The sequence below is a fragment of the Alteromonas sp. S167 genome (genome assembly GCF_036864375.1).
In the GTDB taxonomy this organism is placed as follows: domain Bacteria; phylum Pseudomonadota; class Gammaproteobacteria; order Enterobacterales; family Alteromonadaceae; genus Alteromonas.
In genome coordinates this window covers 1-57,671 of record NZ_JAZETR010000004.1, presented here as the reverse complement: position 1 = coordinate 57,671, position 57,671 = coordinate 1, and the positions used below count along the sequence as shown (strand labels likewise).

Genomic DNA, 57,671 nt, shown 5'->3' with positions numbered 1-57,671 from the left:
CACCGACTTGATGCTTGAGAAGACAGGCTTAATTGGCATGATTGGTAAAGCTGAGCGTGGACCAGCAACGGTAGATTCCATTGCTAAACACAAGGCAGTATACCTAATGGCTGTTGGTGGCGCCGCTTACCTTGTATCGAAAGCCATCAAAAAGTCGCGCGTCGTTGCATTCGAAGATTTGGGTATGGAAGCCATTTATGAATTTGAAGTGGAAGATATGCCGGTTACGGTTGCAGTAGACAGTACTGGTGCAAACGCACATAAAACTGGCCCAGCTATTTGGAAGGCGAAGATTGAAGATTTAGACAAGTCACTTTCTAAATAAAAGCCATATTGCTTTTTAAGGGTAGAGGCGTTTAGTTAATCGCTAACTGCTATTTCGCTAAATAACAAAAACAGGTACCAAGAGTACCTGTTTTTATTTGTGAATTTTGTTTATAGTGCTGTATAAAATAACAGTAAGATTCTGCGCTATGAATTTTGACGATATCTCCAGCTATTCCTCTTTAATTGCACTTGGCGGTGCAGCCTCACTCACAATAACGGCAGCAGTGTGCTGGCGAATGCGAAACTTACAAAAGGAAGTGTCAAACCTTCATCTGCAATACACTAATCTGCAAGCATCACACTCTGAATTAATGCAAGAAAACGCAGTATTACAAGTAAGCCATGACACACTGCATTCAGTGAAAGACGAGAATCAATCATTACAACAACAGCTAAATGAGCAGCGAATCATTGTTGCACGTACGCAAGCGCAAAATGATGCGCAGCAAAAGCGCATTGAAGCGCTTCATGAAGCGCATGAAGACAAGTTGGCTACAATGGCGGCGTCAGAGCAGCGTTTACAAACACAGTTTGAAAACTTAGCGAATAAAATTTTTGAAGAAAAGCAGCAGCGCTACACCCAACAAACGAAAAACAATATTGAAGCGGTATTGGCACCATTCAAAAACGAATTAGAAGGATTCAAAAAGCAAATATCCGAGCAACATATAAGGGAAGGGCAAGAGCGCGCTTCACTTAAAACAGAAATATTGGGTTTAAAAGCACTCAATCAGAAGATTACAGAAGAGGCTGCAGCCCTCACTAGTGCACTAAAAGGTGACAATAAAAAGCAAGGCAACTGGGGCGAGGTAGTTTTAGAGCGTATCTTACAAGAATCTGGCCTTCGAGAGGGCCATGAATATGAAACCCAAGTTTCGGTTACCGCCGAACACGGTAAACGGCTACAACCTGATGTTGTTGTTCATTTGCCCAATGAGAAAGACGTAATCATAGACTCTAAAGTTAGCCTAGCGGCTTACGAGCGATTTTATAACTGTGAAGATGAAGTTGAGCGCAGCCAGCATCTAGCACAACACGTGGCTTCGATTAAAGGCCATATAAAGGGGTTAGGCGCAAAAGACTATCAATCGCTGAAAGGTCTAAAGACGCTAGACTATGTGCTTTTATTTATTCCTATTGAGCCTGCATTTATGTTGGCCATTGAAGAAGAGCCTAACCTGGTTTCACTAGCGTTAAACCACAATATCATGCTTGTTAGCCCTACTAATTTGTTAGTGGCTCTTCGCACTATTAACAACATCTGGCAGTACGAATATCAAAATCAGAATGCGCAACATATTGCAGAACATGCCGCAAAGCTTTACGACAAATTCGTCGGCTTTGTTAACGATATGGAGAGAGTCGGTAAGTCATTAGATAATGCACAAGTTAGTTTCGATAGTGCAATGGGTAAACTATCTGCAGGTCGAGGCAATATAGTACGGCAGATTGAGCGATTTAGAGAGTTAGGTGTACAGCCAAACAAGAAGCTTCCTGACAGCGTTAACGCAAATTTAAGTGATGAATAGGCAGTTCCCTCTAATAACACCAATAAATAACAGAAATTAGTAATAAAAAAGGCCGCTTTCGCGGCCTTTTTAAATATTCTAAATTACTCTACTAACCACGTTATTAACGTTTAACACGTCTACGTAGGAATGCTACTGGAGCAAGAAGTAGTGCAATCCAACCCATAGAACCACCAGAGCTACGACGTGGCTCAACCGGCTCAGCTGGTGCAGGCTGTTCGCTTGCTTCATCAGCTAGGTTGTTTACAGATACTGTTACTTCAGCGGCTTCAGATACGTTACCAGTAGTATCGATAGCAACAACTTCCATTGTTACTGATTCGAAACCAGCGTCGAAATCTAGAAGTGCAGAGTTTGCAACAGTGATTTCACCAGCACGCGATACTGAGAACGCGTTTGAGGTAGAAGACTGAACAAAGATTTCAGATACTGGACTAGTTACGCCATCAACGTCTGTAGCAGTGATTGTACCAACTACAGTACCGTCTGCTGCGTTCTCGTCTACATCGAATGCTTGCGCTTCAATTGTTGGAGCGTTTCCGCCGTCACGAGCAATGCTAGATACTACTGCGCCGCTTTCACCTAGGAAAGCAAAGCCACCGCTACCTACACCGTTCAGAATACCAACTTCACCAGGGGCAAGAGATGCAACAGGCTCACCAGCAGCATCAGTTACAGTAGGTGTAGAAAGTAGTGGGAACGAGTAGTTAGTAACTACTAGGTCTTCGTCATATGCAACTGCTGGGAATACATCAAAATCGCTATCCTCTGCACGGAATGCAACAGTAGCATTAGCAGAACCTAAATCGTTTATAGTTAGGCCGATAGCATCGACACAGCTTATCAATGAAAGAACGTTGCTACCCGGTTCATGGATTGTACCGAAAAGAGATCCGATGACGCCTGTATTATTAAACGGACGCGTCCAAGTAAGAACTTCACTTGTATCAATACCGAATATAGGAGCAATCATTGTCTGAGCCGTAAAGTCGTACACTCCGTCACTATCAACATCCACGTCCATGAACCAACCCGCCTGATGTAAAGACGAAATTGGGTCCCGCATTGTAATGTTTGTGAAGACTACAGCTTCAGAAGGACAGGTATCTGCAGAAACACCCAAGTATTCTAGTGATGTATTCACGATGTCGAAGGTTTTATCTTCGTCAACGCCGCTATCAATCATTAGAGATACCATAGCAGTACCAAAGTCAGTTACACCTGTGTTTGTAACAGTACGAACAACGCCGTCTTCTGTAATTTCGCTTCCGATAGTTACTGAGCCGTACGCTTTAGGTAGAACGTGATAAACAAGGTGCATTGAAACATCGTTGCTATCAGTAAGCATTAGTGCACCGTCAAACTCAACATTTGTAAGTGCGGCAGTGCCGTCAGCAGCTGACTCGTCACCCGCTAGATTCCACTCAGGAAGTTTCGCTGGGTCGATAGTTGCTGTTACGTCGAATGTTACTGTTTGACCAGCTGGAACCGTTACTGACGAAGGATAGTCCATAGTCAGTGCTTCCGTTGCTGCATCGTCAGCAAACCGCGCTACGTCTGAAAGCGTGTAAGTTTTTGCTTCGGTAGAGAAGTTCTTAACCGTTACTGTTTTGGTGATAGACGCTTCTTCGCTTAGACCTAGAAGACCAAACGCAAGTGCTGCTTGTTTAGTTGCGCTATCCCAAGCTGCCGTTGTCGATTGTGACGCTTTTTCTACGTCAACAAGACCGGCACCGATGTAGCTGATTGGGGCAAGTTCTGCTTCAGGGTTAACTGAACGCGCTTCCATTGTTACGTCAAGGTTAGCGTTGTTCATAAGCGTTGCTTTCAGTTCGAACGCGTTACGACCTGGGAATACTTCAGCAAGCATAGACATTGCACCAGCCGTGATTGGGCTAGAGAATGAAGTACCGCTGATTGGAGAAGTACCGTCACCTGTGCCAGCAACAGCAGTGTCAATTGCCGTACCTGGTGCAGTAATTTCAGGCTTAAGTAAACCGTCAACTGAAGGACCACGTGAAGTAAAGGTTGCAATTGCACCATCTTTCACTACTAGCTCAGAAGCGAATGCATACGTTGCAGTGTCAGCTTCGATAGCAGTTTTTAATACCGCGCCGTCTTCTTGTGAAATCATTACTGAGTTGATAGTAACTTCAGAAGCCGGAGTACCGCCCATTGTGAACGCACCGTCGCCAGCAACGTTGTTTGCTACAACTACAAAGTCAGCACCCGCCGCTTGCGCATTAAGTACTTTAGTTGTGAATGCACAACCGCCACGGTCGATTAATGCAATTGAATCAGAAAGGTCAGTAGTATACGCCGCACAACCAGTAGCATTAGTATCTGCTTCTGCGTAAATAATTGGCGTAGTGCTATCAACTGAGAACTCAGGCTCAGGGTTAAACGCTGCAGCAAATGCAGTTACGCTCTGGTCACCAATGCTTGCAGATACTTCTGCAGTTTCAGCCGTAGGGTGAGTCATAGCGCCAACAGACAGTGCGTTAGTTGTTGTACTTGGACCACCAACGATGAATGGAGTAGGGCCATCGTTACCTGCAGAGATTGCTACAACAACGCCTAGCTCAACAGCTTTGTCGATAAGTTCTGCTACAGCGCCACCACGGTTTGTACCGAAATCGCCACCTAGTGACATGTTAATTACGTCTACACGGTCAGAAATGTCGCCGTCGCCATTAGGGTCCATTGAAGCTTCAAGACCTGCAAGCTGTGCAGCACCTGGACAAGACTGGTCACATACTGTGTATGCATAAACTTCTGCGTCTGGAGCAACACCAAGAACAGAGTGCGCAACGTGCGTACCGTGGATGTTGTTGTCCATTGGATCAGGGTCGCCGTTAAAGAAGTCGAAACCACCAATAACCTGACCGATTGGCCATGCTGGCGTATCCGCTAAATCAGCAGTCGCTTCTGCATAGGCTTCAGCAGTACCTGGGCCGCCTACCGCAGCGTGCGTGTAGTCTAGACCTGAATCTAGGATAGCTACGCGCGTACCCATACCGCTAGCAACGTTTGCTGTAACAAGGCCGCTTGCTTTGATGTAGTCCGCGCTGTCATCGATGTGAAGTTTAGAGTTGAACACTGGAAGAACGCTTTCAACACCGCTTAATTTTTGAATTTCAGCAACTGCAGTTGAAGAACCGTCAATTACTAAACCAGCAACAAGGTTTTTAGTTCTTGATGTAACTGTTACGTCAAGTCCTAACGATTCAATTTGCTGTTGAAGAAGGTCAAGACCTGCGTCTGTGTCTAGCGTAACGTCAGAGTTTGAACCAACAGATGAAAGGCCTTGCTCTTTCATCAAGGCAACTTCTGCGCGAGAAAGTGCCGTGTCACCTTTCGCCTTTACTAACCAAGTTGTGCCTTGAGTCTCAAGCGCTGAGCTTTCAACCGTCGCATTTTTAACTTGTGTTTGTAGAAGGGTATTTAGATTTACTCTGTCTGATGCAGCAACCGAAGTTGCTGATAGTGCCATCATTATAGAGGCGCTAAGAATTGTTTTTTTCATAATTATTCTCGTGTGAATAGTTCCCTGGAACCCAACGATTTCGATTCGTATACACAAAGGTCATTCGCCTTTTCTCTCGTGCACACTACCGTCGGTATCTCTATATCTAGCACACTTTCTTTCGATTTGTAACGGGTATTTCTGAAATAAACAATTTACACATTTTGTTACATTTATACATTCTGTTTAATTTGAAAGAGCAGAAAAAAGCAGAGCGTATTTTGTTTAAAATGTAGGCTTTCGGTGTGAAAAGCGGTCAATTATCACAAAATTATCTACACTAATTTACCAACATTTAAAGTTGTTAACGAAAACGCTCATCCTACTCCGTTATCATAAAATTTACATAAGTTTTACTTTATTAGGATGGTTGTCCTCTTTATTGTCTTTTGTTGACATTTTTACTCTCTTTGCCAATCAAAAAATTACACCAATAAAAAAGACGCTCCTTCACAGAGTCTACTAGCATAGTAAATATTGTAACTGTCGAATTTTAACCCTCATTTTTAAGGGGATGCGTGTGGAAAACAGAAACCATTTGGCCTCAGTAAAAACAACAAACAAGGTCGAGATCATTTCTAATGGCGTGGTTGATATACCAATGCTACAAGTGCTTACTGCTGAAGGTGGTGTTGCCGAAAACGCGGTAGAACCAGAACTGACGCAAGAAGAAGCATTAAAAATTTATAATACTATGGAGTACATCCGTGTACTCGACGAGCGTATGGTGGGTGCGCAGCGCCAAGGAAGAATCAGTTTTTATCTTGCAAGCACAGGCGAGGAGGCAGCGTCTGTTGCTAGCGCGGCGGCATTGACTAAAGACGATATGATTATGTCGCAGTATCGCGAGCAAGGTGCATTGGCATACCGCGGATACACAACTGAACAGTTCATGAACCAAATGTTCAGTAATAAAGCCGACCCAAACAAAGGGCGCCAAATGCCCATTCACTATGGCGATAAACCATTAAACTTTATGACAATCTCGTCGCCACTGGGCACACAGATTCCACAGGCGTCAGGTTATGCCTACGGACAAAAGATGTCTGGCAAAGACGTCGTTACTATTTGCTATTTTGGTGAAGGTGCCGCATCTGAAGGCGATTTTCATGCTGGTCTGAATATGGCAGCTGTGCTGAAGTGTCCAGTAATATTTTTCTGTAGAAACAACGGTTATGCAATTTCGACACCTGCAGAGGAACAGTTTGCTGGCGACGGCATTGCATCTCGTGGTCTTGGCTATGGTATTAAAACAATTCGCGTTGACGGCAACGACGCGTTAGCGATTTATGCAGCCACTAAAGAAGCTCGCCGTATTGCTATTGAAGAAAAATGCCCAGTGTTAATAGAGGCTATGACCTATCGATTAGCGGCTCATTCTACATCTGACGACCCTACAGGCTATCGTTCAAGAGAAGAGGAAGATAAATGGCGCGCAAAAGACCCTATTGCGAGAATGGCAAAATGGCTTGAAAGCAAAGGCTGGTTTGATGAAAAAGAAAACCAAACTCGTGTTGAAAAGGCGCGTCAAGACGTTTTAGCCGCAATGAAAAGCTGCGAGAAAACCGACGTTTGTGATGTTGATGACATTGTTGAAGATGTTTACGACACGCCGCCTTGGCATTTAAAAGAGCAGCTTAATGAATTAAAAGCGCATATTAAAAAGTACCCTCAGATGTACCCTAAAACAGCAGGGAGAGTGAAGTAATGGCTAAAATGAATTTATTGCAGGCGATAAATAATGCGCTAATCACCGCTATGACCGAAGACGAAAAGGTAATGGTGTTTGGTGAAGACGTGGGGCATTTTGGCGGTGTATTCCGCGCGACTAGCCATTTACAAGAAAAGTTTGGTAAAGCACGTTGCTTTAACACGCCGCTAACGGAGCAAGGCATTATAGGCTTTGCAAATGGTTTAGCGTCGCAAGGCTCAGTGCCGGTAGCTGAAATTCAGTTCGGTGACTATATCTTCCCCGCGTTCGACCAAATTGTGAATGAAACTGCAAAATGGCGCTACCGTTCGGGTGGGCAATTCGATGTAGGCACGCTAACTATAAGAACGCCATACGGTGGTGGAATAGCAGGCGGACATTATCACAGTCAGTCGCCAGAAGCGTTTTTCGCTCATTGCCCTGGGCTTAAAATTGTTATGCCGCGCGACCCTTACCAAGCGAAAGGCCTTTTACTAGCGTCTATTCGTGACAAAAACCCCGTATTGTTTATGGAGCCCAAACGCTTGTATCGAGCTTCTGTTGCTGATGTACCAGAAGAAGATTATGAACTTCCTCTTGGAAAAGCAGACGTTGTACAAGAAGGGAGCGATATAACCTTGTTAGGTTGGGGCGCACAGATAGAAATCCTTCAAAAGGCAGCGGCTATGGCACTGGAAGATGGCGTATCGTGTGAAATCATCGATCTTCGCAGCATACTTCCTTGGGACGTTGAGGCCGTAATGGCATCTGTTATGAAAACAGGCCGTTTGCTTATTAACCACGAAGCGCCATTAACAGGTGGCTTCGCGAGTGAAATTGCAGCATCAATACAGGAACGTTGTTTCTTGTACTTAGAAGCGCCAATTGCCCGTGTTTGTGGCCTTGATACGCCTTACCCATTAGCGCATGAGAAAGAATACATGCCTGATGAAACAAAAACGTACGAAGCCATTAAACGTACACTGCACTACTAAAGTTGGGAGGAAGAATAATGACAATTGAATTTATTTTGCCCGACATCGGTGAAGGGATTGTTGAGTGCGAATTATTAGAGTGGTTGGTTTCAGAAGGCGAACATATTGAAGAAGACCAGCCTGTAGCGGAAGTAATGACCGATAAGGCTACAGTCCAGATACCAGCTATGCACGCCGGTACTGTAAAAAAGCTTCACTATGCTGTTGGAGAAATTGCTAAAGTTCACGAGCCACTTTTTGCAATGCAACCTGATGATGAAGAGACTGCATCAGACAACCAAGAGAATGTTAACGAGCCAAGCGAAGAGTCTTCTAATACGGCTGCGGACACACACGTTAATATGCCGCAAAATGAATCTGCGCAAGGGATTGTTGAAGACTTTATTTTACCTGATATCGGTGAAGGCATTGTTGAATGCGAAATCGTTAAATGGAATGTTAGCGAAGGCGACCAAATAGAAGAAGATCAGGCGGTTGTTGAAGTAATGACCGATAAAGCGGTAGTTGAGATCCCTGCTAAAAATGCTGGTGTTGTACACAAGCTTTACCACGCACAAGGAGACATTGCTAAAGTACATACTCCGTTATTTGCACTTTTAGTTGCGGGTGAAGGCGCTGCAGCAGATTCAAACCAACAGGCAGCAGTCGTTGGGTCTAGCACTGCACCTGCTCAAAGCGGTGATTCAACAGGCCAACAAAAAACGTCATCTAAAGATAAGCCAACGGCAGATATCGCCCCGTCTAAGTTCAAAGAGGGGGAATACGAGCCCCCCGTTGTTATTGAAGGCAAAGTGTTAGCTAGCCCTGCGGTACGACGTGTTGCGCGAGAGCATAATATTGATTTGTCAGGCGTTACTGGTTCCGGTAAAAAAGGGCGCATTCTTAAAGCCGATGTTATCGCGCTTAATGCTAATAATAGTAACGCCAAGGCTAAAGAACTTAACGAAACTTCTACCGCAACTGCACAGGGCAGTACGGTAACGCCAACTAGCACATCTGGTGGTGTACGCGTTGAAAAAGTACGTGGTATTCAGGCTGCTATGGCAAAACAAATGTCGGCTTCTGTTTACACTATCCCTCACTTCACAGTAAGCGATGAAGTGGTTATGGATAACTTGATGGCGCTTAGAAAAATGCTTAAGCCAGAGTTTGAAGCAAAAGATATCAAACTCAGCTTTATGCCATTTTTCGTAAAAGCACTTTCATTAGCCTTAACAGAATTCCCTGTTATTAATAGTCAGCTAAACGATGATGCAAGCGAATTGACCTATTTTGATGATCACAATATCGGGTTTGCCGTTGATTCTAAAATTGGCTTGTTGGTACCTAATATTAAAGGTGTACAAAACCTGTCATTACTTGATATTGCAACGCAGATGCAGGAAATCATTAATCAAGCGCGAGAAGGTCGCATTGCAGGCGAGCACCTTAAAGGAGGTACTATAAGTATTTCTAATATTGGTGCAATTGGCGGCATTACAGCCACGCCTGTCATCAATAAACCAGAAGCTGCAATAGTGGCGCTAGGTAAGACGCAGAAACTTCCTCGTTTTGACGAGCAGGGCAATGTGTTTGCACAGCATATTATGGCGGTAAATTGGTCTGGTGATCACCGTATTATCGACGGTGCTACAATGGTTAAGTTTAACAATCTATGGATGAGCTATTTAACCCAGCCTGAAAAAATGCTTATGCACTTAAAGTAATGCTTAATAGCTAACAGCAAGAAAAAGGTTGATGTTAAAAGCATCAACCTTTTTTTGTTTAATGTACCTACGTTAAAGATAAGGTTATCATTAGCGTATTACGGTGATATTCGACAAATATAGAGGCTTCGTGCTTAGCTATCAACATGCATTTCACGCTGGAAACCATGCAGATGTGGTAAAACATTTGTGCTGGATGGGCGTATTAAATTCTCTAAAAAAGAAAGATAAACCCTTCACACTCTACGACTCTCATGCAGGTGCAGGGACGTATAACTTAAAAGACGACATGTCGGCAAAAAACCAAGAGTTTTTAACCGGTATCTCAGCGTTAGCCAATGTTACTCCTTCCGCTGATTTATTGCGTGAATATCTAGCGCTTTGCAACACCTTTATGTCAGAAAGCTGTTACCCGGGGTCTCCGGCAATTAGTGTAGCTGAAAAGCGTTCTGATGATGTGCTTCACTTGATGGAATTACATCCAGCCGAGCACAGTAAGCTTGAGCAAAATATCAAAGCGTTGCGCGTAAAAAATGTTCGCTTACATAAACGGGACGGGTATGAGGGGCTTCGTGCATTGACGCCACCAAAGCCCAATAGGGGGGCTATCTTAATAGACCCACCCTATGAACGTGCTTCGGAATATAATGATGTGCTAAAAGGCGTTAAAGATGTGTTTAAGCGATGGCAACAGGCGCAAATAGTGGTGTGGTATCCACTTTTATCTGCACGAGCCGGCGCAAAACACGGTGCCAGTGAAAAAATGCTTGAGCAACTAACTGAACTAGGGCGTCCTTGCTTCAAAGCGGAAATTTGCATTGCTGAAAATGAACATGATGCGGGTATGTATGGTTCTGGAGTGTTGGTGATAAATCCGCCATGGCAATTAGACCAGCAATTATCTTGTGCGCTACTAGAAGCTGTTGAGCATATGGGACCATTGGCTTCAACAAACCTTACATGGCTTAATAAAGACGCGTAACTTATGTCACAGCTAAAAGGCCTAAAGCACTTCTACATTCCAGATGAGCAATCAATTTATCTGCTATCACATGCTGATGCTAAAAAGCTTAAAGACTGGGTAAATTTGTGTAAATCACAGCTAGAGGGTCTGGGCTATACCGCTATTTCATTGTTAGGCAAGGGCGCTTTTGGCTTCGCGTTCGCTGGCACAGCACCTGACGGCCATGAGCGGGTATTTAAGTTTTCCAGAATAACGCTGCCACAACACGTCCAAGACCGCTTAGAGGAAGAAGCTTTCATGCTCTCTCATGTTGAGCACGAGCATGTTCCAATGTTTATTGAGTATCAGCAAATACGAAAGCAGTCTATTTTAGTAATGGCACGAGCGCCTGGTGATGACCTTGAGAAAGTAAGCTTAAAGCAAGGGCCACTTCCGCCGCGCATCATTGTTAAAATAGCCGTGCAGGTTGGTGAGCTTTTATCTACATTCAGGTGTTATACGGACCACGGTGAAATTAAGCCAATAGTACACGGCGACATTAAGCCATCTAATCTTGTGTGGGATGAGAGCAGCGAAACCATTAGTCTCATCGATTGGGGTTCATCGGTTTTCGCGCAAACCGATATCGATGGTCAGTACGTCGGCAACAATGTGATGGACTTGATGTCTGGCGAACTTCATCAAACTAATGCACGTCTTGGCGATGTCTACTTTATTGGTGAGGAACAGCTAAATGGTGCGTTATCAAGCCCTCGGTTTGATGAGCAAGGTTTGGCGAGCACCTTATATGCACTGGCCTCTGGACAGTCTTGTCGTTATGGAAGTCGTGTTATTACACCATCTTCTCTGGGATTACCTAAAATGTTGGCGAATATTTTAGAGTATATGTTGAGTGAAGATCCTAAACAAAGGCGTCAAGGTGGAGATTACTTTTTCAACCACCTGCACGTGCTTAAGAATATGGTGTTTACCCAAGATATGCCTCCCACTTACACGCCACTGATTCCTACGTGGCTTTCAAAAAGTGACGAGCAAATTGAAACCGTAGTTTATAGTTCTCGTAAATCGTATTTGCGCCAGCAGGCTATTTTGGGCCAGCAAGATGCTGACGATCTTCGTTATATCGATGATGCTCAATTTGACAGATACTACAAGAACTATCTCCAAGGCATGGGAGATACTGAAAAAGCATTTGTGTCTGCAATAAGTCGTTTGGGACGATACCCTGTTGTGGGCGGAATGGCTGTTCGATGGGAGCCGGAAGGTATCTATGTTGATTCATCACTAAACCTGTATGATGAAAGTGTAAAAACAGCATTCGAACTTGCGGTTAATAATGTGATTAATTTAGCGAGGGCAATTCACAAGCCTGCCGTTTTTAAATGCTGTATGTTCAATGCTAAAAATACGCTGCATATAGAAAGAGAGAGTGAAGAGCACACCTTTACACCCGATCAATCGCTATCAATTCGTTACGAGCTTTCAAAGGTATCTGCCCAAAAAGATGACAGCAGAACACACTCTTATTTTGAAGATGGGGATGATCCCGACGAATTGCTAAAACTACCGGATGAGATTATTGAGACCATTAAGCAACTCAATGCAATTCATCACACCGGTTGTATTATTTTTGAAGCGTTACCAAAGCACCTAAAAATACATAACTATTATACTTTGCTAGACCATAGCCAAGAGCAACGTTTTACAAACTTGCTGGCGAAACTAGTAGAACAAATTCCCCTTATTGAAGGGCTGGGAATTTCAGGTTTTATGAAACTGCCTTACAAAGACACTCGCTTTTTCGAGCACAAGGCAAAACTGCCTGAGAAATACTATCCTAGAAACCCTAAAGCGGTTACTGAAGAGAACTAAATTAATGTCTGAGATAAAACTATCATCACTATTTGAACTAGAAACCGTTGAGGCTGGTATTTATCGCGGCCAAAGTTGGGATTTAGGCTTTAGAGCCTTATTTGGCGGACAGGTACTGGGACAAGCCCTTGCAGCCGCTTATGAAACCGTAGAAAAAGACCGCGTCGCACATTCATTTCACACGTATTTTCTTCTACCAGGCGATGCCAAAAAGCCTGTTGTTTATGACGTTGAAATTGTTCGTGATGGACGAAGCTTTTCCGCACGACGCGTCAAAGCTATACAGAACGGTCGTAATATTTTCTATATGACGGCGTCATTTCAAGTTCCAGATGCTGGAATGGAACATCAGTCACCGACAATGCCAGATGTGCCACCGCCTGAGGAAGTGCAGTCTGATATTGAGTTTTATCAAGCGCACTTTGACAAAATCGCGCGCCCTATGCGCGAAGCGCTTAGTTATCATGAACCTGTAGACATACGTACCGTAGACGCGGCTAACTCCTACCAACCAGTAAAAAGAGAGCCAACACGGTATATCTGGATGAAAGCGAGAGACACGCTTGAAGGTGGTCTATCAGTGCACCAAGCAGCGCTAGCGTATGCATCAGATTATCATTTTTTGAGTACCTCTTTACAGCCGCACGGTGTGGCAGTAACCGATAAATCTCTTCGTATTGCTACTATTGACCATGCTATGTGGTTTCATCGCCCGGTAAATATGAACGAGTGGCTTCTGTATGCAATGGAAAGCCCATTCAGCGGTGGTTCGAGAGGGTTGGTAAGAGGGCAGATCTTTAATCAAAACGGTGAGCTTGTTGCCTCAACTACGCAAGAAGGTTTAATGCGAAAAGTTGACTAAGTGTATGCTGTTGTCAGAGCACCGATAAGTATTAAATCCGTTGAGCAAAAAGATATAAAAACAAACTAAAAGGAACCCCCATGATTTATCAATTGGATGAGGTAAAACCAACTATAGCCGATGATGTGTTCATTGCTCCTGGCGCTCACATAATTGGAAATGTAGAGTTAAAGCAAGGTTCAAGTGTTTGGTTTAACAGCGTTCTTCGTGGCGATATGGATAAACTTACTATTGGCGAAAGCACCAATATTCAAGATGGAAGTGTGCTTCACACTGACGCTGGAATTCCTCTTACTATTGGTAACGGCGTTACCGTGGGTCACAAAGTTATGTTACACGGATGTTCAATAGGCGATTATTCTTTAATAGGAATAAACGCTGTTGTACTTAACGGTGCAAAAATTGGAAGGTTTTGCATTATCGGTGCTAACGCATTGATAACCGAAAACATGGAAGTACCAGATTACAGCGTAGTGATGGGTTCGCCAGGAAAAGTGGTAAAGACGTTAGACGAGAGCGTTGAACCGAAACTAAAAGGATCGGCAGCGCATTACGTTGAGAATGCAAAGCGTTATAAAACGTCATTGAGCGCTTTATAAAACGGCATGAAAACACTCGGCGCTAAATAAAAAATGCCCAGAACAAACGTTCCGGGCCTAGGGGAATGGCTCATTGCTGAGCCGTGCGCTAACTTTTACAGGGAGAGTTTAAATAAAATATTTCAAACGGACAATGATTATAGGATACATTTGTACGTTTTATAAACAAATTGACGCTTTATTTTAAAACATTTGTTTGTTTGTTGGCCCACTGACTGGAATATACGTTATTTTTCAATATAGTATAGTCTGGTCTTACCAGTTATTTTTCTCTACTTTTGTTCCATTTCTGAAGTGCACAAAATACGCACTGCTTGTTCACAATTTATCCACCGCTGTTTAGAAAATACATTCCCCTTCTTACATTCATAATGTTTATGTTCGCTACAAACGGTTGTACAACATGTTTAACAACGTACTATGTGGTCAATAACGAATACCTATCAATGAATTTTGTAAAACTGATGAGGATGGATTATGCAATCGCTTTCAACTTTTATTCCGCCTGAACGCACTTTAATGGGACCAGGGCCATCCGATGTAAATCCTCGCATTTTAAATGCCATGGCAAGACCAACACTTGGTCACTTAGATCCACTTTTCATTCAATTAATGGATGAAACAAAGTCGTTACTGCAATATGCCTTCAAAACAGAAAATGCCTTAACGATGCCTATTTCCGCGCCGGGTTCAGCGGGAATGGAAGCTTGTTTTGTAAACTTAGTAGAGCCAGGCGACAAAGTACTTGTTTGTATAAACGGTGTATTTGGCTTGCGTATGGTTGAAAACGTTGAGCGTTGTGGCGGTGAAGCCATTACTGTTTCAAACGAGTGGGGAACGCAAACCGACCTCAATGCCGTTGAAGATATATTGAAAGCGCATCCCGATATCAAGGTTTTAGCGTTCGTTCACGCTGAAACGTCAACCGGTGTGCGCAATGAAGCGAAGTTGCTTTGCCAACTTGCGAAGCAATACAACTGCTTAACCATTGTTGATGCCGTTACCTCGCTTGGCGGTATAGAACTTGACGTTGACGGTTGGGAAATTGACGCAATTTATTCGGGTTCTCAAAAATGTTTGAGTTGTGTTCCCGGCATCTCGCCCGTTTCGTTTAGCGACAAAGCAGTGAACGTAATACAAAACAGAAAAACTAAAGTACAAAGCTGGTTTTTAGACATGAACCTTATCGTGGGCTATTGGGGTAAGGGTGCAAAACGCGCTTATCACCACACTGCGCCGGTAAACAGTATGTATGCTATGTATGAGTCGCTACTTATTCTTAAAGAGGAAGGGCTTGAAAATGCATGGCAACGGCACGCAGATGGACATGCAAAACTTGCAGCGGGCCTTGAGGACCTTGGGTTGGAATTAACCGTTGATAGCGATTACCGACTTCCTCAATTGAACGTTGTAAAAATTCCAGATGGTGTAGATGACGCGAGTGTAAGAAAGCAGCTGCTAGAAGACTTTAACTTAGAAATTGGCGCTGGCTTAGGTGAACATGCAGGAAAAGTTTGGAGGATAGGTCTTATGGGTTACGCATGTAAGCCTCGAAACATTGACCATTGTCTTGCCGCTCTTAGACAGGTTTTGCGTTGATACGGTAGCTCGTTAACGCGAATAACTGTGCTTAACGAGTGTTGATTTTATTTAAAAAAGACTAGTCTAGTTGGCTAGTCTTTTTTGATTGACCTTAAAAAAAGACCACTCAACGTAAAAACCTTACGTTTGATTAGAAAAACATTACTCTCTTCCTACGTTGTAACGCTCTGTATTACGTCGCTGCTACCTCTTTTGTAAGGTAACCTTAAACTACATTGTTCACTTAATATTCATATTTCTTGTGCAAAATAAAACGGCAATTAAACGTCAAAAAAGGAATGAATTTATGGCTTCAATTTACACTCGTCAGCACGTTTTAGGACAGTTTAAACGCTGTATTTCTATAGTAATAATGACTTTTACATCGTTTGCTTCTTTTGCGAATGATGCGGTTATCAATGTTCAAGGTATCGGTAAAATACACTCAACCCCAAACGCTTATTCAGTAACCTTTATCGTTGAAGAGCAAGGCGCAACTGTGTCTAAGCTTAATCAACAAGTCACAGCAGAACTGAACAGCATTGTGAATTTTTTATTATCACAGGGTATTGCAGAGCAAAACATACAAAGCATGCAGGTTCGGCTAAACCCTAGATACAACAATACGCCTAAAGGGCGCATACAGGAGGGGTTCGTGTTAACGAGAGAAATAGCCATCACATCCCTTGATATTGAAAACTATGATGCCGTAATAGACGGCGCGTTAAAACGTGGTGTAGATCGCATTCAACAATTTGAATTTATTTCAGTGAACGATGAAAACGCTTATCAGAAAGCATTAATACTGGCAGTGAAGGATGCAAAGCATCGTGCACAGCTACTTTCAAAAGAATTATCGGTGGAAATAGGCGAAGTAGTTGCAATATCTGAAACAGGTGGCAATATGCCCGTTCCAATCATGCGCGCCGAAGCTTTTGCCAGCGATACATCCGTATCGTTACCAGGACTTAAAACCACAGAAGCGCGTGTTAACGTAACTTTTAAGCTTGTTCAATAGCAGGAAAAAACGTTTGAAAGAACAACTCTACAACCAGTTGATTAGCCAAGCTGAAAGCTTGGTTTCTGGCGAGCGAGATCTCATCGCTAATATGGCGAACATTAGCGCTTTATTATTCAATAATCTTGAATCGGTTAATTGGGCGGGTTTCTACTTGTTCAAAGAAGAGCAGCTGGTTCTTGGACCATTTCAAGGTCAGCCAGCCTGCATCCGAATACCAATGGGTAAAGGCGTATGCGGAACTAGTGCCGAAACACGCACAGTTCAGCGCATTGCTGACGTACACCAGTTTGCGGGTCACATCGCTTGTGACGCGGCGTCTAACTCGGAAATTGTTATTCCCCTTGTTCTTAATGACCAGTTAATCGGTGTGCTTGATATTGATAGTCCTGAATTTGATAGGTTTGATGAAGAAGATGAAAAGGGGCTAATTAAAATCGCACATGCCTTAGTTGAATCACAGCGGTAATAAGTCATGAAATCGAGTGTAGACATTCATGTTGTCCTATCAACGTTTGAAGATATGGAAGACTTTCACGATGACCCAGACGAGGCATCTGAACGTTTAAACTTTATTCTTCACGCAATATACGACACCGCAGATGAAGATATTGAAACGCAGCGATTAGAACAAATTTTGCACCATGCTTGGGAATCTTGGCAACAAGACAAGCATTTATTAGAAATAGATGACGACGAATTGCTTGATTGGGTTGACCACACGCTGGCAACTTGGGATGATGAAAGCAACGAAGAAATCTCCTAAATAATTTAGAAAGTTAATGGAATCACCAGAGAAGTTTACTAATAGTAAGGAAGTTATTGCTTTCCTTGCACATACCTTTCCTCAATGTTTTAGTGTTGAAGGCGAGGCCCGTCCACTCAAGATTGGAATTTTTCAAGATCTTGCAGAGCGCTTAGCTGATGACGAACGTGTAAGTAAAACGTTATTACGTTCTACGCTACGTCATTACACGAATAGCTGGCGTTATCTATACAGCGTTAAGGAAGGCGCCAACCGCGTCGATTTAGACGGTGTTGAAGGCGACGCTATCGAAAAAGAGCATGCAGACCACGCTCAGCAGCAGCTTGAAGAAAGTAAAGCTAAAGCAGCTGAAAAGCGAAAGGCAAAGCAAGCTCAACAGCCAAAGCGAAAAGAAAAACGTCAATTTAATCGCCCAAAAGGTGAAAAAGTCGGAAATTCGGACCAAGCTGATAGTAAGCGCGGAACTAAACCGAAAAATAACAGACCAAACAATATACCACCTGCGAAATTAACAGAGAGTGATTTACAGCAAGGCACGCAAGTTACCGTTAAGCTTGGTAAGGCGCCCATGCCAGCAGTAATAACAGAAGTTGCGAAAGACGGTATTCATGTTCAGTTAGATTCAGGCATGGTGGTTAAAGTAAACGCAGACGCTTTACGTTTGGCTCGCACCAAGAGGTCGTAAATATGAGAGACATCCTTCGAATTTCCATTGCTAGTGCATTTCTTACTGTAGGTGTTGGCGCAGGGGCAGTAACCTCTTCACCTGACGTTGACAAATTACCTATATTACAACAAGAGTCGCAGCACAGTGTTGCTGCAAAGCGTGTTAGCGCGCTTTTTACTCGAGCGCACTATAAGGAAATATCGTTGGATGACGCACTCTCTGCACGTGTTTACCAACGTTTTATCGAATCTCTTGACCACAACAAGCAGATTTTACTTTTATCTGATGTCGTGAGCTTTGAGAAATACCGCACGCTATTTGATGATGCTTTGAGCAAAGGCAATTTGTCGGTGGCGTACGATATGTACAACGTAAGTGCCAAGCGCCGCATTGAGCGTTACGAATTCGCCTTAGACGTGCTAGAAAAAGGCCCTTTTGATTTTGAAAAAGAGGGCGATAAGTTCTACTACGATCGCGAAGATGCCGATTGGCCTACTACGAAGGCTGAGCTTGACGAGATTTGGCGCCAGCGCGTCAAGTACGATGCGCTAAATTTGATTTTGGCGGATAAGACCTGGGAAGAAGCGAAAGAGCTTCTAACCAAGCGTTATACTCGCGCTATCAAACGTACCACTCAAGCTAAAAGCGAAGATGTGTTTCAAACGGCAATGAATGCGTTCGCACGTACTATTGAAGCGCACACTAGCTACTTATCACCTCGCAACGCTGAACGGTTTCAAATGGATATGAATTTGTCATTTGAAGGCATTGGCGCAGTTTTGCAAAGCGAAGATGATTTCACCATTATCAAAAGTGTTGTGCCGGGTGGCCCCGCCGATGAGTCTGGTGCTATAAAACCAGAAGATAAGATCATCGGTGTTGCACAAGACGACGAAGAATTTGTAGACGTTATTGGCTGGCGTTTAGACGAAGTTGTAGAGCTAATTAAAGGCCCTAAAGGAAGTACAGTTCGTCTTCAAGTTCAAAAAGGCGCATCTGACGCGAAAACAACATCGGTTGTAAGCCTAACAAGAGATAAAATTAAATTAGAAGACAGAGCTGCAAAGTCTGAAGTTTATACGCCAGAAACAGGCCCTAATGCCGGTGAGCCGCTAGGCGTTATTACCATTCCAAGCTTCTACAATAACTTAAGCGCAGATGTAGCAAAAGAAATAGAAAGTCTTAAAGCGCAAAATGTGAAAGGCGTAATTGTCGATTTGCGCGGTAATGGTGGTGGTTCGCTTACAGAGGCGACTTTGCTTACCGGCCTTTTCATTGAAAAGGGCCCAGTTGTTCAAATACGCTATGGGCAGACAAAGGTGAGTGTAAATCGCGATACCGACGGTGAAGTTGCTTATGATGGACCACTAACTGTTTTAGTCGACAGATACAGCGCTTCGGCTTCAGAGATTTTTGCGGCTGCGATGCAGGACTATAATCGCGCATTAATTATCGGAGAGCAAACCTTCGGTAAGGGTACTGTGCAGCAGCATCGTGGATTAGGAAAAATCTATGACTTGTACGACAACCCACTGGGCAGTGTTCAGTTCACGATTGCTAAATTCTATCGTATTAACGGTGGCAGTACTCAGCATAAAGGGGTTATCCCTGATATTTTATACCCGTCCGCGGTTGAACCGTCAGAGTGGGGCGAGAGCCAGGCAGAGAATGCTCTTCCGTGGGATAGCATAAACCGTGCGAACTATACGACATTTGCTGACGGTACTGCTGCGCTAGATGTTTTAACAGCAAAGCATAACAAGCGCATTATGCAAGATCCTGAGTTTTCTTATATCTATGAAGATATTGAAGAGTACAAAGAGAACAAAGATAAGAACTACATCTCGTTAGTTAAGTCCGAGCGAGAAGCAGACAAGAAAGAGGCTGAAGAGAGAGCGTTGATGCGTGCTAACGAACGTTTACAGCGAATGGGCCTTGAATCAGTTGCATCATTGGACGACATACCAGAAGATATGGAAGAATTAGACCCATTCTTAGATGAAGCAGCCAATATTACATTCGATATGATTGGAACGGGCCGCTACGCTATCACGAGAAATTAAATGATATTAAAGAAGGGCTGGTCTGTGGCCAGCCCTTTTTTTGTGTCTACAAATAAAACAAAACGACTAAAAGAATAATAAAAGGGAAATAACATGGCTATCAGAGGCGAATTTTCCTCTCGAATAGGATTTGTATTGGCCGCAGCTGGTTCAGCAGTGGGTCTAGGCAACATTTGGGGCTTTCCAACTAAGGTAGCAAGTAATGGCGGCGCTGCTTTTGTACTTGTCTATTTACTCCTCGCTTTCGTTCTAGCTTACCCTGTACTAATGGCTGAGTTAATCATAGGCCGTAGCACGCGTTCTAATATGGTTGACGCGCTAGGTAAAATATCAGGTAGCTTTATTGGAAGAGCAACCGGCCTATGGGGCTGCGTTACTGTGTCGCTAATTTTAGCTTTCTACGCCATTGTTGGTGGCTGGATGCTGGTTTATTTTGCTGACGCGGCGGTAAGCCTTGTCGGATTGGAATCTGCAAGCGATTGGCTGCTTACCTCTTCGGTTACGCGTAACGTAATATTTTGTCTGTTATTCATGGGGTTAACCGCATTTATCGTTGTAGGCGGTGTGAAGTCGGGTATCGAAAAGTGGTCAGTTAGACTAATGCCTACGCTGGTCATCCTTATCCTTGCACTGATTGTTTATGTGAGCTTGCAACCAGGTGCGGTTGAAGGATGGAGCGCGTATCTTGTTCCAGATTTCTCAAGAGTGTTAGATCCAGAATTGCTTATTAACGCCATGGGTCAAGCGTTCTTTTCTATGTCGTTAGGTGTAGGCACCATGTTGGTGTATGGCTCTTACCTTAGTAAAAATGAAAACCTTCCAACAATCGGTGCATCCGTTGCGTTAGTCGATATAGGTGTTGCGGTTATCGCAGGCATGTTGATTATTCCTGCAATGTACGTGGCATTGAATAATGGCGTAGAAATTTTTACGCCAGACGGGGCGCTGATCCAAGGTGACACGCTTATATTTAAAGTGCTTCCGGCGCTATTTGATACTATCGGAACCGTTGGCCTGGTCGTTGCCTTTACATTCTTTGCACTTATGGCAATTGCAGCCGTAACATCTTCTATTTCTATGCTAGAAGTACCTGTGGCCTACATGGTAGAAAGCAAAGGCTTAAAGCGTAAAAAAGCAGTAGTGCTAATGGCCTCTATCATTTTTGCGCTCAGTTGTATCATCATCTTCAATTTTGAAACCTTGTTCGGTTTTGTCATTGCGTTAACCACGGAATACAGCCAACCGTTACTTGGTTTAGTGCTATGTATTTTCGCCGGCTGGGTATGGCGTAGAGACGCGATACTCGATGAACTAAAAGAAGGTAATGAGTACGCTGAGCACAGTATTTTTTGGAAAATCTGGCCTTGGTACGTACGTTTTGTTTGCCCCGTCGTTATCGCAATAATGTTTTATCGTTCAGTTTTCTAAGCACTCGAAGTCAAAGCTAAGGTTTTAAAATAATAATAATGTCGAATAAAGAATTAAAAACGCCATCGTTACTTGATGCAATGTTACCTATCGTCGCCCTCGTGGTCATGATGGGCAGTGCAGTTTATTTGTTTGAAGACAATTCTTCTTATGGCCCCAATCAAATTGCGCTATTACTCGCAATGGGAATAGCCGCTATTGTCGGTATGAAAAACGGCTACCGTTGGAAAACGATTGAAAAGGGCATTGTAGACGGTATTTCAATGTCGTTAGGGGCATGTCTAATCCTTCTTGCAGTGGGCTCGCTAATTGGCACATGGATGCTAGCGGGTACAGTACCAACGCTAATTTACTTTGGCCTTGAACTATTAAATCCGTCGTTTTTCTACGCCGCAGCGTGCTTAATATGTGCAGTAGTGGCAATGAGTATTGGTAGTTCGTGGACTACAGCCGCAACAGTTGGTGTTGCGTTAATGGGCGTAGCTGCGGGTATGGAGATGTCAGCTGCAATTACTGCCGGTGCGGTAGTCTCTGGCGCCTATTTTGGCGATAAAATATCACCATTATCAGAGACCACAAACTTAGCACCTGCCGTTGCGGGTACTGACCTTTTCGAACACATTCGTTACATGCTTTGGACTACAATACCAAGCTTCGTTATAGCACTTGTTTTTTTTACTTTTCTTGGCTTCAGCGAAGTGGGCGATGCCAAAGCACAGCGCATTGAAGAAATGCAGGCGCTTTTAAATACCTCTTTTGATTTGGGGTGGCACTTACTTGTTCCACTTGTTGTTTTACTCACACTTGCTATTAAGAAAATGCCTGCGTTCCCTGCGGTGTTTATTGGTGCGCTGTTAGGTGGTGTTTGGGCTGTAGTTTTTCAGTGGGATGTGGTTGTCGCAATGGCAAGTACAGATGACTCTGAAAACATCGGTGCACTGAAGGTTGTGTGGACAGCGTTGTTTGACGGTGTAAGCTTTTCTACACCAGATGAGAACTTAAATAGCCTACTGTCACGTGGCGGTATGTCGTCAATGCTGAATACCATTTGGCTGATAATCTGTGCAATGTCTTTCGGCGCAGTACTTGAACGTGTAGGGCTGTTGAAGCGTGCTGTTTCTGCAATCCTGCTAGGTGCGAAGTCTGCCGGTGATATGGTAAGCAGAACGATTTTAACGTGTTTTGGAACCAACTTGGTAACAGCCGATCAATATATTTCTATCGTTATGCCGGGGCGCATGTACAAAGAAGAGTTTAAAAAACGAGGCCTTGATCAGCTAAATCTTTCTCGAAGTTTGGAAGATGGAGGTACGTTAACATCACCTCTTATTCCCTGGAATACCTGTGGCGCATACATGCACAGTGTTTTACTTGTTAATCCGTTTGATTACATATTTTATGCTTTCTTCAACGTTATCAATCCGATCCTTGCGATTATCTATGCGTATCTAGGTATTAAAATATTGCGTCTTACGCCGCCGAAAGTTACTACAACAGGTGAAGATAAAATCTAACACTTTCTAAGCTAGCAGTACTTTGGCTGCTAGCTCGTAGGCTTTCTTTTAGGAGATTCTATGTCACTTCAAGCAAAGCGCAGGGCGGATTACCAGCCGCCTGCTTTTTCAATTTCAACGGTTACACTTCACGTTACACTTCACCCTACAGAAACAAAAGTAGTCAGTGAACTTACCATTAAGCGCGAGGGTGAACATCAATTGCCCCTAGTCTTAGATGGTGACAGTCTTGTTCTAAATGCCGTAAGTATTGATGACAACGAGTTAGGTAAGAACCCAGCTTCAGATCAGTATTACGAACAAACTGCAAATAGCCTTATCGTAAATTCACCGCTAAATAGTTATAAATTAAAAATTGTTACCACTATCGCGCCAGAAAACAACAAAGCGCTAGAAGGCCTTTATCTCTCTGGCGGTGCTTATTGCACACAATGTGAGGCAGAAGGGTTTAGACGAATTACCTACTTTATGGACAGGCCAGATGTACTGTCTGTTTACACGGTCACTGTAGTCGCTCAAAATTCAATACCCATGTTGTTGTCTAACGGGAACCCTATAGACAAGGGCGCGACAGACAATGGCCAGCACTTTGTTACATGGCACGACCCTCATCCAAAACCTTGTTATTTATTTGCGCTAGTAGCCGGCGATTTCGACCTACTTACAGATACCTATAAAACAAAAAGTGGCAAAGACGTTGCCTTAGAGCTGTACGTAGATAAAGGTAAGGCTTCCCAGGGGTATTTCGCCCTAGAGTCACTAAAGCGCGCAATGAAGTGGGACGAAGATGTATTTGGTTTAGAATACGACCTCGACATTTACATGATTGTTGCTGTCGACTTTTTCAATATGGGCGCCATGGAGAACAAAGGCCTAAACGTATTCAATAGCAAATTTGTTTTGGCGGACCAAGATAGTGCTACAGACGATGACTTTTTCAATGTTGAATCGGTTATTGCGCACGAGTACTTTCATAACTGGACAGGAAACAGGGTTACGTGCCGTGATTGGTTCCAGTTAAGCTTGAAAGAGGGGTTGACGGTATTCAGGGACCAGCAGTTCAGTGCAGATATGACGTCTGCGTTGAGTAACCGTATTAAGCATGTGCGCGTTATGCGCGAGCATCAGTTCGCTGAAGATGCGAGTGCGATGAGCCATCCTATTCGCCCTGAGGAAGTTATCGAGATGAATAACTTCTACACGGTCACCGTGTACGATAAAGGCGCTGAAGTTATACGAATGTTTCATACTTTGCTTGGGCCTGAAAGCTTTAGAGCTGGTATGGATGAATACTTTAAGCGTCACGATGGCCAAGCGGTTACTTGTGACGACTTTGTATCTGCAATGCAGTCTGCAACAGATTTGGATTTAACACAGTTTTCTCTATGGTATAGTCAGTCTGGAACGCCCGTAATTAGTGTTGTTCATTTAGATGATGGTAAGGGTAATCACACAATTATTCTTCGTCAGCATACGCCGAAAACGTCAGATCAAAACGACAAACAACCGCTTTATATGCCTATAAACATCGAGATAATTGATGAGCAAGGCAACAAGTATGAAGACGAGCAGGGCACAATTACTGATGGTATGGTTATTCTAGACTCGGAAACTTTATCACTTCAAGTGAAGGCAAAAACTGCAGAATCAAAAATCACTCCTGTTGTATTAGGTAATTTCTCGGCGCCAGCCAAAGTTGAAAACACGCTAGATATTGACTCGTTACTAACAGTATTTAAGTATTCGAATGACGCGTTTAATCGCTGGGATGCTATGCAGGGCATTTATGATAAGTGCATAGGTCAATTAGAGTTAGACCCTACCAGCGTTATAGACACTGCAGTGTGGGACGGTATTAAGCATGCGCTTACCTTGGAAAGCAAAAACCTTGAGCTTTTGGGTGAGTGTTTGGTAATACCTTCATTTGAAACACTTTGTCAAAGCCGTAGTAATGTTGATGTTCACAGCTTACTTGAAGCTAGACGTGCGTTTTGCAGTCAGTTTGCCACTGTATTAGAGACTGAGTTGCTGGTTATTCTAGAACAGATACCACAAGGTACGTACCAATACGAACAGGCGGCAATACAAGGTCGTAGATGCAAAAACGTTGTATTAGGCCATTTGGCTAGACTGCCGCAACATGCAGATAAGCTAACAGCGCAGTTTGAAACCGCAGATAACATGACTGATACGCTAGGGGCATTGAGCGCCTCGCAATACAGTGATAAAGGTGTATTCGAAAAACTCATGGCAGCGTTTGAACAAAAATGGAACCACAATCCATTAGTATTGGATAAATGGTTTGCGCTGCACGCTACTCAGCCTTCAGAAAATATCTTCGCCACAATTACCATGTTGTGCGAACACCCTCAATTTACTATGAGCAACCCTAATAGGGTTCGGGCGGTAATGGGGAGTTTCGCATTTTATAATGCAGAGAAGTTCCATGCGCTAGACGGTAGTGGCTATAAGTTTATTACAGACTACTTATTAAAGCTCGATAGCGTGAACCCTCAGGTAGCAGCGCGCATAGTGACACCACTTACACAGTGGCAGGGGTATTCAGAAGCACATCAAGTGTTAATGAAAGAGCAACTTGCAAGGCTGTTAAATCATAAAGGGCTTAGTAAAGACGTGTTCGAAAAAGTAAGTAAAAGTCTTGCTTATGATAAACATTAGTAGTTCTGACACTGTTTATTACTTTTCAATCAACGTGCCTTACAATGAATGTGAGGCACTATATTCTCCCGCAGTTCCTAGCGTGGTAATGCAAAGCGAATCTGGATTAAATATTCAGGTGCCTACCAGTCGTTTAAGACAGTTTGTGACATCTTTAGGAGTGAAAGGCCGTTATCGTATGATTGTTGATGCCAATAAGAAAATTAAAGCGTTCGAAAAGCTTCGGTAGGCTTTTCTGAAACGTGCAGCGAACATGCTTCTAAGTGTCGCCATTTGAGTAGATTTTTCACGCAAATTAAGTGGTTCTTTTTCACTTTTACTATTGCTTGTTTTTTGGTCTTTTTGGGGCGATTTTTTACATAGCAATATAAATCGTTTTTATACTGACGATAAACCATTAACTATCTGATACCACTAATGTTGTAAAAATTGTTAACTGGTAGGATTAGTTCTTGCGGTTCTTGCAAAATGATGTAATGATTTTGTTAATCGTTATGGTTGGTCATGATGTCACGTATACATTCGCGTCGACTTGGGAGTATAAAAATATGAAAAACAGGCCTAGCGCTTTTAAATTGTCACCAGTTGCAGCGGGAATTATCTCGTTAGCAGGTGCTGCCGCAGTACCTGCACACGCTGCAAATTGGCAGGTTGGTGATGTAAGCATTACATTAGATTCAACGTTCACACTTGCAACCAGTATTCGTACCGAAGCAAGAGATTACGGTCTTATCGGTAACAGTAACCATCCTCAATTTGACTGGACTGGCTATCACGCTGCTTTCAATCCAATCTATTCGAGCGCTGATGTATGGGCGCTGGCCGACGGTGGTTATTCGACCAACGGTGATTTAGGTAACCTAGCTCATGATCCAGGTGAAGCATTTGCAACACAAGTTTCAGGTACGCATGAACTAGACATCAATTTTGGTGACTATGGTTTCTTTGCACGTGGTTTTTGGTTCTACGATTTTGAACAAATGGATGGTGACCGCCCATACTCGAACCCAATCACAGGCAATCAGTATGACCTTTGTCAAGATCCTGAAGCAGAAGACCTTCTGTGTACTGACGTACGACTTTACGATGCATTCTTCTACGGCGACTGGTGGTTTGGTGATAAACCTTTCACACTACGTGTAGGCCGTCAGGTGATCAGCTGGGGTGAAAGTACTTTTATCCAGCACGGTATTAACACTACTAACCCTGTAGACGTTACACGTGCCCGTGCACCGGGTGCAGAACTTCGTGAAGTATTCCTTCCTGTAGGTATGGTTTACGCGTCTTTAGGCTTAACTGACACAGTTAGCATTTCTGGCTACTACCAATACGAGTGGCAAGAAAGCTGGCTACCAGTATCAGGCAGTTACTTTGCCGGTAATGACTTTGCAGGTGAGGGCGGTCAACGCCAGAACATCCAGTTAGGTTTTAGTGGTAACCCTGATATCGACCTAGAACACTTACTGTCTGCACTTAATGGCTACGGCGACGCACTTCGTGCGGGCGCTAACGCAGCAGATATCTCTCAAGCTTACCTTGCTTATCCAACAAAAGTTGCTGTTCGTGGATTCGCTGATGAGGTGCGCAACGACGCTGACGACCAAGGCCAGTATGGTCTTCGTCTTACGTGGTTTGCTGAAGATTTGAACGAAACTGAGTTTAGTTTCTATCACATTAACTATCATAGCCAACGTCCACTTATTTCAGGTATTACGTCAGATTTCACACAAGCGGGTATTGGTGCAGATCTTGCGTTTATGGCTGCTAATGAAATTACGCGTGATAACATCACAGACCTTCGTGCGTTTACTAAGTCTGAGTTTTTCTTCCCAGAAGATATCAAGCTTTACGGCATGAGCTTTAACACCAACATTGGTACAACGGCACTTGCAGGTGAATTTGCTTACCGTGTAGACGAGCCTCTTCAAATTGATGATGTTGAGCTGCTTTACATGGGTATGCCTGAGCAGCTTGCTAATGCTGGTCTTCGCCCTGACCTTGCAGGTATCTCTCAACTAAACAATATTGGTAGATCTGTAGGTCCTGGTGAAACTGCTGAAGGTTTTATTTTCTCTGACACATATCAAATCCAGTTTACTGCTTCACACGTGTTCGGTCCTAAGTTTGGTGCCGATAACTTTGTGTTGTTAGGTGAAGCGGGTTATGTAAACATTGTAGACATGCCAGACCCTGAAATTCTGCGTCTAAATGCGCCAGGTACAGCACGTACTCCTTCACTTGAACCTACGCCTAGTGGTAATAACCGTGAAGGTTTACACATTGGTTTGTCTGACGGTCCAGAGACAAATCCATTTGCTACTGACGACGCATGGGGCTACCGTTTACTCGCAGTTGCAGATTACAACTCAATCTTTGCAGGTATGAACCTTCGTGTTCGCGGAACGTTCTCTCATGATGTTGAAGGTACAACACCAGATCCATTATTCCTTTTCACTGAAGATGTTAAGTCTGCAGCACTGTCGTTCACGTTTGACTACTTAAGCAAGTGGTCTGCAACGGCTTCTTATAGTGCATTCTGGGGCGGCATTGGTACTACCAATGCACTGGCCGACAGAGACTTCGTTTCATTTAACATCAAATACGCAATCTAAAGAGTGGTAGTCATGATTAGAAAAGTAGGAATTATTGCCGCAGCACTTTCTCTTGCATTGTCAGGAACGAGTGCGCTAGCAAAAGTATCAGAAGCAGAGGCCAATAAGTTAGGTGGCGCTCTTACTCCTCTTGGTGCAGAAAAAGCAGGTAACGCTGACGGAAGTATTCCGGCTTGGACAGGGGGTATTACCTCTGCGCCAGCGGGGTACACTGTGGGCGACCACCACCAAGACCCTTACCCAGAAGACAAAGTGTTGTTTGAAATTACAGCGCAAAACTATAAAGAGTATGCTGATTACCTTTCAGAAGGTCAGATTAAGCTTTTTGAGGCTTATCCTGATACGTTCCGCATGCCTGTATACCCAACGCGTCGTTCTGCATCTAACCCACAGTCTATTTACGATGCCACTAAAGTAAATGCAATGAATGCTGAACTGTTAGATGACGGTAACGGTATCAAAGGTGCGGTGTTGGGTATTCCATTCCCAATTCCACAGAATGGTCTTGAAGCTATTTGGAACCACATTTTGCGCTATCGCGGCGAAGCAGTACAGCGTAACGGTGGACAAGCTGCGGTTACTACCGGTGGCGACTATAACGTTATTGGTTTCGACGAGCAGCTGCTTATCAAATACGCAGAAGAGGGTGCAACACCAGAAAAGCTGACTGACGAAAACGTGTTATTCATGTTTAAGCAGAAAGTAACAAAACCTGCACGTTTAGCAGGTACTGCACTGCTTGTTCATGAAACAGTAGACCAAGTGAAAGAACCACGTAAAGCGTGGACATATAACACCGGTCAGCGTCGTGTTCGTCTAGCTCCGAACATTGCATACGATACACCAGGTACAGCGGCTGATGGCCTTCGTACTACGGATGATTTCGATATGTTTAATGGTTCTCCAAACCGTTATAATTGGGAGCTGAAAGGCAAGAAAGAAATGTATGTTGCATACAATAACTATAAGCTGCATTCAGATAATGCAAAGTATGCTGACATTCTTACGCCTAACCATGTTAACCCAGATCTAACTCGTTGGGAAAAACACCGTGTATGGGTAGTTGAGGCAACACTTAAGGAAGGTTTCCGTCATATTTATCAAAAACGCGTGTTCTTTATTGATGAGGACAGCTGGCAAATCCAAGTTGCTGATATGTATGATAACCGTGGCGAACTTTATCGAGTTGGTGTAGCTTACGGGGTGAACTACTATGAAGTTCCAACTCAGTGGTCTACGCTTGATACATACCACGACTTAAACTCTCGTCGTTATTTGGCAATTGGCCTTGATAACGAAGAGGAGATGTATGACTTCACTGTACGTCCAAGAGACGTTGAGTTTACGCCTCAGGCGTTGCGACGTGAAGGTATGCGCTAATCGCCTAAACAACAAACGGTTGGCAAATGCCAACCGTTTTTGTATACAGACCAATATTAATAGGGGGAATGGTTACTTATGAGAAAAACCATTGCAGCGTGCATTGCCGCTAGTTTTGCAGTGAATTGTTCAATTACTGCAACTGCCGAAGAAGCATTTATGGCACCTTTGGTTGAGCAATCTGTTCTGTTGGACATAGACGCTGATGAATTTGTTGTTATTGTTGGTGAGCGAGGCCATGTACTAGTTTCACAAGACGGAAAAGCTTTTACTCAAAAGCGTGTACCAACACAATCTACACTTACTGCGACTACCGTGGTTGGTGATAAAATTTGGGCGGTGGGTCACGATGCCGTCATTCTTCATTCTTCAGACAAGGGCGAAACCTGGACTATTCAAAATTTCCAGCCTGATCTTCAACGCCCATTTCTAGACGTTTTATTCTTTGATGACATGCACGGTGTTGCAACGGGTGCATATGGTTTGTTCTATAGAACTGTTGATGGCGGCGAAAATTGGACTGCAGAGCGTCATGCTAGCCTGTTAGATCCATACGACCGTGAGTACTTAGAAGATATTAGGGAAGAGAACGAAGAGTTCTATCAGCAAGAGCTTGAATCTATTTTGCCTCACTTGAATCGTATTACGTTAGAAGGTGATACGCTTTACCTTGCCGGTGAAGCTGGTTTGCTGGCACGAAGTGATAATTTAGGTGAGTCTTGGGAGCGATATTCTGTTGATTACACGGGCTCCTTCTTCGATATTAAGCCGTTAGACGATTCAACTGTTATGGCTGTTGGACTGCGCGGAAACATTTTTGTTAGCCGTGAAGAAGGCGAATGGGAATACGTTAATACGTGTTCATCAAGTACGCTTAATTCTATTTTGATTGGTTCTGAGTCAAAGGTTTTTGCGCTTGGTAATAATGGAATGATGGTAAGTGCAACACGTCCATTGCCAACGAGTATGCGTGACCCATATGCCAACCCCGCAGATTGCGAGGCAGATGATGGTATTAAGGTAACTCAGGTTGAAGATAAAGCCGCGTTGCTCAATGCAACGATGTTTAATGGTTCAAGCATTGCCGTTACCGCTAATGGCATTAAAACGTTGACGCTTAAATAAGGCAGTATAAGAACAATGACACAGTTTCTAGAAAAACTTGTCTTCGGTAACCGAATATTGGTTGTGGCTATTTTTGCCCTTGCAACGGTGTTTTTAGGTTATCAAGCATCTCAAATGCGTCTTGACGCAGGTTTTGAAAAAAACATTCCACTTAATCACGAGTATATGAAAACGTATATTGAACATCGTCAGGACTTTGGTGGTGCGAATAATATACTTGTTTCGGTTTGTGATAAAAACGGCGACATTTACAACCAGAATTTCTTCGACACATTAAAAAATGTGCACGATCAACTTTTCTTTATTAACGGTGTAAACCGTTCTCTGGTTATCTCTTTATTCTCTCCGTCTACACGTTTCACTGAAATCGTAGAAGGTGGCTTTGCTGGCGGTCCAGTAATACCAGCCGATTTCAATTCTTCTAGCCCAAAGGCACTAGAGCTTGTGGCGGCAAACGTTGAAAAAGCAAATATTGTTGGTCGTCAAGTTTCAAGTGACTACAGCTGTGCAATGGTTACAGCACAATTACTTGATATCGACCCGCAAACGGGCGAGCCATTAAACACTCTTAAGTTAGCGGCTGAGCTTGAAGAGCAGCTGCGCGGCCAATACGAAAACGACCAAACGTCTATTCACATTATTGGATTCGCTAAAATGATTGGTGATGTGGCTGACGGTGCAAAAGACGTACTGGTGTTCTTTGCCATTGCTATCGCAATTACTGCAGTAATGGTGTACTTCTTCTCGCGTAGCATCATGCTTACCTTGCTACCGCTTCTGTGCTCAATCATTGCGGTTATCTGGCAGTTAGGCCTGCTTACGTCTATTGGCTTTGGCATGGACCCTATGTCTATCTTGGTACCATTTTTGGTATTTGCCATTGGTGTGAGCCACGGCGTACAGATGATCAATGCCGTCGAAAAACAAGCGGTGACAGGCATAGGTGCCAAGCGAGCTTCCATGGCTGCATTCAGAAACTTGCTTGTACCGGGCGGTATTGCACTACTTTCTGATACCGTAGGTTTTATGACGCTATTGGTTATCGATATCGGCATTATTCGCGAGCTTGCTATTACTGCGAGTATGGGTGTTGCAGTTATTATCTTAACAAACTTGTTACTGCTTCCAGTGCTTATGAGCTTTCTTAAGCTTGACCAAAAGTACGTAGAAAAATTTGCGGGTAAGGAAAACGCAAATGCAAAGTTCTGGGAACTTATAGCATCATGTTCACATAAAAAGCCTGCAGCGGTAATTCTTATCATCACGGCAGCGCTCTTTGTGTTTGGTCACTTCCAAGCGCAGAACATGAAAATTGGTGATTTGCATGCAGGTGCGCCGGCACTGCACGAAACTTCTCGATACAATCAAGACACTTTCTTGATTACAGATAAGTACGAGGTTACCGTTGATTATATTTCAATACTCGTTGAGACCACGTCTGAAGCATGTACGTCTCACCCTGTAATGAAAGCTATGGATGATTTCCAATGGAAAATGGAAAATGTTGACGGCGTACAGTCAGCGGTTTCGTTGGCCTCAGTAGCTAAAGTTGTGAATGCGGGCTATAACGAAGGGAATGTTAAATGGCAGGTGTTACCTCGCAATCAGCAAACATTGGTTCAAGCTATTTCACGCATTCCAACATCATCAGGCTTACTTAATGGTGATTGTTCAGTGATGCCTATCATCCTATTCATGGAAGATCACAAAGCAGAAACTATTTCTCGTGTTGTGGACGCGGTGAAAGAATATCGCAGTGAATACGAAACTGATGATATGAAGTTTAGCTTAGCATCTGGCCCTGTTGGCGTAATGGCCGCTACCAATGAAGCTGTAAGTGCAGCTCAACACCCAATGATGCTCTACGTATTCGGTGCAGTTATTGCGCTTTGCTTAATCAGCTTCCGCTCGGTACGCGCTACGTTAGTGGTTGTTATTCCGCTCTATGTGGTATCTGTACTTGCGCAAGCGCTAATGACTTACCTTCAAATTGGACTTACCGTATCAACGTTACCAGTTATCGCACTGGGCGTGGGTATAGGCGTAGACTATGGTATCTATATCCTATCTACTAAGAGCTCAATGTTGAAGCAGGGAGCAACAGTACAGGAAGCGTATTTTGCTGCATTGAAGGAACGTGGAAGCGCAGTGTTGTTTACCGGTATTACGCTAGCAATTGGCGTAAGTACATGGGTATTCTCATCGCTCAAGTTCCAGATGGACATGGGTATCTTGCTTACCTTTATGTTCGTTGTGAATATGCTTGGTGCAATAATTGTACTGCCTGCGTTGGCTAGACTGCTATGGTGGAATAGAAACGACCCTAGTGCGTAAATTATTTTTGCATAGCTAAGCACAAAAAAGGGCCCTTTGGCCCTTTTTTTTATGCGTTTTCTGCATACTTATCTATCCTGTTAAAATAAGGTTAAAATTAGGCTTTCAATAGTGCCATTTATTAGGGAAAATAATGTAGTACTCGGCACTTACGACATTTAATAAAAGGTTAACAAATGACAGTCACCTCACAGCGACACTCAGTACTGCTAGATAACGTATTTGCACTTATCGACAAAAAAGTAGATACCAAGCAGAAGTCTCTTGTGCAGCAATTCGGACGTCTGTTGTATAAAAACATTTCAAGCGACGATTTAGAAAATCGAAACGACAGCGACCTCTATGGTGCAACACTAAGTCTTTGGAATGGCTTAGCGAAATTCGATAATGCATCACCTTACATTCGCGTTTTTAACCCTGAAATCGCAAAGCATGGCTGGCATTCTAGCCACACAATTGTAGAAATCATTGTGACTGATATGCCGTTTTTGGTTGATTCAGTACGCATGCTTTTAAACCGTTTAAATATTACTGCGCATCTTTTCCTTCACAGCCCCATTGGTATTAAGCGTGACGATGCTAATAAAGTGCAAGCATTTGCTGAGCAAGGAAAAGCAGTTAATGGCGCCAAGAAAGAAACGGTTATCTTTATTGAAGTAGACCGACAAACTTCTAAAAAAGACATAGACGGTTTAACAAAAGAATTATTCTCTGTGGTGGATGAAGTATCACTTGCGGTTCAAGACTGGCAGGGCATGACCACAACACTGCAGGATGTCATAAAAAGTAGCGGTAAGTATAATTGGCCTGCATCTGCAGACATGAAAAAGCAGACTAAAGCATACTTAGAGTGGTTAAGCGATCATAACTTTACCATGATGGGGTATCGCTACTATGAAGTGAAAGCCGTTGAAGGTGATCACAGATGGATCCCGAAAAATGAAACCAGTTTAGGTTTGCTGAAAAACTCAGTTAATGACCGCGAACGCCTGTTGTCGAAGCTACCTGCATCGGCAAGAGCAGAAGCGTTAAGCAAAAACCCACTTATTCTAACTAAAACCAACACACGTGCTCGCGTGCACCGTCCCGCGTACATGGACTATGTTGGCGTTAAAGTGTTTAACAAAGAAGGCCAGGTAGTTGGCGAGCACCGCTTCTTAGGTTTGTACTCTGCCTCGTTCTATAACAACAGCGTGACTCAGCTTCCTATTTTGCGTGAAAAAATAAATCGCATTTGTGAGCTTTCAGGCTTTGAGAAGGGCACACATGCGCATAAAGCATTCGCTAATATCATTGAAACCTATCCGCGCGACGAGCTGCTGCAAACGCCTGCCGAAGAGTTAGCGCAAATTGTTATGGGTATTTTTCAAATGCAGGAGCGTGGTATTTCACGCTTGTTCATTCGTAAAGATACGTTTGGTCGCTTCTTCTCTTGTATGGTATTTGTGCCGAGAGAGCGCTATAACACACAGCTTCGTAAAGAAACCCAAGCACTTTTGAAAGCCTCACTAGGCGCAACAGAAGAAGTAGAGTTTACTACCTTCTTCTCAGAATCTGTGTATGCACGCACGCACTACATAGCTCGAGTTAACGATAACAACGCGGAATTCGATGTGAAGGAAATAGAACAAAATATTATCGAGCTTACCAAAACATGGAATGACAGACTAGCTGCGTCAATCTCAGCTGCTCACGGTGAAGCATCAGGAAAGGCGTTAGAACGCAAATACAACAATGCATTTTCACGCAGTTATATGGAGCACAACCTTCCGTCAGCGGCATTGGTGGATATCGACAAATTAGAAATGCTAGACGATAACCATACGCTTGATATGCTGTTTTATCGTCCGCAAGAAGAAGATGCTGACAGCCAAATAGTGAAGCTGAAGCTTTTCCATAGAGCAGAGCCAATTCACTTGTCTGATGTGCTGCCAATGCTTGAGAACTTTGGGTTACGCGTAATCGACGAGAGCCCTTATAAAATAACGTGTTCAGAGGGCGAGCGTAACTGGGTGATGGATTTCACTATGCTGCATAAAAGTGGCCAGCATTTTGACATGGAAAATGCCCAAATACTGTTCCAAGACGCGTTTGCTAAAGTGTGGTACAAAACGTTAGAGGACGACGCATTTAACCGCCTTATTCTTGGCGCTAATATGACAGGGCGTAAAGTTACTGTACTTCGTGCTTATGCAAAATATATGCGTCAAACAGGTAGCTCTTTTAGCCGTGACTACATCGCTAACACGCTTTCTAACTACCCAGATATCGCGCGTTTATTGGTTGAGTTTTTCGACCAGCGTTTCAATCCTAAAAAGAAACGAAACGAGAAAAAAGAAGAAACGATTTTAGACACTATCAAAGCGCAGCTTGATAACGTAAGCAACTTGGATGATGACCGTATTATTCGTCGTTACTTAGACATGATGTCGGCTACGCTGCGCACTAACTTCTATCAACCAGACGACGTCGGTAATGAGAAGTCTTATGTATCGTTTAAAATGATGCCTGAACTTATTCCAGAGATGCCGTTGCCGCTGCCGAAATTTGAAATTTTCGTATACAGCCCGCGTGTGGAAGGTGTTCACCTTCGAGGTGGTAAAGTAGCGCGAGGTGGCTTACGTTGGTCTGATCGCCAAGAAGATTTCCGTACTGAAGTTTTAGGCTTGGTAAAAGCACAGCAAGTTAAAAATACCGTTATTGTACCTGTTGGTGCCAAAGGTGGTTTTGTTTGTAAAAACTTGCCTGTAGGCCAAGGGCGCGAGGCAATTCAAGCAGAAGGTCAAGCGTGTTACCGTACCTTCATTACCAGTTTGTTAGACATCACCGATAATATCGTTAACGGCGAAATAGTACCGCCAAAAGATGTTGTTCGTCTTGATGATGATGACCCTTACTTGGTTGTAGCAGCAGATAAAGGAACGGCTACGTTCTCAGATATCGCTAATGGCATTGCAGAAGAATTCGGTTTCTGGCTTGGCGACGCATTTGCGTCTGGCGGCAGTATTGGTTATGACCATAAGAAAATGGGAATTACAGCACGCGGTGGCTGGGAATCGGTTAAACGACATTTCCGTGAAATTGGTATTAATTGTCAAACTACAGACTTTACCGCTGTAGGTGTGGGCGATATGGCGGGTGATGTGTTCGGTAACGGCATGTTGCTTTCTGAGCACACGCGATTGATTTCTGCGTTCAACCATTTACACATATTCTTCGACCCTAGCCCAGATGCTGCGGCCAGTTACAAAGAGCGTAAGCGTTTGTTTGAAAACCCAAGCCTTAGCTGGGAAGACTACGACGCAAAGTTAATTTCTAAGGGCGGTGGTATTTTCAGTCGCTCGGCTAAGTCAATTAAGCTTACGCCTGAAATGAAAAAATGGTTGGGCACACGCCAGTTAACAATGACGCCAAATGAGCTAATTCACAACATTCTTAAGATGCCTGTAGACCTATTGTGGAACGGCGGTATTGGAACCTACATTAAGAGTAAGAAAGAGTCTCACTCTGAAGTTGGCGATCGTGCCAACGACGACTTACGCGTAAATGGCCGCGATGTTCAGGCTAAAATTGTGGGTGAGGGCGGTAACTTAGGCCTTACTCAATTAGGTCGTATTGAGTACGCTTCTAACGGCGGTCGCGTCAACACAGATTTCATTGATAACGTTGGCGGCGTTGATTGTTCAGATAATGAAGTAAATATCAAGATTCTACTTAATAGTCTTGTTAATGACGGCGAACTCACACTTAAACAGCGCAATAAGCTTTTATACGATATGACTGACGATGTATCACGTATCGTATTGAAAGATTGCTATCGCCAAACGCAGTCTATTTCAATTACTGAGCTTGCTGGTGTTAAACAACTTAAAGAGCAACTGCGTTTTATTCACGGCTTAGAGCGTGAAGGCCAGTTAAATAGGGAATTAGAGTTCATCCCAAGTGACGATGAAATTTCAGACCGCGTTGCCAGCGATCAGGGCTTAACCCGTCCAGAATTAAGCGTACTTATTGCCTATGGTAAAATGGTGCTAAAAGACGCGCTCAATATCCCTGAAATAACAGATAACCCTTACCACGGTAAGCTACTTGTAGAAGCATTCCCTGAAGTGCTTCGTACTAAGTTCAAAGATCACATGCAGCAGCATCCTCTGCGCAGTGAAATTATTGCCACAAAGTTAACCAACAATATGGTTAATGACATGGGCCTTAATTTCGTGTTCAGAATGCAGGAAGAAACCGGCGCAAGTGTGAGTGAAATTGCCGATGCTTATGCCATTGTTCACGGCATCTTCAATATGAAAACACTGTGGGAGCGCATTGAAGAGCTAGATAACGTAATTCCGGCTAAACTTCAGCTTCGCATGCTAGACGAGGCTCGCCGAATTATGCGAAGAGCAGCTCGTTGGTACATTCGCCACGGCAACAAGGCGCAGTCTATTGAAGAAGCCATTGTGAGCTATCGTGGTACCTTTGATACGCTGTCTAAAAACTTGCAGCACTATTTAGTAGAGAGCGAATATTCGCAGCTTGAAGCTGCTACGCAAAAATACATTAACGAAGGCGTACCGCAGGATATCGCTTATCAAGTGGCAAGCTTCTCGAACATGTTCTCTAGTTTCGACCTAGCGCAGATTGTTGAAACCGACAAGCATGATACTGACGTAGTCGCGAAGCTTTACTATCAATTAGGCTCTAAGCTTGAGTTACACTGGTTCTTGGATCAAATTAATAACCAAGCAGTAAGCAACCATTGGCAAGCACTTGCACGTGCGTCATATCGTGAAGAACTAGATTGGCAACAGCGTTCAATTACCGCTAATTTACTGCAATCGCGAAGCGATATTAACGATCCTAATCAGATTTTAGACGAGTGGATAGAGAGTAATCAGGTACTACTTAAGCGCTGGTATCATATGATGTCAGAGTTTAAAACCAGCACAACACACGAATTTGCGAAATTTTCTGTCGCTTTACGTGAATTGATGCTTTTAAGCGTGAAGTCTAACCATTAGAATACACGCACCTTAATGATTTAAGCCCTGTTCATCAGGGCTTTTTTATATTAGCGAGCGTAATTCAAAGCCATGCAATCACTAGTGCAAAAACTCTTACTTCAGTGTGAGCCCGAAAAAAGTCACGATTTCACCATTAATTGGTTAAATAAGACCCAACATACCCCGCTGAAATGGATGTACAGCACACCAACGTTGAAAAAACCGGTAACCGTAGCTGGAATGACATTTGATAATCCAGTAGGTCTAGCGGCAGGTTTAGACAAAAACGGTGATTGTATAGATGCATTTGCAAGCATGGGCTTTGGCTTCGTAGAAATTGGTACTGTTACACCTAGACCACAGGCAGGAAACCCAAAGCCAAGGTTGTTCAGACTTCCAGAAAAGCAAGCTATCATTAATCGTATGGGCTTTAACAACAAAGGGGTAGACCACCTTGTTGAGCAAGTGAAGCGCGCGCAATTTAGAGGTCCTATCGGTATCAATATTGGCAAAAATAAAGATACCGAAGAAAGTAAGGCGCTGGAAGATTACCTTATTTGTTTAAACAAGGTATATCCGTACGCAAGCTATATTACAATAAACATTTCTTCTCCTAACACACCGGGGCTTCGCAATCTTCAATATGGTGAAGCATTAGATAAGCTGCTCGCTGGCCTTAAAGCTGCACAAGAGACACTTACACAAACGCACAGTAAATATGTGCCGTTGTTTATAAAAATCGCTCCAGACCTAAGTGATGTTGAAATTGAAAGCATTGCTCAATCTTTGATTAAGTCTGAAATGGACGGTGTTATTGCAACCAATACGACCTTGTCGAGAGACGCGGTACAAGGCCTTCAGCATGCTGAAGAGATGGGCGGCTTAAGTGGTTCAGTTATGACTCAAATGAGCCTAGATGTAACACGTAAGTTGGCAAATGCACTAGATAGAGCTATGCCGATTATTGGCGTAGGCGGCATTGATTCGCCAGAGGCAGCGCAAGCACGCCTAGACGCAGGCGCATCATTAGTGCAGGTTTATTCAGCGTTTATCTATCAAGGCCCATCTCTCGTTAAACGCATTGTAAACGCGTTATAATACAAACGAAGCACATTGTTGAGTGCACGGTTTAACCGCATAGTTTTTATGCAATTGAATACTGTGCACTCAAGTCAAACAGGTAACTAAATGAATACAATTCTGGTAACTACCAGTCGCGGTCTTGATGAACTGCTTAAAAGTGAAGTACTTTCGCTATGCCCCCATGCCGACATTAAACAAGGTCCGGGAACACTTCAATTTGAGGGCACAAAAGAAGATGCTTATAAAATTTGCCTTTGGTCAAGACTGGCAAACCGCGTCATATGGGTGTTAGCTACAGGCAAAGCGGGTGACGCACAAGCACTGTATAACACAGCAATGAGCGTAGACTGGCAAATGCAGATGGATTCAAGACACACGTTGTCAGTGCAGTTTATCGGCACCAACTTTGCCATTAAAAACACGCAATTTGGCGCGGTTCGCGTAAAAGACGCCATTGTTGATTCATTTGTAGAGCAGGGCTTAGCCAGACCATCGGTTGAACGCAAGGCGCCTGATATTTCTGTTTATGCAAGACTGCACAGAGATAACGTCATCATAGGTATCGATTTGGCTGGCGCAAGTTTGCACCAGCGTGCCTATCGTCAACAAACCGGTGATGCGCCTTTAAAAGAACATATTGCCAGTGCCATGCTTATGCGAAGCGGTTGGGCGGAAAATACAAGCGCGCCATTAGTCGACCTTATGTGTGGCTCGGGTACCATCGCTATTGAAGCGGCCTATATTGCGCGAAACATAGCACCCGGTATTAAGCGAAGCTATTGGGGCTTTACCAAATGGCTAGGCCATGAAAGCTGTATTTGGGATAACTTAATTGAACACGCTATTTCTGTGCAAAAGCCAGAATGTGGCGGCATTTATGCTGGCGACTTTAGTAGAAAAATGGTGGCAATAGCGAAAGCTAACGCCGATTTTGCGGGCGTGTTTAACGACATTGCATTTAGTCAACAAGACGCTATCAAGTCTTCACCGCCAGTATCTACCCCTGGTTATGTGGTATCAAACCCGCCTTATGGTGAACGTCTAGGTGAGCTTACTGCGCTAATCCCACTATTTAGCGACTGGGGTAAACGCTTCAAAGAAGCCTGGAAAGGGTGGCATGTATCGTTATTAAGCAGTAACCGTGATCTACTGCGCGTATTAAAACTTCGCGCGACAAAAGACTACGCGATGAATAACGGTAAGCTGGAATGTCGTTTAGCAAACTATGTGCTAGACGAACAAAATACGATTCAGTTTAGCGAAGATGCTGGTAATCATGAGTTTGCCAATCGTTTGAAGAAAAACCTCAAACGAATGAAAGGCTGGATCAAGAAAGCCAATACAAACTGCTACCGTATTTATGATGCCGACCTGCCAGACTACAATGTTGCTGTAGACCGCTACGGTGATTGGCTAGTAGTACAAGAATATGCGCCACCTAAAACGGTATCAGAAGACAAGGCGCGCAAACGTCTTCAAGAAGTGCTTTTGCATCTTCCTGCCGTAACTGGCGTGTCTCCAAAACACATTGCACTTAAGATACGCAGCCAACAAAAGGGCACTAAGCAGTACGAGAAAATCAACCAGTCTGGCGAAATGATGGAAGTGCATGAAAACGGGGTTCGCTTTCTTGTTAATCTTACTGACTACCTCGATACCGGCCTATTTTTAGACCACCGTAATACGCGACAAAAAGTTATGGAAATGTCGGCAGGTAAAGACGTTCTTAACTTGTTTTCGTACACCGGCAGTGTATCTGTATTCGCCGCTAAAGGTGGCGCTAAATCAGTGACAACGGTCGATATGTCAAATACCTATCTAGAATGGGCGAAAAAGAACGTTGCACTGAACAACCTTAGCGGTCCACATGCTTTTATACAAGCCGACTGTACTACGTGGATGAACACCCACAAAGGCATGTACGACCTTATTTTTATAGACCCACCATCGTTCTCTAATTCAAAGCGTATGCAAAATACGTGGGACGTTCAACGAGACCACGTAAAAATGCTGACAGACGCAAAACGCTGTCTTAAAGACGGAGGGGTTATCATTTTCTCTAATAATAAACGCGGCTTTAAATTGGATGAAGACAATGTGTCTGCACTAGGTCTGTCTGCAGAGAATGTGACAAATGAGACCATTCCAGAAGATTTCGCACGCAAAGGCAAAATTCATCAATGTTGGATATTGCGCGCATGAAGCTATTTTTTTATACCGGGCCGCAGTGCAGTTTATGTGACTTAGCCGATGAAGAACTTAAGGCCACGACACACTATGCAACGCTTCAGATAGAGAAAGTAAATGTTAGGAATAGCACCGACCTTTATCATCTATATGGTGCTCGCATACCTGTGCTGAAGCGCGAAGATAATAATAAAGAGATAGGTTGGCCATTTTCATCTGCCGATCTTGAGGAGTTTCTTCAGTGAGTATTTTGCAGTTAAAAAACATCACTGTAATTTATGGAAATCCGCCGCTTTTAGACGGCGTTGAGTTAGTTGTTCAGCCGAAAGAGCGAGTTTGCTTAGTAGGGCGCAATGGCAGTGGTAAAAGTACGTTGATGAAAGTCATTGCTGGCGACATTATTGCTGACGATGGCCAAAGAATTATTGAAAGTAACACTGTTGTTGCGCGCTTAGAACAAGACCCGCCCCAAACCACCGACGTAACGTTATTCGATTACGTAGCGGAAGGCTTGTCAGACGTTGGTGAAACGCTGAAGGCTTACTTTCACCAAACCCGTCTTGTTGGTGAAGACCCAAGCGAGGCGAATTTAAACAAACTACAGCGTTTACAAGAAACACTTGAAGCACGTGATGCGTGGCAGTTTGAACAGCAAATTGAGCAAACGCTCAACATGCTAAAACTCGACCCAGATATTTCGTTATCTACGTTGTCGGGTGGTTGGCGTCGAAAAGCTGCTTTAGCACGAGCACTGGTGCGATCTCCTGACTTGTTATTATTGGACGAACCAACAAACCACCTTGATATTGAAATGATTCGTTGGCTTGAATCTAGTCTAAGTAATTACAAAGGCGCCATTGTGTTTGTAAGCCACGACCGTGCATTTATTCGTGCGATGGCCACGCGTATTGTTGACCTAGATAGAGGCACAGTTACTAGCTATCCTGGAAACTACGAAACCTATCTAGAGAAAAAGCAACACGACCTAGAAGTAGAAGCAAATCAAAATGCAGAGTTTGATAAAAAGCTGGCGCAGGAAGAAGTATGGATACGTCAAGGCATAAAGGCACGTCGAACGCGTAATGAAGGGCGCGTGCGAGCACTTAAGAAACTTCGTGAAGAGCGCAAAGCAAGGCGTGCCGTGCAAGGAAGTGCTGTAGTAAATCAGCATCAAGCTGCACGCTCTGGCAAAATGGTGTTCGAAGTTAAAGATTTAAGCTACAGCATTGAAGGGAAACCTATAGTTAAAGGCCTAAATTTAAACGTTCTGCGTGGAGATAAACTGGCATTAATTGGCCCTAACGGTAGTGGGAAAAGTACACTAATTAAACTTCTTTTGGGTGAATTGACGCCTGACAGCGGTAACTGTAAGCAGGGTACTAATCTTGAAGTTGCATATTTTGATCAGCATCGTCACGGTTTAGACCTAGAAAAAACCGTTATTGATGCAGTGGGTGATGGCAAGCGTGACCTAATGGTTAACGGTCATCCCAGACACGTAATCAGCTACTTACAAGACTACCTTTTCACGCCTGAGCGGGTAAACGCGCCTGTAAAATCGTTATCTGGCGGTGAGAAAAACCGTTTAATGCTGGCCAAGCTTATGCTGAAGCCTAGTAACGTACTTGTGCTCGATGAACCAACAAACGACCTTGATGTAGAAACGCTTGAAATGTTGGAAACGCTGCTAAATGAGTACACAGGTACCGTATTATTGGTTAGCCACGATAGGGAATTTGTTGATAACGTTGCCAATAGTTCTGTTGTGTTCGAAGGTAATGGCATACTGCGAGAGTTCATTGGGGGTTTCACAGACGTAGAAAACTGGTATAAAGAGCAAGCTGAAAAGCGTCTACAAATTGAAAAAGAAGAAAAAGCCAAGGTAAAGAATGAAACTAATTTAGCTTCGAACAGTCCTAGTGCTAAGTCTTCTTCTCGTAAGACGAAAAAGCTATCATACAAAGATCAACGTGAACTAGAATTGCTGCCACAAGAGCTAGAGCGCCTTGAAGCTGAATTAGAGGCCATGCAAGAGCAGGTGAATGATCCTGACTTCTTCAAACAAGACAGCGAAACTACGGCCAAAGCATTAAGTGACTTGGCCGACAAAGAAGAATTACTTTCCCAGAAATATGCGCGCTGGGATGAACTAGAAAGTATGCTGGAAGATAATCAGCAGTAAATAGGATTTTTAATGAAACGAACTCAGCTTGCCGCCGCCGTTCTGTTGGCAACAGGTAGTGTTTCGGCGTTTGCCGCAACCTATTCAGTAACACCTCTTCCGTTACAGGATACCGCTAGAAATAACTTTGGCCGTTCAATTGATGATGCAGGTCAAATGCTTTCGGTTGTTCAATTGGAATACAACCCGCCTATCAATGTAGAGCAGCTTGAAAACGACACAACGTTTTTTGCGGATATCGGTGAAAATCTAGAGAACGAAGATGATGTAAGAAACGGTATATTTAGTGACGTTGATTACACTGCGATTGTAAACTTCTTACTTTCTTCTCCAAACCGTATTACGGGTCAAAAAATTGCACAGTTCCGCACGTTTAAAGCAGATACACAAGACGCTTCTGTAGTCCCGGGCCTTGACCAGGTATCAGAAGAGTTTGGTGAATTCACTCGTTCAGTAGAATCAATTGGTCGCGACAGTTTAAACGGTAACTTTGTTGTTGGTGATTCAACGGGTTTTGTTGTTTTAGACCCTTACGAAAATGAAGACGGCGATACGGTAAATTATACCTACCCAGAGTCTGGTCAGCAGGCGTTTGTTCAGGTGTCTGGAGAAACCAAAATCTTGCCACCTGTGGACGACACAGCAACTGGATTTGCATCTGCTCGTGCCATAAATACAAACTTACAAGTTGCTGGTTTCAGTACGGTGTCGTTTAGAGATGACGTACCTAATGCCGTAGAGTCGTGTGGTGTTGAAGAAGAACGTGGTGATGTACCATTCGGACGCTGTTTATTTACCGTTTATAATGGCGACTTCGCAGTTCCTCGCATATCGCGAGCGTTTGCAAATACAAGTACTACTTTTCTTCCTGGCTATGTACTTTTATCAGAAATAAATGCAACCATTTGGCAACTAGATGCTACCGGTGATGTTGTCAGTACTGAAACATTCCCACTGTTATTCGAGCCTGAAGAAGAACAAACTGGTCACTTCTATACTTATGCCTATGACATAAATAACCAAGGCATTGCGGTTGGTGAAGGGCTTACGGGCGATGCAGTAAGAGTTGCACGACCCAATGCGCAAGCTCTTTTAGAAAGTGAACGTGTTGCTACAGTATTTAGGGACGGTGAAACCGTAGAGCTTTTGCCTCGTGACGAGAACCTCTTAAGCCAAGCTATTAGCATTAACGACAATAACTGGGTAACAGGTGCAGTGCTACGTGAAACTAGCGGTGTAGCACGTTCACGTTTGTTTGCTTACAACTTAGACACGCAAGAGCAACGCTATCCAGACGGATTTTTTAGAAGTGCAGGCGTAACTGCTAACGCTATTAACAACAACAATATTGTTGTTGGTTTGGCTGATATTGATGCAACAAGTGATACTCAGCGCGAAACCGCAGCGTTTATGTATAACATCGATACTGAAGAGTTCCTTGATTTAAATGCACTTGTATCATGTGACAACACGTTCGAGTTGCTAGAAGCTGTCGATATTAACGATAACAACGAAATAATCGCTAATGCGCGCATCAGAACCACCAGTAAGTACGTAACAGGTAACGACATCATCAACGATGCGGGAGAAACTGAAGAAGTTAACACTATCGTAGCTGTGAAACTTTCTCCAATTCCTAACGGTGAAGTTGAAGAATGTGAAGTCCCTGAAGATGAATTGCCCTACGAGCGACAGGGTGCCTCTACAGGTTGGTATGCGCTACTAGGCATGTTTGGTGCAATGCTCTTTAGAAGACGCATTAAAAAGTAGAAACCCGCTACCCAACAAATAAAAAGCTGCATGCCCGTGCAGCTTTTTTTATGCCTAAACTTAGTAAAAATTGAAACATTTATGCATAAAAAATGTAACATTAATTTCATCGAAACTTCATTTATTTAAAGATTGTCAAGCTTTTTAATTCAAAATTTCTCTTGAACCAATTCAGTAATTGCACTATCAAAGAAAGGTACGCAATAACTTTTCCGGCACTATCGGCAAAAAAGATGTAGAGCGCTCGAGAAAATTATTTGTTGTACATTCAACAAACGAAAGAGGCTAATCAATGAAAAGACAAAAAAGAGATAAACTGACACGCGCACATGCTAAAGGCTATCAAGCTGGTATCAGCGGTCGTGCTAAGGAAAATTGTCCATTTCAGCAAAACGATGCACGTTCACAGTGGTTAGGTGGGTGGCGTGAGGCAGTAGAAGATAGACACTTAGGTTTAAGTGTAAAGTAATACATTCTCTTTTAGAACTGATTATGCAAAAGGAAAAGCCCCTGAAAAGGGGCTTTTTTCATTGCTCTTTACGTCTTCAATTAAAAGTTTGACGTGTCTTGGAACAGGCCTACTTTAAGATCTTTAGCCGCGTATATTTCCCTACCGTCAACTTCAACGGTGCCATCGGCCATGCCCATAAATAATTTTCGCTTGATTACGCGCTTCATGGTGATTTTGTAGGTAACTTTTTTGGCAGTTGGAAGAATCTGACCAGTGAATTTCACTTCACCTACACCCAAAGCCCTACCTTTGCCCGGACCTCCGCTCCAGCCCAAAAAGAAGCCTACCAGCTGCCACATTGCGTCAAGACCCAAGCAACCTGGCATTACTGGGTCGCCGGGGAAGTGGCAATCAAAAAACCACAAATCAGGGGTTATATCTAACTCTGCGACAATTTCACCCTTACCATGTTCACCACCGTCTTCGGTAATAGAAACTATGCGATCCATCATTAACATATTTGGTGCAGGTAACTGACTGTTCCCAGGACCAAACATTTCGCCGCGGCTACATGCAAGTAAATCGTCTCTACTAAAACTATTTTTCTTCTCTGACATTCCCAACTCGTTGTTGTATGTTAAAACTCGACGTTAATTTAGCGAACGACTGTAAGCTAAACAACTCTGAACAGTCATTTTTCTGAAGAAAAACGCGTGTTAAACTAAAGTAATTCAAAAATGTGTGAAAACGATGACAGAAAAAATGGAAAAAAAGCGCGCAGTCAAAAGCGTTGCAGACAAAGCGAAAGCCAATGCTGATAAGCAAAAGCGGTTTAGAGAACGACAGAAAGAGGCCGGTAAAAAGCTGGTACGCGGCTACGTATCGCCAGAGGCGAAAGCCTGTTATGACGAAATAAGAGACAAAACCGGATGGACTGACAGTGAAGCCATGTCAAACGCAATGCGTCTTATGTATGCGGCATATAAGTGCGGCCAGATAAAACTGCTTAATGAGTGGCTAAGAAAAAACAATCGCTAGGTAAGTAGTAAGGGCATCGACGTTAAACAAAAACGAATTATAGTCCAGCCTGTAACTAGCCCGTTTTTTTCTTAAGCCACCCACGACTTGGGCTGCTTTGCATTGTATGGCGCTTAATTATTCGCTTTGCTTCTGCAATCACGTCATCGCGGTCTCGGTAATCCCACAAGCGCTTTGCAGTTAATTTGCTGTTTGCCGCAATATCTACAATTGGCGCAATATAATCCCGCTCAAGATCAAAGTCTAACATCATGGCTTCAAGGGGCGGCAGTGTATGCGGTGAGTGAACGGCATCGTCTGGAAGGTGCGCAAGCTCCGGTACCCACTTCTTAATAAATGTACCATTAGGATCAAGCTTCATTGACTGCGTTTGCGGGTTGTACAACCTAACCGTATGGATGCCAGTTACGCTTGCCTGCATCTGAATTTGCGGATAATGAATGCCGGGTTCAAAATCTAAAAACTGAGACGCCAAATAATGTGCAGCGTGAAGCCAGTGTACATTTAAATGATGACATAAAAAGCTGGTAACCATAGCGCGCATTCTGAAGTTTATATAACCCGTTTCTGCCAAAGCTCGCATGCATGCATCAACAAGCGGGTAGCCAGTTTTACCTTTTTTCCAATGGTAAAAACGCCTGGTAGCCTCAGGTCCATCAATAAAAGGAAACCGTGAGTACGCTTCGTTCATTGCTCGCCATTCAATACTGTGCTCGCTTTCAAATTTCTGAATGAAGTGACAGTGCCAATGAAGACGCGACGTGAGCGCCGATATAGCACGTAGCCACTGTGTTTTATCCTTACCGTTTTCACGCTTAATAACCGCTCGCTGATTCTGTATAAAATGATAAACCTGTTTTATCGACATATTACCCCATGCTAAATAGGGGCTGATTCTAGTACAGGCCTGCCTTGCTGCGTGTGGTTTAGATATGTGCTTATGGTAATGTTTGCCGCGTTCTTCAAAAAAGTGCTTCAGGGTATGCCAAGCTCTGCGCTCACCGCCAATTTGCATAGCAGGTTTGTTAATCGGTTGTTTTTCTGATGAGTGCTTGCTTGCATCACCATATGCAATTTGAGCGTTCCAGCCGCACTTAACCGCGATAGCTTCAAACGGAGACGAGTGTTCGTTTAATGGCGTATTCTTCCAATTTACCCAGTTTGCATCAGTAATAGGAATATCAAAAGTAGGAGCATTAAAGTGTGTTTCCCAATTATTCTGCCAATGTCGACGAGACGGAAGCCCTCTAAGCACAGCTCCTTGTTGGGCTTCTTCAAACACTATACCTTTGTCTGCCAAATATTGTTTAACAGTAATATCTCGCTTGTACGTAACTAGCAGTCCTATTTCTTCATAACTTCTCACTGCGCTTATTGAATACTGCTGCTCAATAGCGTTAAAAGCATCAAGCACTTCACAGTGAAGCTGCAGTACTTCTATATGATCTGGTAGTTGGTTATTAATATCGTTCAAGCTTTCACCGACGAAGCGCCAATGGCGTTCGTCCATGTGAGGATCTTCAATTAACGAAGGTTCCCAGCAGAAGAGTAATACAATGCGTTCATCGTTGTTATATGCGGTATAAAGTGGCTCGTGGTCACGAAGCCGAAGGTCTCGCTTTAACCAAATAACGGTAATGCTTTCTTTTTGCATAGATGTATGACGCTACAACCATTTATTACGAAATTTACCTTTGGGGTCGTAGGTATCAGTCTGCTTTTGCAAATTAAACTGACGATGCCCTCGCGGATCGCTACCTACTCCGGCTAAATACAACCAATTTCCCCAATTGCTGCCTACATCATAGTCAATCAATTGGTGCTCAAACCATGCTGCGCCATAGCGCCAATCCTGCTTAAGCTCGTGTACGAAACAACTTGCTACCAACTGACGACCGCGGTTCGACATATAGCCAGTTTCGCGAAGTTGTCGCATACATGCATCTACAATAGGGTAGCCTGTTTCACCATTACACCATTTTGTAAACGTAGATTGGTCGTGACGTGTGTTTGGTAAACGCTGTTGAATGCCACCAAAATTAAACCACTTCGCTCCATATTTCCGTTGAAGCCAATGAAAGAACTCACGCCAAAGTAGTTCAAAGTAAATCCAATAGGTGGAATCGTTCTTTTCAACGGTTTCCTCAAACTTATACACCTGCTGCATAACTTCACGAGGGGAAATATTTCCATGTGCTAACCAAGGAGAAAGCTTGGTGCTGTGACGCCATGTGTCTAACGCATTTCGTGTTTCCTTGTACGTTGCTGCGCTGCGCCAAGAAAATAGATACGTATCAAGATGCGTGAGTGCAGCAGTTTCACCACCCACAAAACCGTCTTCTTTCGGTGTAGGCAGTGTACTTTTTAATTCGTAGATGAATTCTTCCGGTATCATCGGAGCAAAGTGTGGCTTAAGCTCAGTGTAAGTTGCGACAGGGCTTTGCGGTTCAAGAAACTTTTCTACTTTGCGCCTAAACGGACTGAACACATCTGGCATGTCGTTTATTGAAAATGGAAAGTCTTCTTCGTTAAACAACGTAAGGGCATCTTCTTCAATAAATGTAATATTAGGGTGGGCGCTTCTAACGGCATTCACTTCGGCTGTTTCGTCATAGCCCGCGTGCTTGTTTACTGCCACGTGGGTAAAGTCATTATTTTCCAGTAGCGTTGTTAAACACTTAACGGTATTGCCTTTAAGCACAAGTAAGTCTTGCCCTGATTTAGATAGGCGCAATTTTAAATCATGCAAAGACTCGATAATAAACCGATGACGGTGCTCACCGGTTTGCTTAAAACCGAATGGCGTTGAAACATCATGTTTATCATCAAGTACGAAGACAAACGTCATTTCATCCACGCTGTCGCAAAGCGCGTTTATTGCACGTTGATCATGGAGGCGAAGGTCGTGTCTAAACCAGAATAGACCTCGGGTATTGCTAATCTTGTCTGCCTGTTTAACCGTTTGTTTTGTCATAGTGTTTGCCAGATAACTTTTATTATAATTTCGTAATCCCGATCACGCGTTAATGCGTACTACACCGATACGTAAAGAAGTAATAATTAGTGCAATTTTAAGGTAATAAAGTGACCGTACCCGTAAGCATAATGTGGTTCAGACAAGATCTGCGCGTTAAAGATAACCCTGCGCTTAATGCAGCGTGTGATATGGGCAAAATTATCCCAATCTATATTTATGATGATCAAGCACCCGACGGTCGAAAATTAGGCGGAGCAAGTAAGTGGTGGCTTCATCATTCACTTGCATCGTTGAATGAACGATTGAACGGCCATCTACAAATACTCAAAGGTGATCCAAAAGAAATACTTCCTGCTTTAATGGAAGCTACCGGTGCAAAGTCTATTTTTTGGAATCGCTGCTACGAGCCATGGCAAATTAACCGCGACAAGCACATTAAAAAGACACTGGTTGAGGAAGGTTTTGAAGCAACAAGTTGCAATGGAAGCCTGTTGTGGGAACCCATGAAGGTATTAAAGAAAGACGGAACGCCGTATCGCGTATTCACACCGTATTACCGCAAAGGCTGTTTACAAGTAGACGAGCCTCGTTACCCTAAGGCGCCGCCAGCACGCATTACCTATGCTGACGATATGTCGCAATGTGATTCTATTGAGCTTAACGACTTGGCACTATTGCCCACTATTTCTTGGGATACCACCATTAGAGAGATGTGGACCCCCGGAGAAGAGGGCGCCGCTGATAACTTAGCCACTTTTATAGAAAATGCTGCGCGGAATTATAAAGAAGACAGAGATATTCCATCTGTTAAGGGAACATCGCGTTTATCGCCACATTTACATTTTGGCGAAGTGTCGCCTAATCAGGTTTGGTATGCCATCAAAGACAAGTTTGGTAATACTGAAGATAAAAGCATTGATACCTATTTAAGTGAACTTGGCTGGCGAGAATTCAGCTATTACCTGCTGTACCATTTTCCAACGCTACCGAATAAAAACTTTAACGATAAGTTTGATAAGTTCCCATGGCGCACCGACGCGAAGGCACTTAAAGCATGGCAACGCGGCAACACGGGTATTCCCATAGTTGATGCAGGCATGCGCGAGTTATGGCAAACGGGATATATGCACAATCGCGTACGAATGATTGTGGGGTCATTTTTAGTGAAGAATTTGTTGCTCAGTTGGCATGAAGGTGAACGCTGGTTTTGGGACACCCTGCTAGATGCAGATTTGGCCAGTAATAGTGCTAGTTGGCAGTGGGTATCTGGTTCGGGGGCAGATGCAGCGCCATACTTTAGAATTTTCAATCCTATTCTACAGGGCGAAAAATTCGATAAGAAAGGCAACTATGTACGTAAATATTGTCCAGAGCTTAAAAACCTTCCTGATAAGTACATCCACAAGCCGTGGGAAACCCCAGGTGTTATAGCTAAAGATGCTGGATTGGAGCTTGGTAAATCCTATCCCAAGCCAATTGTCGACCTTAAAAAATCAAGGCAACGAGCGTTAGACGCGTTTCAAGAGATAAAAGAGTAGGGTATGGCTGCACTTATTTTAGTTCTTGGCGATCAGTTAACCGCAACGCTACCAGCCATTTCTGACGCTAATAAATCGACAGACACGATATTAATGGCGGAAGTGCGTGAGGAAGCAACTTATGTAAAGCACCATAAAAAGAAAATTGCGTTTCTATTTAGTGCCATGCGCCATTTTGCCAAATCACTTCGCGACGATGGTTACCGCGTTGACTATATAAAATACGACGATGTAGATAACGCCGGTAGCCTATTGGATGAAGTAAAACGTGCCCTTGAAACAGGGCGCTTTGATGAGGTTGTATGCACAATGCCAGGTGAGCACCGCCTCCTTAAAAGCATGCAGCAGTGGCAAAGTGTGTTGAATACGCCTGTTTCGATAAAAGAAGACAATCGCTTTTTGTCGACTCCTGACGAGTTTTGCGAGTGGGCTAATGGTAAAAAACAGCTTCGAATGGAATTCTTTTACCGAGAAATGCGCCGCAAGCATAATGTGCTGATGGACGGGAAAAAACCTATTGGTGGTAAATGGAATTACGATGCTCAAAACCGTGAGTCTATGGATGCCACACATCAAGTGCCTAAACACAGTAGTTTTGAAACCGATGAAATAACGAAGGAAGTGTTAGCGCTTGTTGAGGAAAACTTCAGCGGTCACTTTGGTGAACTTGATGGTTTCTACTTTGCGGTAACTCGGGAAAATGCGCTTAAGGTTCTTAATACCTTTATCGATGAGCGACTCGAAAACTTTGGTCAGTATCAAGATGCTATGGTTGAAGGGAAGCCTTGGATGTATCACTCGCACATTGGCTTTTACTTAAACTGCGGGTTACTAACGCCTAAAGAGGCTATAGAGGCAGCAGAGCAGGCGTATCATGCCGGACAAGTACCGCTTAATTCTGCAGAAGGTTTTATTCGACAAATATTGGGCTGGCGTGAATACGTTAGAGGCTTTTACTGGCACTTTATGCCTAACTTAAAAACCGACAACTATTTCAATAATACACGCTCGCTTCCTTCGTTCTTCTGGGATGCGCAAACCAATATGAACTGTATGCGCCAGTGTATTAAAGAAACTCAGCAAAATGCCTATGCACACCACATACAGCGTTTAATGGTAATTGGTAACTTTAGCTTGTTAACAGAACTTAGCCCTGAAGAAGTACAGGCGTGGTATTTACTTGTGTATGCCGACGCTTATGAGTGGGTAGAGTTACCAAATGTAGCTGGCATGATCCTTTATAGCGACGGCGGTAACTTGGCCAGTAAACCCTATGTTGCTAGCGGTAGCTACATCAACAAGATGAGTAATTACTGCAAAAACTGCGGCTATCAAGTATCGAAAAAAACAGGGCCTAAAGCGTGTCCATTTAACTACTTGTATTGGCATTTCATTGATAAGCAGCGAGATAAACTGAGTAATAATCACCGTATGGCGATGATCTACAAAACCTACGGCCGCATGAAAGAAGAAAACATTGATGCGATGAAACAGGATGCAGCCGCATTTTTAACTAAGCTGTCGAAAAATGAAGAAGTCTAATTTGCCGACAAAAGTATGTCCGGTTTGCGACCGCCCGTTTACCTGGCGTAAAAAGTGGGAGCGTGACTGGGAGAACGTTAAGTACTGCTCGAAACGTTGTGCATCTAATAAAAATAAAACCTAGCTTACGTTAGTGTTAACCAGCGGCATGACACCTGTTGTGCCACTTAGCGTTGAACTTAGTAAAACCATGAATCCCACTCATAGTTTGATGAATTTATACCATTTATATTCATAACCAAAGTTGCGTATAACTGATGCCATTGTCACTAATGAGTAACTGTTATGCACCAAGACATCTCGTTTAAGATTACACGGACTCCGTTTAACGAACACTACTGTGTTGCTCCAAATACACGAATCACTACTAATTTTGCTAATTTAGCGCGTGGTCCATACAAGGAAGAAAACATTCGAAATACCCTTGATATGATAAGTAACCGCTGTAATTCACTTGCGCACTGGGATAATTCAAATAAAAACCGTTACTCGGTAACGTTAGAGATTGTCAGTGTATTTATTAATAGCGGATTAGATTGCAGCCTTGACTCCCTAGGCGAAAACGATGACGGTCTGCCAAACATTGAAATGCTACAAACTAAAATTGTAGATGCAGACACGGGTGATGTTATAGACGGTATTGTTGGGAATAATTTCTCGTCATACGTCAGGGATTACGATTTTAGTGTTGTCCTAAAACGCTTTAATGAAGGAAGAAAAAACTTTCAAGTTCCACCGCAATTTGGTGACTTTCATGGCGCTCTGTTTAAACACTTTGTTGAATCATCGGCATATAAAGCTGAATTTTGTAAGACGCCGGTAATTTGTTTATCGGTTTCAGATAATAAAACGTACACCCGAATAAATAATTCTCATCCAATATTAGGGGCTGAATATGCGCCCTGTGGTGCTTCACTAACGGAACAATACTTTGCAAAAATGGGGTTACGTGTTCGGTACTTTATGCCAAACAATAGTGCAGCACCATTAGCATTCTACTTTTATGGTGACTTGTTAAACGATTACTCAAACATAGAGTTGATTGCCACAATTAGCACCATGGAGACCTTCCAGAAAATCTACCGTCCAGAGATTTATAACGCGAACTCTAGCGCTGGTACGTGCTTTAAACCAAGCCTTTTTAATAAAGATTACTCCATTACACATGTTAAATACGACCGAGAAGAGCGCGCTTCATTGGCCGTAGAGCAAGGCAAGTATATTGAGACCATGTTTATTAAGCCCTATAAGGCAATGCTTGAACAAACACTTACCCATCAAAAAATTACTAACGCTAATTTCTAACGAGAAAAATATAAGGCCCCTTAATGAATACGCTGATTCCTACTTGTATAGCGGGTAGCTTACCTAAACCTATTTGGCTGGCAGAACCGGAAACCTTATGGTCGCCGTGGAAGTTAGCTAACAAAGCCCTAGAACAAGGCAAGCAAGATGCCTTGAAATTGGCGCTTCACGATCAAAAAAATGCGGGTTTAGACATCATTTGTGACGGTGAACAAACAAGGCAACATTTTGTAACTACCTTTATTGAACAATTGAACGGTGTTGATTGTGAAAACAAGAAAACAATGAGAATTCGAAATCGCTATGATGCACAAGTGCCCGTGATTGTTGGCCCAATTAGCCTTCCACATTCTGTTTTTGAAAAAGATGCATTGTTTTTACGTAGTCAAACAGATGCCCCCATAAAGTGGGCGCTTCCAGGGCCACTCACTATGGTCGATACACTGTGTGACGAATACTATGGTTGTAAAAAGACGCTAGCAAACGAATTCGCAAAAATATTAAACAAAGAAGCCAGAGCACTCGAAGCTGCTGGCGTAGATGTTATTCAGTTTGACGAGCCTGCATTTAACGTTTTTCCAGATGAGGTAAACGAATGGGGCGTTGACGCGCTGGAAACCGCCATAGATGGATTAACCTGTAAAACGGCAGTTCATATTTGCTACGGCTACGGTATTAAGGCAAATAATGATTGGAAAAAGTCATTAGGTTCTCAATGGAGACAGTACGAATTAATCTTTCCGAAAATAAAAGCCTCTAACATCAGTGCGGTTTCGCTAGAGTGCCATAATTCTCACGTGCCCTTGTCGCTTATTTCTCTACTAGAAGGAAAAGAGATAATGGTAGGTGCAATAGACGTGGCGAACGACTGTATTGAATCGCCAGAAGAGGTAGCAGAAACATTAAGACAAGCACTTGCGTATGTGCCACCTGACAAACTCATTGCATGCACTAACTGCGGAATGGCACCAATGGCAGCCGATGTTGCGCGTAAAAAACTTGCTGCTTTAACCGCGGGTGTACGCATTATTAGAGACGAGCTACAGGCTACATAAACAAAAGCAACATAAACAAAAAACGAGCATCGACCGTAGTAACCTTACCTTAAATGGAAAGAGTTATAGAATGGAAACGCCAATTACTGTCGATAAATTTCGTTTTTTACTGTATCGACTTAAAGAAAAGCTATGGATTAAACCACTTTTGCTCTGTGTGCTGTCTATTGCCTGTGTGTTTGCAGCCAAGGCTGCTGATAGCTTTATAGATTCGAAACACATACCCAATATTAACGCTGAATCGGTTGAAACACTTTTATCGATAATGGCGTCAACCATGATGGTTATCGCAACATTTTCAGCTGGCACTATGGTTAATGCCTATAGCTCTGCAGGCCATTCAACTACACCAAGAAGTTTGAGTCTGATCATCTCAGACGACGTGTCTCAGTATGCGCTATCAGTATTTGTTGGCGCATTCATCTACAGTGCGGTTGCTATTACAGCAATGCATCTCGCATTTTTTGATACTGCGGGCGTTTTTATTCTGTTTTGTCTTACATGCACGGTTTTTGTCGTCGTTATATTAACGTTTATCAGATGGGTAGACAGCGTGGCGCGCTTAGGGCGTGTAGAGTCAACAGTGCTGAAAGTAGAACAAGCGACAAAACGCGCAATTGAACATCGCATAAATACGCCATACTTAGGCGCAATACCACAGCACGATGCAGCAGTGCAGGGCAGTCACGCCATTTATACCGACGAAGTAGGGTACATACAACTTGTCGACATCGCTAGACTTCAACACCTATGTGAAAAAGAAGACTTGTTCATTAACTTGAATATGCTACCTGGTGAGTTTGTAACACCAGAAAAGCCTGTTGGCTTCGCTTCGGAAGCCGGTTTTGATAAGGAAATATTGTGCGCTATAAGCATTGATCCTATGCGTTCGTTCGAGGCAGACCCAAGATATGGGTTTATCGTATTAGCAGAAATAGCGTCTAGAGCTTTGTCGCCCGCTGTAAATGACCACGGCACAGCCATTAAAATTATCACAAGCATTACCAGGCTATTGTTACTTTGGCATTCGACAGAACGTGTAAATAAAACTGATAGCCAAAATAATAGCCATGAGTTTAACAATACCAGTTATTTTAAAAATAAAAAGATGTTAAAAAACAGTCACGAGCCAAAATATAATCGTGTGTCTGTACCTGAATTATTAATTAATGACATTTTTGATGACGCATTTACTAGTATTTCAAGAGACAGCAATAACAATATTGAAGTGGCAATAAGAATTCAAAAGTCTTTAATAACGCTATCTAAATGCTTTGAACATGTTGATAAAGATTTTTACAGGGCCGCGGTTAAGTTTCAAAAAGAAACATTTGATAGGTGCTTTGAAAACTTAAATTTCGAGAAAGATAAAGAAAGGCTTAATTTAGTTTTCGAACAATCAAAGTAAATATAAAAACAAAACTTTAATAAAAGTTTTCAACTAACAAATACTTATAGTTGATAGAGATATTAATCAATTATTTTCAGTAATAAGAATTCTGAGTTAAGTCATGAACTCAATTTAACTCCTTAAAGTAATCTCAAATGCCAAAGAGCATCTTGATAACACCATTTCTCTATATTTAGCAGTTCGAGCGCTACGTAAAATCTGAATCATTTTGCGAGGTCTAGTACGTTAGATTTTACGTAGCGCGACATTTGAAAACTCCACTTAAATACAAGCTTTGGAAATATCGCAGCGATATAAAAGCTCACCAATCATTAAGTTAGTGCTGCAGTCAACTTGCGCGCAAGTTTGTTCACGCACAGTGCTGACACAACTAAAAGCGCTATAGACGAAAAAGTCCGTAAGCATTCACAGTCAACAAGGTAGGCAGTAAGCCTGACATCTGCGCCCTAATCTCACCTATACATAATTACTCATAATGTATATTATGTTAAATAAGATGTGTTAAATGACTGGATAAGTGATGTAGTAACCACGACAACACGCCGTTCTCCTGCTCTTATTAATAATGTTGTAGTTTGTTAACGTAGTTCGTAAACACCACGTAAGCTTTTAAAGCGTATCTCTATAGATGTTTAATTAAATTGAAAAGCCACTACGAAGGCATAGAGAGATTGTATGAGCACAAACTTCTAAAGTGTTGTTATTATTTCTAAATTAATAAGCAGGTTTCTAAAAGTATTTTATACAAGATGTCCGTAACATTAAGTGATTGTTCTAGGCTTTTTAGGAAAGCGTTATTTGCTTTCAATTTCAGACTGAAATCTCTATCTTATTGCTTCATGGCCATAGTTTTGATTCTCCCAGATACATAAAGAAATACGCTAAAGCGTTTTGCAAT

The 57,671-nt window shown here is 43.1% G+C and carries 41 protein-coding genes (1 of these 41 running past the window's edge); 37 read left to right on the top strand and 4 right to left on the bottom strand.

Features of this window, described 5'->3' with window-relative positions; translation table 11 throughout:
- Both V7R35_RS07950 and rmuC read left to right on the top strand, forming a co-directional pair.
- Nucleotides 1–325, top strand: partial view of a fumarate hydratase gene (locus V7R35_RS07950; RefSeq protein WP_334014209.1) — the 3' portion only. 1,205 nt of this gene lie to the left of the window's left edge; the window shows 325 of its 1,530 coding nt (coding positions 1,206–1,530); its start codon lies off the left edge, out of view; it ends in the stop codon at nt 323–325.
- 238 nt (nt 326–563) lie between these two features.
- Nucleotides 564–1,856, top strand: coding sequence for a DNA recombination protein RmuC (gene rmuC / locus V7R35_RS07945; RefSeq protein WP_438823454.1), 1,293 nt, complete (start codon nt 564–566; stop codon nt 1,854–1,856).
- 103 nt (nt 1,857–1,959) lie between these two features.
- On the opposite strand, the gene V7R35_RS07940 is transcribed toward rmuC, so the two are convergent.
- Complete coding sequence (locus V7R35_RS07940; RefSeq protein WP_334014207.1) at nt 1,960–5,382, bottom strand: S8 family serine peptidase; 3,423 nt, start codon at nt 5,380–5,382, stop codon at nt 1,960–1,962.
- Nucleotides 5,383–5,902: 520 nt separating this feature from the next.
- On the opposite strand from V7R35_RS07940, the gene V7R35_RS07935 reads away from it, so the two are divergent.
- The 28 genes from V7R35_RS07935 (at nt 5,903) to rmf (ending at nt 45,925) form a co-directional block, all read left to right on the top strand.
- Nucleotides 5,903–7,090 carry a thiamine pyrophosphate-dependent dehydrogenase E1 component subunit alpha gene (locus V7R35_RS07935; protein WP_334014206.1) on the top strand — a complete coding sequence of 396 codons (1,188 nt, stop codon included), beginning with the start codon at nt 5,903–5,905 and terminating at the stop codon, nt 7,088–7,090.
- Entirely contained in the window at nt 7,090–8,067 is a 978-nt protein-coding gene (locus V7R35_RS07930; RefSeq protein ID WP_334014205.1) for an alpha-ketoacid dehydrogenase subunit beta, read from the top strand. Before V7R35_RS07935 ends, V7R35_RS07930 begins: the two co-directional genes overlap by 1 nt.
- Nucleotides 8,068–8,084: 17 nt before the next feature.
- Nucleotides 8,085–9,773 (top strand): dihydrolipoyllysine-residue acetyltransferase, encoded by a 1,689-nt coding sequence (locus tag V7R35_RS07925; protein ID WP_334014204.1) that lies wholly within the window; start codon nt 8,085–8,087, stop codon nt 9,771–9,773.
- 130 nt (nt 9,774–9,903) lie between these two features.
- On the top strand, nt 9,904–10,755 hold the full coding sequence (locus V7R35_RS07920; RefSeq protein ID WP_334014203.1) for a 23S rRNA (adenine(2030)-N(6))-methyltransferase RlmJ: 852 nt from the start codon (nt 9,904–9,906) through the stop codon (nt 10,753–10,755).
- A gap of 3 nt (nt 10,756–10,758) precedes the next feature.
- Complete coding sequence (locus V7R35_RS07915) at nt 10,759–12,609, top strand: protein kinase domain-containing protein (RefSeq protein WP_334014202.1); 1,851 nt, start codon at nt 10,759–10,761, stop codon at nt 12,607–12,609.
- A gap of 4 nt (nt 12,610–12,613) precedes the next feature.
- Nucleotides 12,614–13,471: an acyl-CoA thioesterase II gene (gene tesB, locus V7R35_RS07910; RefSeq protein WP_334014201.1), complete on the top strand. Its 858-nt coding sequence runs from the start codon at nt 12,614–12,616 to the stop codon at nt 13,469–13,471.
- Nucleotides 13,472–13,551: 80 nt separating this feature from the next.
- On the top strand, nt 13,552–14,070 hold the full coding sequence (locus V7R35_RS07905) for a gamma carbonic anhydrase family protein (protein ID WP_334014200.1): 519 nt from the start codon (nt 13,552–13,554) through the stop codon (nt 14,068–14,070).
- Nucleotides 14,071–14,547: 477 nt separating this feature from the next.
- Nucleotides 14,548–15,669 carry a pyridoxal-phosphate-dependent aminotransferase family protein gene (locus V7R35_RS07900; protein ID WP_334014199.1) on the top strand — a complete coding sequence of 374 codons (1,122 nt, stop codon included), beginning with the start codon at nt 14,548–14,550 and terminating at the stop codon, nt 15,667–15,669.
- A gap of 289 nt (nt 15,670–15,958) precedes the next feature.
- Complete coding sequence (locus tag V7R35_RS07895; RefSeq protein ID WP_334014198.1) at nt 15,959–16,669, top strand: SIMPL domain-containing protein; 711 nt, start codon at nt 15,959–15,961, stop codon at nt 16,667–16,669.
- Between the two features lie 13 nt (nt 16,670–16,682).
- Entirely contained in the window at nt 16,683–17,138 is a 456-nt protein-coding gene (locus tag V7R35_RS07890; protein WP_334014197.1) for a GAF domain-containing protein, read from the top strand.
- Between the two features lie 6 nt (nt 17,139–17,144).
- Nucleotides 17,145–17,435 carry a hypothetical protein gene (locus V7R35_RS07885; RefSeq protein ID WP_334014196.1) on the top strand — a complete coding sequence of 97 codons (291 nt, stop codon included), beginning with the start codon at nt 17,145–17,147 and terminating at the stop codon, nt 17,433–17,435.
- Nucleotides 17,436–17,451: 16 nt separating this feature from the next.
- The gene (proQ, locus tag V7R35_RS07880; RefSeq protein ID WP_334014195.1) at nt 17,452–18,120 is read left to right on the top strand and encodes an RNA chaperone ProQ; all 669 of its coding nucleotides are present in this window, start codon (nt 17,452–17,454) and stop codon (nt 18,118–18,120) included.
- Nucleotides 18,121–18,122: 2 nt separating this feature from the next.
- Nucleotides 18,123–20,165 carry a carboxy terminal-processing peptidase gene (prc, locus tag V7R35_RS07875; RefSeq protein ID WP_334014194.1) on the top strand — a complete coding sequence of 681 codons (2,043 nt, stop codon included), beginning with the start codon at nt 18,123–18,125 and terminating at the stop codon, nt 20,163–20,165.
- A gap of 93 nt (nt 20,166–20,258) precedes the next feature.
- Entirely contained in the window at nt 20,259–21,593 is a 1,335-nt protein-coding gene (locus V7R35_RS07870; protein ID WP_334014193.1) for a sodium-dependent transporter, read from the top strand.
- A 38-nt stretch (nt 21,594–21,631) separates the two neighbouring features.
- Nucleotides 21,632–23,107 (top strand): Na+/H+ antiporter NhaC, encoded by a 1,476-nt coding sequence (gene nhaC, locus V7R35_RS07865; protein ID WP_334014192.1) that lies wholly within the window; start codon nt 21,632–21,634, stop codon nt 23,105–23,107.
- Nucleotides 23,108–23,167: 60 nt separating this feature from the next.
- Entirely contained in the window at nt 23,168–25,786 is a 2,619-nt protein-coding gene (gene pepN, locus V7R35_RS07860; RefSeq protein WP_334014191.1) for an aminopeptidase N, read from the top strand.
- Nucleotides 25,773–26,015: a DUF2835 family protein gene (locus tag V7R35_RS07855; RefSeq protein WP_334014190.1), complete on the top strand. Its 243-nt coding sequence runs from the start codon at nt 25,773–25,775 to the stop codon at nt 26,013–26,015. The genes pepN and V7R35_RS07855 overlap by 14 nt, the downstream gene beginning before the upstream one ends.
- Nucleotides 26,016–26,334: 319 nt before the next feature.
- Nucleotides 26,335–28,398: a DUF1302 domain-containing protein gene (locus tag V7R35_RS07850; protein WP_334014189.1), complete on the top strand. Its 2,064-nt coding sequence runs from the start codon at nt 26,335–26,337 to the stop codon at nt 28,396–28,398.
- Between the two features lie 12 nt (nt 28,399–28,410).
- Nucleotides 28,411–29,778: a DUF1329 domain-containing protein gene (locus V7R35_RS07845; RefSeq protein WP_334014188.1), complete on the top strand. Its 1,368-nt coding sequence runs from the start codon at nt 28,411–28,413 to the stop codon at nt 29,776–29,778.
- A gap of 78 nt (nt 29,779–29,856) precedes the next feature.
- Nucleotides 29,857–30,903, top strand: coding sequence for a WD40/YVTN/BNR-like repeat-containing protein (locus V7R35_RS07840; protein ID WP_334014187.1), 1,047 nt, complete (start codon nt 29,857–29,859; stop codon nt 30,901–30,903).
- A 15-nt stretch (nt 30,904–30,918) separates the two neighbouring features.
- Nucleotides 30,919–33,237 carry an efflux RND transporter permease subunit gene (locus tag V7R35_RS07835; RefSeq protein ID WP_334014186.1) on the top strand — a complete coding sequence of 773 codons (2,319 nt, stop codon included), beginning with the start codon at nt 30,919–30,921 and terminating at the stop codon, nt 33,235–33,237.
- Between the two features lie 176 nt (nt 33,238–33,413).
- Complete coding sequence (locus V7R35_RS07830) at nt 33,414–38,252, top strand: NAD-glutamate dehydrogenase (RefSeq protein ID WP_334014185.1); 4,839 nt, start codon at nt 33,414–33,416, stop codon at nt 38,250–38,252.
- 72 nt (nt 38,253–38,324) lie between these two features.
- Nucleotides 38,325–39,332: a quinone-dependent dihydroorotate dehydrogenase gene (pyrD, locus tag V7R35_RS07825; protein ID WP_334014184.1), complete on the top strand. Its 1,008-nt coding sequence runs from the start codon at nt 38,325–38,327 to the stop codon at nt 39,330–39,332.
- A gap of 90 nt (nt 39,333–39,422) precedes the next feature.
- Nucleotides 39,423–41,519 (top strand): bifunctional 23S rRNA (guanine(2069)-N(7))-methyltransferase RlmK/23S rRNA (guanine(2445)-N(2))-methyltransferase RlmL, encoded by a 2,097-nt coding sequence (gene rlmKL, locus V7R35_RS07820; RefSeq protein WP_334014183.1) that lies wholly within the window; start codon nt 39,423–39,425, stop codon nt 41,517–41,519.
- Nucleotides 41,516–41,749 carry a glutaredoxin family protein gene (locus V7R35_RS07815; RefSeq protein ID WP_334014182.1) on the top strand — a complete coding sequence of 78 codons (234 nt, stop codon included), beginning with the start codon at nt 41,516–41,518 and terminating at the stop codon, nt 41,747–41,749. The genes rlmKL and V7R35_RS07815 overlap by 4 nt, the downstream gene beginning before the upstream one ends.
- The gene (gene uup, locus V7R35_RS07810) at nt 41,746–43,686 is read left to right on the top strand and encodes an ATP-binding cassette ATPase Uup (protein ID WP_334014181.1); all 1,941 of its coding nucleotides are present in this window, start codon (nt 41,746–41,748) and stop codon (nt 43,684–43,686) included. The genes V7R35_RS07815 and uup overlap by 4 nt, the downstream gene beginning before the upstream one ends.
- A 12-nt stretch (nt 43,687–43,698) precedes the next feature.
- The gene (locus tag V7R35_RS07805) at nt 43,699–45,456 is read left to right on the top strand and encodes a DUF3466 family protein (protein WP_334014180.1); all 1,758 of its coding nucleotides are present in this window, start codon (nt 43,699–43,701) and stop codon (nt 45,454–45,456) included.
- Between the two features lie 292 nt (nt 45,457–45,748).
- A complete protein-coding gene (gene rmf, locus V7R35_RS07800; RefSeq protein WP_015067275.1) occupies nt 45,749–45,925 on the top strand; it encodes a ribosome modulation factor in 177 nt (58 codons plus the stop codon).
- Nucleotides 45,926–46,005: 80 nt separating this feature from the next.
- Here rmf and fabA read toward each other — a convergent pair whose 3' ends face one another.
- Nucleotides 46,006–46,524, bottom strand: coding sequence for a 3-hydroxyacyl-[acyl-carrier-protein] dehydratase FabA (gene fabA, locus V7R35_RS07795; RefSeq protein ID WP_334014179.1), 519 nt, complete (start codon nt 46,522–46,524; stop codon nt 46,006–46,008).
- Between the two features lie 133 nt (nt 46,525–46,657).
- On the opposite strand from fabA, the gene V7R35_RS07790 reads away from it, so the two are divergent.
- Nucleotides 46,658–46,945 carry a hypothetical protein gene (locus V7R35_RS07790; RefSeq protein ID WP_334014178.1) on the top strand — a complete coding sequence of 96 codons (288 nt, stop codon included), beginning with the start codon at nt 46,658–46,660 and terminating at the stop codon, nt 46,943–46,945.
- Nucleotides 46,946–47,000: 55 nt separating this feature from the next.
- On the opposite strand, the gene V7R35_RS07785 is transcribed toward V7R35_RS07790, so the two are convergent.
- Nucleotides 47,001–48,599, bottom strand: a complete 1,599-nt coding sequence (locus V7R35_RS07785) for a cryptochrome/deoxyribodipyrimidine photo-lyase family protein (RefSeq protein ID WP_334014177.1) — start codon at nt 48,597–48,599, stop codon at nt 47,001–47,003.
- Between the two features lie 12 nt (nt 48,600–48,611).
- Nucleotides 48,612–49,919: a DASH family cryptochrome gene (locus V7R35_RS07780; protein ID WP_334014176.1), complete on the bottom strand. Its 1,308-nt coding sequence runs from the start codon at nt 49,917–49,919 to the stop codon at nt 48,612–48,614.
- Between the two features lie 110 nt (nt 49,920–50,029).
- Between V7R35_RS07780 and V7R35_RS07775 the strand changes: the two genes are divergently transcribed.
- The 6 genes from V7R35_RS07775 (at nt 50,030) to V7R35_RS07750 (ending at nt 56,770) form a co-directional block, all read left to right on the top strand.
- Complete coding sequence (locus V7R35_RS07775; RefSeq protein WP_334014174.1) at nt 50,030–51,460, top strand: cryptochrome/photolyase family protein; 1,431 nt, start codon at nt 50,030–50,032, stop codon at nt 51,458–51,460.
- A 3-nt stretch (nt 51,461–51,463) separates the two neighbouring features.
- A complete protein-coding gene (locus V7R35_RS07770; RefSeq protein ID WP_334014173.1) occupies nt 51,464–53,002 on the top strand; it encodes a cryptochrome/photolyase family protein in 1,539 nt (512 codons plus the stop codon).
- Nucleotides 52,989–53,126, top strand: coding sequence for a DUF2256 domain-containing protein (locus V7R35_RS07765; protein WP_334014172.1), 138 nt, complete (start codon nt 52,989–52,991; stop codon nt 53,124–53,126). The genes V7R35_RS07770 and V7R35_RS07765 overlap by 14 nt, the downstream gene beginning before the upstream one ends.
- A 161-nt stretch (nt 53,127–53,287) precedes the next feature.
- On the top strand, nt 53,288–54,307 hold the full coding sequence (locus V7R35_RS07760; RefSeq protein WP_334014171.1) for a putative oxygenase MesX: 1,020 nt from the start codon (nt 53,288–53,290) through the stop codon (nt 54,305–54,307).
- 23 nt (nt 54,308–54,330) lie between these two features.
- Nucleotides 54,331–55,362, top strand: coding sequence for a methionine synthase (locus V7R35_RS07755; RefSeq protein WP_334014170.1), 1,032 nt, complete (start codon nt 54,331–54,333; stop codon nt 55,360–55,362).
- Nucleotides 55,363–55,432: 70 nt separating this feature from the next.
- A complete protein-coding gene (locus V7R35_RS07750) occupies nt 55,433–56,770 on the top strand; it encodes a DUF2254 domain-containing protein (protein ID WP_334014169.1) in 1,338 nt (445 codons plus the stop codon).
- The last annotated feature ends 901 nt before the right edge of the window (nt 56,771–57,671 follow it).

Coding starts and splice junctions, on each gene's coding strand:
- rmuC (WP_438823454.1), top strand. CDS start 564: ATGCGAAACTTACAAAAGGAAGTGTCAAACCTTCATCTGCAATACACT.
- V7R35_RS07940 (WP_334014207.1), bottom strand. CDS start 5,382: ATGAAAAAAACAATTCTTAGCGCCTCTATAATGATGGCACTATCAGCA.
- V7R35_RS07930 (WP_334014205.1), top strand. CDS start 7,090: ATGGCTAAAATGAATTTATTGCAGGCGATAAATAATGCGCTAATCACC.
- V7R35_RS07925 (WP_334014204.1), top strand. CDS start 8,085: ATGACAATTGAATTTATTTTGCCCGACATCGGTGAAGGGATTGTTGAG.
- V7R35_RS07915 (WP_334014202.1), top strand. CDS start 10,759: ATGTCACAGCTAAAAGGCCTAAAGCACTTCTACATTCCAGATGAGCAA.
- tesB (WP_334014201.1), top strand. CDS start 12,614: ATGTCTGAGATAAAACTATCATCACTATTTGAACTAGAAACCGTTGAG.
- V7R35_RS07905 (WP_334014200.1), top strand. CDS start 13,552: ATGATTTATCAATTGGATGAGGTAAAACCAACTATAGCCGATGATGTG.
- V7R35_RS07900 (WP_334014199.1), top strand. CDS start 14,548: ATGCAATCGCTTTCAACTTTTATTCCGCCTGAACGCACTTTAATGGGA.
- V7R35_RS07895 (WP_334014198.1), top strand. CDS start 15,959: ATGGCTTCAATTTACACTCGTCAGCACGTTTTAGGACAGTTTAAACGC.
- V7R35_RS07885 (WP_334014196.1), top strand. CDS start 17,145: ATGAAATCGAGTGTAGACATTCATGTTGTCCTATCAACGTTTGAAGAT.
- proQ (WP_334014195.1), top strand. CDS start 17,452: ATGGAATCACCAGAGAAGTTTACTAATAGTAAGGAAGTTATTGCTTTC.
- prc (WP_334014194.1), top strand. CDS start 18,123: ATGAGAGACATCCTTCGAATTTCCATTGCTAGTGCATTTCTTACTGTA.
- V7R35_RS07870 (WP_334014193.1), top strand. CDS start 20,259: ATGGCTATCAGAGGCGAATTTTCCTCTCGAATAGGATTTGTATTGGCC.
- nhaC (WP_334014192.1), top strand. CDS start 21,632: ATGTCGAATAAAGAATTAAAAACGCCATCGTTACTTGATGCAATGTTA.
- pepN (WP_334014191.1), top strand. CDS start 23,168: ATGTCACTTCAAGCAAAGCGCAGGGCGGATTACCAGCCGCCTGCTTTT.
- V7R35_RS07855 (WP_334014190.1), top strand. CDS start 25,773: ATGATAAACATTAGTAGTTCTGACACTGTTTATTACTTTTCAATCAAC.
- V7R35_RS07850 (WP_334014189.1), top strand. CDS start 26,335: ATGAAAAACAGGCCTAGCGCTTTTAAATTGTCACCAGTTGCAGCGGGA.
- V7R35_RS07845 (WP_334014188.1), top strand. CDS start 28,411: ATGATTAGAAAAGTAGGAATTATTGCCGCAGCACTTTCTCTTGCATTG.
- V7R35_RS07840 (WP_334014187.1), top strand. CDS start 29,857: ATGAGAAAAACCATTGCAGCGTGCATTGCCGCTAGTTTTGCAGTGAAT.
- V7R35_RS07835 (WP_334014186.1), top strand. CDS start 30,919: ATGACACAGTTTCTAGAAAAACTTGTCTTCGGTAACCGAATATTGGTT.
- V7R35_RS07830 (WP_334014185.1), top strand. CDS start 33,414: ATGACAGTCACCTCACAGCGACACTCAGTACTGCTAGATAACGTATTT.
- pyrD (WP_334014184.1), top strand. CDS start 38,325: ATGCAATCACTAGTGCAAAAACTCTTACTTCAGTGTGAGCCCGAAAAA.
- rlmKL (WP_334014183.1), top strand. CDS start 39,423: ATGAATACAATTCTGGTAACTACCAGTCGCGGTCTTGATGAACTGCTT.
- V7R35_RS07815 (WP_334014182.1), top strand. CDS start 41,516: ATGAAGCTATTTTTTTATACCGGGCCGCAGTGCAGTTTATGTGACTTA.
- V7R35_RS07805 (WP_334014180.1), top strand. CDS start 43,699: ATGAAACGAACTCAGCTTGCCGCCGCCGTTCTGTTGGCAACAGGTAGT.
- rmf (WP_015067275.1), top strand. CDS start 45,749: ATGAAAAGACAAAAAAGAGATAAACTGACACGCGCACATGCTAAAGGC.
- fabA (WP_334014179.1), bottom strand. CDS start 46,524: ATGTCAGAGAAGAAAAATAGTTTTAGTAGAGACGATTTACTTGCATGT.
- V7R35_RS07790 (WP_334014178.1), top strand. CDS start 46,658: ATGACAGAAAAAATGGAAAAAAAGCGCGCAGTCAAAAGCGTTGCAGAC.
- V7R35_RS07785 (WP_334014177.1), bottom strand. CDS start 48,599: ATGCAAAAAGAAAGCATTACCGTTATTTGGTTAAAGCGAGACCTTCGG.
- V7R35_RS07780 (WP_334014176.1), bottom strand. CDS start 49,919: ATGACAAAACAAACGGTTAAACAGGCAGACAAGATTAGCAATACCCGA.
- V7R35_RS07770 (WP_334014173.1), top strand. CDS start 51,464: ATGGCTGCACTTATTTTAGTTCTTGGCGATCAGTTAACCGCAACGCTA.
- V7R35_RS07765 (WP_334014172.1), top strand. CDS start 52,989: ATGAAGAAGTCTAATTTGCCGACAAAAGTATGTCCGGTTTGCGACCGC.
- V7R35_RS07760 (WP_334014171.1), top strand. CDS start 53,288: ATGCACCAAGACATCTCGTTTAAGATTACACGGACTCCGTTTAACGAA.
- V7R35_RS07755 (WP_334014170.1), top strand. CDS start 54,331: ATGAATACGCTGATTCCTACTTGTATAGCGGGTAGCTTACCTAAACCT.
- V7R35_RS07750 (WP_334014169.1), top strand. CDS start 55,433: ATGGAAACGCCAATTACTGTCGATAAATTTCGTTTTTTACTGTATCGA.